The organism is Gilliamella sp. B3023 (assembly GCF_026536845.1).
GTDB classification, from domain to species: Bacteria; Pseudomonadota; Gammaproteobacteria; order Enterobacterales; family Orbaceae; genus Gilliamella; species Gilliamella apicola_E.
Window position 1 is genome coordinate 115,344 of the sequence record NZ_JAFNNH010000001.1, and the last position, 57,671, is coordinate 173,014.

Sequence of the window (57,671 nt, forward strand, 5' to 3'; positions counted from 1 at the left end):
AGCAAGCTATTTCCATGCAACTTTACTTAATCATGAAAATTTAGGTAGTGCATTAAGTTATATTTTAGCTAACAAGCTTGCAACCCAAGTTGTACCGGCAATTGAGATTCGAGAAATTGCTAGACAAGCTTATCAAGCAGATAACAACATAATCAATGCCGCGATTACCGATATACTTGCTGTTTACATTCGAGATCCAGCAACCAATTACTATTCCACACCGCTACTTTATTATAAAGGTTTTCTTTCACTACAAGCTTATCGAATTGCACACTGGCTTTGGAAACAAAACCGTAAATCACTAGCAACTTTTTTACAGAGTCAAATTGCTATTGTATTTGGCGTTGATATCCATCCAGCAGCTAAAATTGGCTGTGGTGTTATGTTTGACCATGCAACAGGGATAGTCATTGGTGAAACCGTAGTTATTGAAAATGATGTTTCTATTTTACAATCAGTGACATTAGGTGGAACCGGAAAAGAAAATGGCGATCGTCATCCTAAAATTCGTGAAGGAGTAATGATTGGTGCGCACTCAACGATTTTAGGAAATATAGAAATAGGTAAAGGAGCAAAAATTGGAGCTGGTTCAGTCGTTTTAGAGCCTGTTCCTGAACATACAACAGTAGCTGGTGTTCCTGCTAAAATTGTTGGTTGTCCTGATTGTGATAAACCAGCTTTAAACATGGATCAAGATATCTAATTTTTGAAAAATGATTCCGTTGTTCAATGACAACGGAATACATAATGTAGTTGAAAATTACGACGGAGAACTAAGATTTACATCCATAGTTGGGTAAGGAATATTAATGCCATTTTCAGTTAGTCCATTTTTAATATTCTCAAGTAATACAGCTTTTACTGGTCCATAATTAGCATTTAACGTCCAGACTAAAACATTAAAATTCATGGATGAAGCATCCAGCAAATCCAAACGTATAATCGGTTCTTTACTCGTTAAAATATTATCAGTTTTATTTACAGCTTCTCTTAATACTTTATAAACTTTCTGAATATCAGAATCATATCCCACATTAACAACTATATCTAAACGTCTTTCTGGCAAACGAGTATAGTTAATAATATTTGCACTAACCACTTGTCCATTTGGAATGACGACCATTTCATTCGTTGGCGTGACAATAGTTGTTGAAAAAATTTGAATCGAATCAATAACACCTTGCTGATTATTAATAATGACTGTTTCACCAACTCTAAATGGGCGAAAGATAATTAAAATGACACCAGCTGCAAAATTAGACAACGAACCTTGCAGAGCTAAACCTACGGCTAAGCCGGCGGCACCAATTACCGCAACAATTGATGCGGTTTGCACACCAAGTTGACCTAACACGGCAACTAGCGTCATAACAATAATGGCATAATAAGATAAAGAACTAACAAATTTAACTACAGTCGGATCGACATGGCGATTAGTTAAAATTCTTCTTAATTGACGAGCAACAAATTTAGCAATTGTTCGACCAATTAAAAAAATAAGAATGGCAAAACAAAAATGAGCAATATAACTGATTACTACGCCATCATATTTCTCAATAAACAACCAAATCTGGTTTACTATATTTTCAAAACTCATGAAATTATCCTCTGTAAAAATAACAGAAATAGTTAATTGAATAATTGCGATTAAATTGGTTTAAACTAACTGTTTTGCTAATAAAGCCCAACGGGTTTCAAAGTTTGTTGTTGGTAGATATTTAAAACCAGAACGGGAATAACGAGCCATCATTCCTTCGCAAAAAGCAAGTAACTGACTAGATAAAATACGTTCATCAGTGGTAAAGGCCACACCTTCACGGATTTTTCTTTCTCGTATAACTTGCTTTATCTGCGTTTCGATACGTTCAAATAATTGACTGATTCGTTCTTGCAATTGGTCTTGCTCAAACATTAACGCATGGCCAGTCATAATCCGAGTCAACCCAGGATTCTTTTCAGAAAAACCAAGGATTAAAGCCAAAATAAGTTGAAGCCGCGTAAATGTTTTTGGTTCATCTTGCAAAATCACATTGATGCGAGAAAGCAAAATGTCTTCAATATAAACGATCAAACTTTCAAACATTTTAGTTTTACTTGGAAAATGCCTATACAATGCCGCTTCAGAAACACCAACAGTTGCAGCTAATTTAGCAGTAGTTATTCGTTGTGTTCCCTCATTGGATTCAAGCATTGTTGCTAATGCTTGAAGTATATCTTCTTTACGATTTTTATTTTTGCTACTCACGATTATTTCTTACCTGAATGCCCAAATCCACCTTCGCCACGCGCTGATTCGATAAAATCATCAACAATATTAAATTCTGCTTGCACGACTGGCACAATAATTAATTGAGCAATACGATCACCTGGCTCAATAACAAATGGGTTTTGACTTCGGTTCCAAAGGGGAACAAACAACTGTCCTTGATAATCGGAATCAATTAAACCGACTAAATTACCAAGGACAATACCATTTTTTGAACCAAGGCCTGAACGAGGTAATACTAATGCAGCTAAACTAGGGTCAGCAATATGCATTGATAATCCGGTTGGGGTTAAGATTGTTTCGCCTGCTTTGATTTCGGTTGTTTTATCAAACATCGCTCTTAAATCAATACCTGCGGAACCTTCAGTTGCGTAAGTTGGCAGTGGAAACTCGTTACCTAAACGTTTATCTAATACTTTTATATCAATTTTTCTTTTCATCATGACTCGCTTTATATCGTGTTATAACTGCTTGAAGTAATTCTTTTGCTAATTCTTGCTTATTGCTTAATGGTAACGTTTGTTCACCATTTTGCCAATAAAGGGTTAATGCGTTTTGATCAGAATTAAAGCCTATTTTCTTGTCAGACACATCATTAGCACAAATCAAATCTAAGTTCTTAGTGGTTAATTTTTTAAGGGCATAAGCCTTTATGTTATTGGTTTCAGCGGCAAAGCCTACAACAAACGGACGTCCTTTCTTTAATGAAGCAATGTTGGCAACAATATCAGGATTTTTAACTAATTTAATAACAAGTTCATTACTATCATCGGTTTTTTTAATTTTTTTCGTGGCAATAGTTTCAGCTCTATAATCAGCAACAGCAGCACAAGAAATAAAAATTGATGATTTTTTAGCAAACTTTAATGCCACATCATACATCTCATTAGCACTTTTTACATTAATGCGATTCACATTATTTGGAGTTGCTAAATTAACTGGGCCACTGATTAAGTTTACTGTTGCTCCAATTTCAGCCGCTGCCTGAGCAATAGCATAACCCATTTTACCTGAACTGTAATTACTGATATAGCGTACCGGATCAAGCTCTTCAATGGTTGGGCCTGCAGTAATGGTAATCTCGGTTCCAGCAAGTGTTGACGTTGCTGAAAAATACTTCTCAACATGCTTAGCAATAGTTGCAGGTTCAACCATTCGCCCTGGGCCAAAATCACCACAAGCTTGAAAGCCATCATCAGGACCCCAAATTAAGGTATTTCGCGAAGCTAATGTCGCTAAGTTCTGTTGAGTTGCAGCAGCTTTATACATCTGTTGGTTCATAGCTGGCGCTATGGCAATTTTAGCTGGTGTTGCAAGACACACTGTTGATAAAAGATCATCAGCAATACCATTTGCCATTTTCGCAATGATATTTGCCGTAGCGGGAGCAATTAATACCAAATCAGCCCATTTAGCTAATTCAATATGACTCATCGATAGTTCAGCAGAAGGGTCAAATAAATCACTTGATACCGTATTACCAGACAATGCTTGCAATGTCATTGGCGTGACAAAATGGCTCGCTGACTCAGTTAATACCACATGTACCTGCGCACCTGCTTTTTTTAGATGGCGGACAAGATCAGGGCATTTGTAAGCAGCAATGCCACCAGTTATCCCTAATAAAATATGTTTACCAGATAGACTCATGATCTCGTTATTCTCCGATCCCAATTAAAGGCGATATATTACCATAATTAAATTAGATAATAAGTAACTCTTTCGCATTGGCAAGCGTTGCATCTGTAATTTTATCCCCACCTAACAACCGAGCAAGTTCATTTAAACGTCCGTTTTCATCTAATCTTTGCATATCTGTCGATGTTTGTTTACCATTCGTTTGCTTACTGACAAAATAGTGCTGATTAGCTTGACCCGCTACCTGTGGTAAATGCGTTACCGTAATGACTTGTGTTGACTCACCAAGTTGCCTTAACAGTTGCCCAACCTTAGCCGCTGTTGGTCCACTAATACCGACATCAATTTCATCAAAAATCAACGCTGGGGTATCCATTTTTTGCGCGGTCAAAACCTGTATGGCTAGTGCGATACGAGACAATTCACCACCAGATGCAACTTTGGCTAATGGCTGCACGACTTGCCCAGCATTAGTACTCACTAAAAAAGAAACTTGGTCTGCGCCATCTTCACCTAATCGATTTTCATCAAATATAACATCTATACTGAATTGACCGTTTGGCATAGATAAATCGTGCATAATAGCCATTACTTTTTTAGCCAACGTTTTACTCACTGTTAATCGTTTTTGATGCAATTTTGCAGCCAGTTCTATCGCAATTTGTTGATACTTTTTGATCTCTTCTTTTAACTGTTCACCTTGTTCATCTTGTTGATTAATCTGCTTAAATTCATTAAGTAAATTTTGATGTAACTCAGGTAATGCTTCAGGAGAAACATGATGTTTTCGCGCTAAAGCAATTTGTTTAGACAAGCGTTGTTCAAGTTGCATCACTCTTGCCGGATCGAGCTCTAAGCTCTCACTATAATGGCGTAATTCATAGCTAGCTTCTTTAATTTGAATAGCGGCATCTTCTAACATAGCTAAAACATCATTCAGTGAAGGATCTAATGCGACCAACTCATGAATACTTTGTTTAACACTATTAAGCATGTTGCTGACATTATATTCGTCTGCTTCATCTAATAGCATGATAGATTGTTGGCTAAGATTAATTAGCTGTTCGCTATTGGATAATTTTTTATATTCTTCATCTATTTGTTGATATTCACCTTCAATTGGTGAAAATTCATTTAACTCTTTTAATTGATATTGTAATAACTGAACATGAGCATCACGCTCTTGTTTGGAAGAAAGATATTGTTGATAAGCTTGGCTTGCTGATTTCCATTGTTTATAAGCTTGTTGCATATTCGACAATAGTGTCGGCTCATTCATATAATGATTAAGTAAAATTTGTTGATAATCACTTCGTAATAAACGCTGATGTTCATGTTGGCCATGAATTTGTATTAACATTTGTCCTAAATCTTTTAATTGTGAGATAGGAACAGCACGCCCATTAATAAATGCTTTCGAACGCCCATCTTGATTGATAACTCTTCTTAAAATACATTCATTACCTTCATCAAGTTGATTTTCGGTTAACCAGGAGTATGCTGCTGGAGTATCATCAAGAACAAAACTGGCTGAAATATCAACCCGATCAGCTCCATTACGAATAGCTGAAGCATCAGAACGATTTCCTAAACAAAGCCCTAATGCATCGATCGCAATCGATTTACCTGCGCCTGTTTCACCCGTAATTGCGGTCATCCCTGTTGTAAAATCAACTAACAACTGATCGACGATAGCAAAATTATTAATAGTCAATTGCGTTATCATAATAAATTAATACATAAGGTTGGTTACCATATTGGCAGTATAACAGCAAAAACACTGTAAATAAATACAGTTAATTATTTTTATAAGCGTTAATTTTTAAAAAGATAATAATTAATTTACGCTAAAGGCAAATAAACATCAGTGATCATCTCTTGTGGTTGAATGTTTAAACCGACATTTACATAATGGAAAATTGGAGGAAAGTTCCCTATTCGCTCGCCACTTTGTGGAAGCCATGTTTCAAGTAAGTAAATAATGGCTTGATTATTTTCTCTAGAGCCAATATCCCTTGCCTTGGCACAACGAAGTTGTGGTATTTTTTTATTGATGATTCCGTAATCATTTGGGGGAATTGTGCAATTTATCGATATTGCAAAATCGACATGATGCTCATTGAGAGGCGTCGTGTTGGGATTGGTATAATGAATACCATAACTTTGATACTTTTGACTATCTAAAAAATTGTTTTCTTGTCGCCATTTAATGAATTTATTTAGAGTGTTATTCTCTAATAAAGGTGAACCATAATGTTCAATGACGGCTAATTGTGTAGCAGGAAATTGTACAATTTCGACATTCATAACCTAAATCCATGGATAATTTATTTGCTACCTTTTAGGATGCTATTAAAAGACGCTTAATAAATAATTTTTACCAATTATAACAATAACTTTTACACTCGGTCAATTCAGCTTATTCCCCTTTCTTCCACGGTTGCTTACGGATATAATTTACAAGCTTTTAAACTATAAAGGTATTATTAAATGTTTGGAAATAAAATAAATCGACAAATTATTGTTTGGACTACTCTGATTGGTGGATTCATTAGCGCACTGGTTAAATGGGGTTCTGAAGTTAATATGCCTCCTCGTGTTCCTGGGGAAATTTCACCACCTGCGGCACACATTGATGCATGGCTTGGTTGGTTAGGCATTAATTCTCATTCACTTGATTATGTTTACCAAACGGCAATCGTTTCGGGCGCAGTAACACTTTATCACTGGTTATTTAGTTTTGCCTTTGCCTTCGTTTATGTATTTATTGCCTACTTTTGGAATAATATTCGATTATGGTATGGTGCATTTTATGGCATTATCATTACCGTTATGATGCACGGTTTTTTAATTCCGCTATTAGGTTTTCGTCATCCCGCTTATGATCCGGAAGGCACCGTTGGTTGGTTATGGAACCTAAATGGTTATGAACTTTGGAGTGAAATTTTAGGGCATATCTATTGGGGTGTATCGATTGAAATCTGTATGATCGCTGTGCTTGCTCATTTTTCAAGACCAATTCGTGGCGAATGGCGCCAGTAGTTAATTTATTAATTTTCATCTATTTCAATCCTTCTGTTGAAAAACAGAGGGATTTTTTTATACCTTTTGATATAGTTAAAAACTATATCTTTTGATAAAAAACTAGAATTATTCAATAACATTTTTTTTTGCTATCTTTTTAACCACTAAAGAAAAGTGCTAAATGCTAAATAAGGAAAAGAAAATGAATACTGCAGTTATTGGATATCCTCGTGTTGGTAAACTTCGTGAGCTTAAATTTGCAACCGAAGCTTATTTTAAAGGTAACAAAACCCAAGCTGAATTATTAAATGAAGCAAAAGCCCTACGTGCTGAACATCTACAACAACAAGCATCACATAAAATTGCTTTAATCTCATCTAATGACTTTTCATTTTATGATGCAGTATTAGATACGGCCTGTTTACTGAATGTTATCCCGAAACGTTATCAAGATTTAGGCTTACCTGAACTCGATCGTTATTTTGCCATGGCGCGTGGTTATCAAGGTGAAAAAGGTGATGTGCGAGCGCTGGCAATGAAAAAATGGTTTAACACTAATTACCACTATTTAGTGCCAGAAATTGAAGATTCACTACAAATAAAACTAGCCAGCACCAAACCTTTTGACGAATATCAAGAAGCCAAAGCATTAGGTATTCAAACCAAACCGGTTGTGATTGGCGCATTAACCTTTTTCAAATTAGCACAGTATTTAGGTAATAAACAGCTAGTTGATTTTAAAGCCGATATTATTAAAGCCTATCAAGAAATTATTCAGAAATTTACTGCACTTGGTGCGCAGTGGATACAAATTGATGAGCCAATTTTAGTGACTGATTTAACTCATGAAGATATCGCTTTATTCAATGAGCTTTATCAGTCAATTTTATCCGTTAAAGGTACAACCAAAGTGGTTTTACAAACTTATTTTGGCGATGTGCGTGATTGTTACCAACAATTAGTGGCGTTACCATTTGACGGTATCGGACTTGATTTTGTTGAAGGTAAACAATCCTTAGCATTACTTGAAAGTCATGGTTTCCCGGCTGATAAAGTGTTATTTGCTGGTGTGGTAAATGGTAAAAATATTTGGAAAAATAATTATAAAAAAACATTGGAATTAGTCGCAAAAATTAAGCAAAAAGCGGCAAATATTGTGATTAATACTTCGTGTTCTTTACTCCACGTACCTTATACATTACAAAACGAAACTAAATTAACGATTCAACAACGAGCTTATTTTGCTTTTGCTCAAGAAAAGCTACAAGAGTTAGCTGAACTGGGTGAATTAGTCAAAGATTCAAATTTTGAAAATAGTCCGGCTTACAAAGCAAATCAAACCCTATTTACGCGTGAGCGTGAAGGAGCAAATCAAGCGGTACGTCAAAAAGTTTCGGCTTTAAAAGCGTCTGATTTTACTCGTCTACCGGAATTTTCAGTACGTGAAGCAGCACAGAAAAAAGCCTTTAATTTGCCATTATTACCTACAACAACGATTGGTTCATTTCCGCAAACACCTGATGTACGTTTAAACCGTGCAAAATTCAAGAAAGGTGAAATTTGTTTAAATGAATATACCGAGTTTAACAAACAAAAAATTGCAGAATGCATCAAGCTTCAAGAACAGATTGGTATTGATGTGTTAGTTCACGGCGAATTTGAACGTAATGACATGGTTGAGTATTTTGGTGAAAGCTTAAATGGTTTTGTCTTTACTGAAAAAGCATGGGTGCAATCATATGGTACTCGTTGTGTTAAGCCACCCATTGTATGGGGTGATATTTCACGATCTAAACCAATTACCGTTGAATATTCACAATATGCACAAAGCCTAACTGACAAACCCGTTAAAGGCATGTTAACTGGCCCAGTGACGATCCTTAACTGGTCGTTCCCTCGTGAAGATATTTCACAAAAAGAGTCAGTATTCCAAATTGGTTTAGCTATCAGTGATGAAGTGTTAGATCTTGAAGCGGCCGGCATTAAAGTCATCCAAATTGATGAAGCAGCGTTAAAAGAGAAATTACCATTACGTAAAGCTGATTGGAATAGTGAATATCTGGATTGGGCTATTCCGGCATTTAGATTAGTACACAGCAAAGTACAAGCTGATACACAAATTCATACACATATGTGTTATAGCGAATTTGCTGACATTATCAAAGATATCGATGCCATGGATGCTGATGTGATTTCATTTGAAGCATCACGTTCTAATCTACAATTGATTGATGTGCTTAAAGCCAATAACTTTAAAACTGAAGTTGGACCGGGTGTTTATGATATCCATTCACCACGTGTACCACCGGTTGCTGAAATCAAAGCAACAATTGAGAAGTTACTGGCAAAAATTGACAAGCAAAAACTTTGGATTAATCCGGATTGTGGTTTAAAAACTCGTGGTGAGAAAGAAGTTGTTGCAAGTTTAGAACATTTAGTTCAAGCAACATTAGAAGTTCGAAAAACACTTAATTAACAGCGTTAATTAATTTGCTTTACCTTAATTTCCGCCGCCGATTTTGGCGGCGGAAATGTCAGTAAGGATAATAGTAATCACACCAATGGATGATACAGATGAAAACAAATTTACTCTTTAATAAAAAAACCGTGTTCTCTTTTGAAGTTTTTCCCCCTAAAAAAACGTCACCTTTAGAGACAATCTATAGCACATTGCGTGAACTTGGTTACTTCAAACCTGATTTTATCAGTGTTACTTATGGCGCTGGTGGTAGTTTGAATGGTCAAACGACAATTGATATCGCCCACGCTGTCAAACATACTTATGGCATTGAAAGTGTTGCTCATTTGCCGGGAATTAATTTCGATAAAGCAGAAATGCAAAAAATTCTTCATGATCTTAAATGTGCCGGTATCGATAATGTGCTTGCTTTGCGAGGCGATATTAGCCCAACAGTTACACCTAAAGATGATTTTCGCTATGCCAGCGAGCTGGTTTCATTTATTAAAGAAAATGGTGATTTTAATGTGATTGGGGCCTGTTATCCTGAAGGACATCTTGAAGCATCAACGCTAAAACAAGATTTAATACATTTAAAAGAAAAGGTGAGTGCCGGAACAGATCAACTCATATCACAGCTATTTTTTGATAATGACTATTTTTATACTTTCTTAGACAAAGCCCGTGATATGGGGATTAATGTACCAATTGAAGCAGGGATTATGCCGGTAACGAACAAAAACCAAATTGAACGTATGGTATCGATGTGTGGCGTAAATCTACCGAAGAAATTCAAACAGATGATGGAGAAATACGAACATCACCCTGATGCGTTCCGTGACGCAGGTATTGCTTATGCTATCGATCAGATTGTTGATTTAGTTTCACAAAATGTTGACGGTATCCATTTGTACACCATGAATAATAGCTATATCGCTAGAAGAATTAGTGAAGCGGTATCAACGTTACTTGCAGTACCAAAATCAGTATAAACAATAAAATTTTAAGTAAGAAAAGCTATAATAAATATAAAAAAATTAATGCAGGAGCAGAATTTGAACCAGTGATCTTATGATCCCAACGTACTACCAAGCTGCTCCCCTGCGTCAAAGACAAAAGTATATAATAATTATATATTAATCTCATAATCTAATTAAAGTGTTTTAAAAGAGTATATTCATCTATTTCCGGTGCACTATTATCATAACGGATATAATTTACATCTTTCCATAGACATCGTTTTTGATTTAAACTTTCAATAAATGTATCCCAATTATCTAATTTCCAGGTATCACGAGCATTATTACGTTCTAATATTCTTTGCTTCAAAACATCAGCTGGTACAAAGACTTCTAAAACATAGCATTCCATTTGGCTACAATTAAATCGTTGCTTAACTTGATTGATATAGTTTTCATCAGAAAAATAACTTAAAAAAGGAGCATCAAGTATTACTGAATTACCCAGTTTCAAATTTTCACTTGCAATATGCAGTAATGTATCATATTCAATATTCATAACTTCTTTTTTATAAAATTCGCATCCATCTCTTGCTGTAGGTTCATATCCTTTTGACATAAGTAATTCGCCAGTAAAGCGGTTAGCTACAATGTCTTTATCCAAATAACAATAGTGGAGCTTTGAAGATAAAAATTTTCCTACGGTTGACTTCCCTGAACCAGCAGCTCCAATAAGAAAAATAGCCTTTGTACTTGTATTAACTTTCATAATCATTCCCTTTTCGCATTTGCGAACCGTCATTCATAAACGCGAACCATTAATGTGAACTAAATAATAAATTGAATAATATAATATAAAATGGAAATGCAATAATAATATGACATGCTATATTAAATACAGAAATATAGTTTAATTATTGAACCTACTTCACAGTTCACATTTGCGAAATTATGAAACAAGATAATAGACCACTAAAATTAAATAAATCGGCAGCAAGAACAATAGATTTACTTTTACTATTTGTAAGTAGTGATAAATATTTAACACTCAATAATATTTGCGAAATGTTGCAATTGCCTAAGAGTAGTGCTTTTGAACTAATACAAACTTTAGTGTATAAGGAAATTATCGAGATAAAAGATATTAAACAAAAAACTTATGGTTTGAGTTTATTAGCATTTGAAATCGGTAGTTCAGTTATTACTAATATGGGTGTAGCCGATGCAGCAAGGCCATTTATTCAGGAACTCAATCGACAAACAGGTAGTACCGTATTTCTTGGTGTAAAAGATAAAGGCAAAATAGTTTATATTGATAAGGCTGAAAATCATTCAACCATAAAACCAACAGCTAAATTGGGTTCTAGGCGTTATTTACATACAACAGGGTTAGGAAAAGGGTTGCTTCACGCATTTTCAAATCAGCAAATTATTGATATTTTAGGAAAAGAACCTTATCCAAGCAAAACACCACTATCGCATACAAATCATCAAGAAGTTCTAAAAGATGCCGATAAAACAAGAGAGCGTGGTTACGCTATCGATGATCGCGAAGATAATTTAGAAATGTATTGCATCAGTTCTGCTATCTATAACCACGAAAATGAGCCGATTGCGTCATTTAGCGTTGCCAGTTTATATAGTGGAATGACTAAAGATAAAGAACAACTTATTGCCAAATCAGTTAAAGAAACAGCTTTGCAAATTTCAAGAAAATTAGGATTTACTGGAAATAAGTTATATCAATTAAAAGATTAAGACAGACTATTGGAGATAATGAATGTATCGTAAATTAGATAATCTGAATAAAATTATTAATTCAGGAATTGTATTGATTGTGAGATTAGCAACAGAAGAAGAATCAATAAAAGTTGCTGAAGCAGCAATTAAAGGTGGTATTACCGTTATTGAAATTCCAATGGCAGTACCTAATGCTCTTGGCGTAGTGAAATATTTATCAGATAAATATAAAAAGAAAGGTATTTTAATTGGCGCTGGAACAGTTCTAGATGGTGAAACAGCCCGAGCTGCAATATTAGCAGGAGCGGAATTATTAGTTAGCCCTAACTTAAATCCAGAAATGATTAAAGTTGCGAATCGTTATCAAGCTATAACGATGAGCGGTGCCTTTACTCCCACTGAGATTCAAAATACTTTAGAAGCTGGAGCTGATATTGTGAAACTCTTTCCTGCTGAGTTTGTTAATCCAAATTATGTCAAATCTGTTTTAGCACCCTTAGAGCATGCTCCAATCTCTCCAACAGGTGGTGTAACACCTGAAAACGTTCATGAATGGTTTGCTGCTGGAGCTGTTTGTGTGGGGGTCGCTAGTTATATTACCAAAGCAGCTATGAAGGATAATGATTATAGTAAAGTAACTCAAGCAGCTAAAAAATTTGTAGCAGCAGTAAATAAAGCTAAAAAATAAACAATAATTAATATTAATAAAGTAAAGGCATATCTTTGATATGTCTATAGGATCGTTTTGTCTAAAATAAAGGTGTGGATATGACAATACAACAAAAACCAAAACTAAGATGGGGATTCATCATTCTTCTTGTAATCGGGGCTATCGTCAATTACTTAGATAGATCAAATTTAAGTATTGCAAATACAACAATAGCTCAGGAGTTTGGGTTATCTCAAACCCAAATGGGATTTTTATTATCGGCATTCCTCTGGCCATACGCGCTAGCTAACTTACCTGCAGGTTGGTTGGTGGATAAATTTGGTCCTAAAAAAATGTTTGCTTGGGCGTCTGGCCTATGGTCTTTAGTTACCATCCTTTGCGGCTTTTTAAATAGCTATTCAATGTTTTATGCCATGAGAGTAGTGTTAGGTGTTGTTGAATCACCTTTCTTTACCTCAGGATTAAAAACAACTGAAACATGGTTCTCAAAAGAAGAACGAGGTGTCCCTGTATCCATAATTAATACTGGTTCACAAATAGCTAATGCTATTGCTCCGCCACTATTAACCATTCTTATGTTAACGATGAGTTGGCGTGGTATGTTTATAATCATTGGTGTATTTGGATTACTTGTCATGCTTGTTTGGTTAAAAGTATATCGGAACCCAACACCGGAAGAAATTACGCTAATAAAAGGTAAATCTACTGCAGAAGAACCAAAAAGAAAAGAATCTCAAGCATCATGGGGAGATTTATTAAAACAAAAAATGACTTGGTTTATGATTCTCGGTAATTTTGGAATTATGTTTACTATTTGGGTTTACTTAACATGGTTACCTAGTTACTTAGAAAAAGAACAAGGCTTTACTTTAAAACAAATGGGATGGATTGCATCAATTCCTTTTTTCTGCGGTATTATAGGTGTTCTACTCGGTGGAATTATTTCTGATTTCGCTATACGACGAGGTTTTCAACCAATAAATGCAAGAAAAATTCCTATTGTTGGTGGAGCTATACTTGCAGCCGCTTCAGTCGCACCAATTGCTTTTATTGATAATACTGTACTTAGTATTGTTCTTTTATCTATTGGTTATTTTGCTTCTCAACTCCCATCAGGCGTTATATGGACATTAGCTGCTGATGTAGCACCTAGTCACCAAGTCGGTTCATTAGGTGCAATTCAGAACTTTGGAGGCTTTTTAGGTGCAGCAATGGCACCAATTGTAACAGGTATCATACTTGATATAACCGGTAGTTTCGGTTATGTATTTATATTAGGTGCATGTTTACTTATTTTAGGTGCAATTTCATATGGCATCTTTTTAAGAAAACCAATAAATAATAAATAATACAGACCGCTAATCATATATGAAGATCATTAATTTTAATGATCTTCCTTAATATTAATAAACTAATTACTTTTGATAAAAAACTAATATTTCATATTTAATAATTTAAGGATCAATATGATTACTCAATATCATGATCCATCCTTACATAGCTTCGTTTAAATAGTTATGCAAAATATTGATTTAATTGCTTGCTATACCTATCGTAAATCGAATATGGCCAATCAAATTGTGATAATTCTGCCAATCACATCAATAATCTAAAGAAGCCAATATTCTAGTAGTGGTTGCAGAAAATTCATTTAATGGCTAAATATAGAATTATGCCTCTCGTTTATTCTCTTATTTAATAAGTATCAGTTACACACGATTCTTAATGTTCTGCTAACCATTATATTGATATTTTGAATTAACTTTGCTCAAAGATAGAGGGTAATTTATGTAACTTGCATAACAGTATTTTTAATTATAATTAAGTTATGTATCAATGATTAAAAGATGCCAGTTCAATTTTAATGCTAAACCCTTGCAGTATACCGAATTCAGGATAGTAAATTATTAAGAATAAGTTAGGATAGGTTTAAAAGAATTGGTTGCGGGGGCTGGATTTGAACCAACGACCTTCGGGTTATGAGCCCGACGAGCTACCAAGCTGCTCCACCCCGCGTCAAAGAGGTGGCTATATTATAGTAATAAAATAATAAAGCAATACCCTTCTAGCCTAAACGTCCTATTTTTACACATTCCTTAACAAATAAGGACGATTTTTATACGAAATGGTATACACTCCTCAATATTTTTTACATTAATTGTCATTGATTATCCTCAAACTCTCCTAATTAGATAAAATAGTTCAAAGGAAAAAGAAATATTTTTTCAGGTGAATAAGAGATCTTATTTGTACGACACCGTAAACCAGATTAGTGAAAAGAGACGAGCCTTACTCGTCTCTATTGATAAAGTGCCTGTAATGGTTTCACGCTATGAGCTGGATCATAATCAAGCGCCGACGTTGTGGCATAAGCCGCATTCATCGTGGTATCGTAATGAACTTTATATTGAATAGCACTACGGCGTAGGATTTTCGATGCCTCAATAGCTGCCCGTCCAGATGTGGTATTGAGAATATAGCTATATTCGCCATTTTTAATATGGTCATGAATATTGGGGCGCCCTTCGTTCTCTTTTTTAACCATTTGACAGGTTATGCCAGCTTGTTGTAATGCCTTAGCAGTGCCAAAAGTAGCATCAATACTAAAGCCATGTGCAATTAATCGTTTAGCGATCTCTAATAAGCGAGTTTTGTCTTGATCACGAACAGATAGCAGAGCTTTTCCTGATTTTTTCATACTTGATAAGCTACCAAGTTGTGCTTTGGCAAAGGCTTCGGCAAAGGTTTTACCAATTCCCATCACTTCACCGGTTGAACGCATTTCAGGCCCCAAAATTGGGTCAACGCCACTAAATTTATTAAACGGTAATACCACCTCTTTCACTGAGTAATAAGGCGGTATGACTTCTTTGGTGATATTTTGTTTAGCCAGTGATTGCCCGGTCATAACTCGTGCAGCGATTTTCGCTAATGGCAAACCGGTAGCTTTCGACACAAATGGCACGGTGCGAGCGGCTCGAGGGTTGATTTCAATCAAATAAATTTGGTTATCTTTGACGGCAAATTGCCCATTCATAAGCCCTTTTACATTAAGTTCTAACGCTAATTGTTTAGCTTGCTTGCGCAATTGGTCTAAAATTTCCGAGCTTAAAGTATATGTTGGTAATGAACAAGCAGAATCACCGGAGTGAATTCCCGCTTGTTCAATATGCTCCATAATGCCGCCAATTACGATTTGCTCGCCGTCGGCAATGACATCAATATCAACTTCAATAGCATCATCTAAAAAGTGATCAAGTAGTACTGGAGCATTATTCGATTCACTGACTGCGGTTTTAAAATAACGTCTTAAATCTTGCTCATTATACACAATTTCCATTGCTCGACCACCAAGCACATAAGACGGTCTGACCACTAATGGATAGCCAATTTGTTCGGCTTTAATCACCGCATCTTCAATATCGGTAACCGTTGCATTAACTGGCTGTTTTAACTTTAACTTATCGACAATCGACTGAAAACGTTTGCGATCTTCAGCTTGATCTATCGCATCTGGCGAGGTACCAATAATCGGTAGCCCAGCGACTTCAAGCGCTCTGGCTAATTTTAATGGTGTTTGCCCGCCGTATTGTACGATTACGCCATTTGGTTTTTCCACATGAGCAATTTCAAGCACATCTTCCAGTGTGACTGGCTCAAAGTAGAGTCGATCTGAGGTATCATAATCGGTAGATACCGTTTCCGGATTACAGTTAACCATAATTGTTTCATAACCGTCTTCACGGAGCGCCAGCGCGGCATGTACACAACAGTAATCAAACTCAATACCTTGCCCAATCCGATTAGGTCCACCGCCTAATATCATAATCTTAGGGCGAATGAATTGTGGTTTAGCTTCGCATTCTTGTTCATAGGTTGAGTAAAGATAAGCTGTATCGGTCGAGAACTCCGCCGCGCAGGTATCAACTCGTTTATATACAGGATGAATATCGTATTGGTTTCGTCGATCACGAACGTCTTGTTCTTCAACATTCAACAGTTTAGCTATACGTAAATCTGAAAAACCTTTACGCTTAAGTTGCCATAATGATTCTGAATTTAGGCGAGCGAATGATTGCGATTTTAGTTGGTTTTCAAGGCTGATAAGTTCTTCAATCTGCACTAAAAACCAGCGATCGATATTCGTTAATGTAAAAATTTCATCTAAACTAAAGCCGGCTCGAAAAGCGTCAGCAATATACCAAATTCGTTCAGCGCCCGCTTCTTGCAGTTCATAACGTATTTTGCTGAGATTTTTTTCATCATCATAATTGTCAATTTTCGGATCAAAACCACAGGCACCGACTTCAAGCCCTCGTAGCGCTTTTTGTAATGATTCTTGAAAAGTCCGCCCAATAGCCATCACTTCACCCACTGATTTCATTTGGGTTGTTAGACGATCATTACACCCGGCAAACTTTTCGAAATTAAAGCGGGGTATTTTTGTCACCACATAGTCGATCGAAGGCTCAAATGACGCTGGCGTTTTACCTCCGGTAATATCATTAGATAGCTCATCAAGGGTATAGCCAACCGCAAGTTTGGCCGCAATTTTTGCGATTGGAAAACCGGTTGCTTTAGATGCTAATGCTGATGAACGTGATACCCTTGGATTCATTTCAATCACAATCAAGCGTCCGGTTTTAGGATCAACCGAAAATTGTACATTCGAACCACCTGTTTCAACGCCAATTTCACGAAGTACCTCTATCGATGCGTTACGCATGATTTGATACTCTTTATCAGTTAGTGTTTGAGCTGGCGCAACGGTAATAGAATCCCCGGTATGAATGCCCATAGGGTCAACATTTTCAATCGAACAGACGATGATGCAGTTATCATTTTTATCTCGTACCACTTCCATTTCGTACTCTTTCCAACCAATTAATGACTCATCAATGAGAAGTTCATTGGTGGGCGACAGATCAAGTCCTCGGGTACAAATTTCATCAAATTCTTGAGTGTTATAAGCAATCCCGCCACCGGTTCCCCCCATAGTAAAAGAAGGGCGGATAATGCAAGGAAAGCCAACTTGTTCAAGTACGGCATAAGCCTCTTTTAATGAGTGAGCAATGCCGGAACGGGCAGTATCAAGACCAATTTTTTTCATGGCTTGATCAAAACGTTTGCGATCTTCAGCTTTATCAATTGCATCAGCGGTAGCGCCGATCATCTCGACATTAAATTGTTTTAAAATGCCTCTTTTATCCAGTTCTAACGCACAATTGAGCGCTGTTTGTCCGCCCATGGTGGGCAAAATGGCATCGGGTCTTTCTTGTTCAATAATTTTACTCACCGTTGTCCAATCAATCGGCTCAATATAGGTGGCATCCGCCATTTCCGGATCGGTCATAATGGTGGCAGGGTTAGAATTGACTAAAATAACCCGATAACCTTCTTCACGCAGAGCCTTACAAGCTTGAGCGCCGGAATAATCAAATTCACAAGCTTGACCAATAACAATTGGGCCAGCGCCAATAATGAGAATGCTATTAATATCTGTTCGCTTAGGCATGTTATTGCTCCTGCTTATAAATTTTAATTAATTCTATAAAGTGATCAAAAAGTGGGGCGGCATCGTGAGGCCCGGGACTCGCTTCGGGGTGACCTTGAAAGCTAAAAGCGGGTTTTTGATTATGATGAATACCTTGTAGCGAACCGTCGAACAGTGATTTATGCGTCACACGTAAGTGAGTCGGTAAACTCATTTCATCAACGGCAAAACCATGATTTTGGGCGGTAATCATAACTCGATTATTTTCAAGATCTTTAACCGGATGATTGCCGCCATGATGTCCAAATTTCATTTTTATGGTTTTTGCACCACAAGCCAACGCTAACAGTTGATGCCCTAAACAGATACCAAATATCGGTATGTCAGTAGTTAAAAACTGTTTAATGGCATCAATGGCATAAGTACAAGGTGCCGGATCACCGGGACCATTTGATAGGAATATACCGTCAGGATTTAATGCTAATACCTCCTGCGCAGAGGTTTTGGCCGGAACTATGGTCAATTTACAACCCCGTGCAACTAACATCCGTAAGATATTACGTTTTACGCCAAAATCATAAGCCACAACATGATAAGGCAAGGCGTTTTTTGCTACTGGGTTTTCTTGCTCTCTTGTCCATACACCTTGTGTCCACAAATAGCTTTTTGTGCAGGTGACTTTTTGGGCTAAGTCCAGTCCGGATAATCCTTTAAAATCGATCGCCATTTGTTTAGCGGTATCGGCTTTTTCAAGTAAAGTTTCTTTATCGTTTGCCGTGATAATCACGCCATGCTGAGCCCCTTTTTCACGCAAGATTCGAGTTAAACGGCGAGTATCGATATCGGCAATGGCAATAACATTATGCTGTTTTAAATAGCTCGATAAATCGAGCTCATTGCGATAATTGCTGGCTAATAGTGGTAAATCACGAATAATCAGCCCTTTTGCATAAACTTGATTAGATTCAGCATCGGCATTGTTAGTGCCGACATTACCTATATGGGGGTAAGTTAACGTGACCAATTGCTCGCAATAGGAAGGGTCGGTGAGTATTTCTTGATAACCAGTCATTGAGGTATTAAAAACAACCTCACCAACAGTTTCTCCATCAGCACCGATTGATTTACCGATAAATTGTGAACCGTCTTGTAATATAAGGAGGGCATAAGTTTGCATGGCTAAGAGACCTTTTGATTAAATAAACACTATTTATGAATAATAATTCACATAAATGCTTTTTCAGTAACTCATTAATTGGTCATTTTATTACAATTTTTTAAACAAAAAAAGCGTTATTATAAAAAATAATTAAATAATAAAATCTAATTTTTTAGACAATTCAATAACTAAAAAGGACATTTTATAAATTTAAAACGTTTAACTTGAAATTGCATAATTATTCAAATAGAATCGTATCAATATTTACCGCTATCAGGAGCTCAATATGTATGGTTTTTATCAACGTCATTTTTTACGTTTACTCGACTTTACCCCAGCAGAAATTAACCAGCTGATTCAGCTTGCTATTGAATTAAAAAAAGCAAAAAAACAAGGTAACGAAAAACAACATTTGGTTGGCAAAAATATTGCCTTAATTTTTGAAAAAGATTCAACTCGTACTCGTTGTGCTTTTGAAGTCGGTGCATATGATCAAGGCGCTCAAGTCACCTATCTAGGGCCAAGTGGTAGCCAAATTGGGCATAAAGAGTCGATTGCTGATACAGCTCGAGTGCTCGGACGCATGTATGACGGTATTGAGTATCGAGGTTATGGGCAAGATATTGTTGAAACTTTGGCAAAATATGCCGGTGTGCCGGTTTGGAATGGTTTAACGACTGAAGCGCATCCAACGCAAATTTTAGCAGATTTTATGACCATGAAAGAACATATCGGTGAGCGCCCACTTAATAGCGTTAAATTCGCTTATTTAGGCGATGCTCGTAATAACATGGGCAATTCGTTAATGGAAGGCGCCGCCTTAATGGGTATGGAGATCCGACTAGTGGCACCTAAAGCGTGCCAACCTGAATCAGAGCTTGTTCAAAAGTGCCAAGAGATAGCTAAAACAACAGGCGCTAAAATCGTTTTAACTGAAGATGTCGCTGAAGGTGTGAAAGGCGTTGATTTTCTTTATACCGATGTATGGGTTTCCATGGGCGAACCGAAAGAAGTGTGGGATGAGCGAGTGAAATTATTAACCCCATACCAAGTCAATCAAAATGTAGTCAAATTAACCGAGAATCCAAATGTTAAATTTATGCATTGCTTACCGGCTTTCCATGATATGAATACCACAGTAGGTCAACAAATGGCTGCCCAGTATGGTTTGAAAAATGGTTTAGAAGTGACAAATGAAGTCTTTGAATCTAAACATAGCATCGTTTTTGATGAAGCCGAAAATCGCCTGCACACGATCAAAGCAGTAATGGTTGCAACCTTAGCTAAAGACTAATAATATAGCTAAATATTATAAGTGCTGGCTAAAGCTAGCTAAGCAAATTTTTTGCCGACCTCAAGTCGGCATAATTTTATCAACCGATTATCATCAGAATGACGAAACAAGCGCGCAATAAAGATTTTAAAAAATACCTAAAACTCACTAATCCAATTCATTTTTTAGCGGTCGGATTGGGCAGTGGGCTATCACCCATTATGCCTGGTACTATGGGATCATTAATGGCGATACCACTGTGGCTTTTATTTTGGGGTTTACAACCTGCTTTATATTGGGTTTTTATTTTAGTGACGTTTGTGTTTGGTTGTTATATTTGCCAAAAAACGTCGGATGATACCCATACTCATGATTCGGGTCATATTGTTTGGGATGAATTTGTCGGTATGTGGATAACGCTGTATTTCATTCCTCAATTTTCAATACTATGGGTGACGATTGCTTTTGTCGCATTTAGATTGTTTGATATGGCAAAACCTTGGCCTATTCGTTGGTTTGATAAGCGTGTGCCGGGCGGTTTTGGTATTATGGTCGACGATGTTATCGCCGCCATATTCTCTTCTTTATCTGTTTATGTATTAACATTTATTATTTAAAGATAGTTTCCCTTTAAATGATAATTTTCTTAACATAACGATTAAATTCAAAACATCTTTTGTGACCAACCTAGTTTGCTTGAAAGATTATTAAAATAATCATAATCCTTAGAGTGAATTAAATTAAACTCATAATCTGAGCGACGAATAATTACCTCTTGTGTTGGTTTAACTGGCAAGATAATTTGGCTATCGCAAGCAACATTAAGATCCAAAGCTGTTGTTGGAAATTTAAGATGGATAGGATTATCACTCTTAATTACTAATGGTCTGACCGCTAAAGAGTGTGGAAACATTGGTGTGATAATTAACGCATCTAAGTGCGGCGCAAGGATTGGTCCACCAGCTGATAACGAGTAAGCAGTCGATCCTGTGGGCGTTGCAATAATTAAACCATCAGCTCGTTGTGAAAATGCATTGCGCTCATTGATATACACATCATAATCAATCATATGCGCAACAGTATTAGGTGTAACTACAATTTCATTTACAGCAAAACCAGAATTAATTAACCGACCATCACTGTAGATAGACACTTCCAATAAAAACCGAGGATCATCATCATAGTCCCCTTTGATAACAGGAGTTAATTGCTCAATAACATGATCATGGGAAATATCGGTTAAAAAGCCTAAATTACCTCGATTTACTCCAATCACTTTAATTTTATAGTGCGACAATTGACGTGCCGAACGTAGCATATTACCATCACCACCGACAACAATGGCTAAGTCGGCTTGCTCACCAATCGTATCTAAAGTTGCGTATACACTACTAGGAAATTTTATATACTGCGCTAACCGATCTTCAACTAAAACTTGAATACCTAAGTTAACTAGCCAGTCATATAGAACCTGATGAGTTTCAATCGCCTCTAATTTACGTGGAATCCCAACCAAACCAACACATTTAAATGGTATACCCATAAAATATCCTTGTTTTTTTAACTTAAATATAAAGATTTTTTAGTTACCGATTAAAAAACACGATATCATCTTATCGTTAAACTTGTAATAATAAAAATTGCCCCCATAATAACTGTTATTCATTAAGTTTTCGACTAAATTTGGAGTACCGTATGACTGAACAAGAGAATAATATGTCAGAAAATGAAACAAACATTGAAGTCCCGGCTGAGCAAACTACTGAAGAACAAACGCCATCTCAACCAAGTGTTGAAGAGCAGTTAAAAGCCAAAGATACACGTATTGCAGAACTTGAACAAGCATTAGAAATTGCTAAAAAAAATGAAAGTGAAGCAATGATTCGTGCTCGAGCTGAAATTGATAACGTGCGCAAACGTGTTGAACAAGATGTGGACAAAGCACGTAAATATGCTCTTGAGAAATTCTCAAATGAGCTTTTACCTGTAATTGATAATCTTGAACGCGCATTAGAATCTACAGATAAAAATAATCCAGAACACAAAGCAACTGTAGAAGGATTAGAGTTAACATTAAAATCGTTTTTAGATACGGTCAAAAAATTTGGTATTGAAGTGATAAATACGGCTGATTCACAATTAAACCCAGATCTACATCAAGCGATTAGTATGGTTGAATCACCAGAACACCAATCAGGACAGATCGTCAATACTATCCAAAAAGGCTATACACTCAATGGTCGACTTATCCGACCTGCTATGGTGATTGTAGCTAAATAATGAAAGCTTAAATAAAAAACCGCCAAATTAATGGCGGTTTAATTTATCGATTCTTTTGCTCTTCACGAGCTAGCTTTTTCATCTTTTGCTCAATACGTTGACGCTTTAATGGCGAGAGATAATCGACAAAGAGTTTACCTTTTAAGTGATCCATTTCATGCTGGATACAAATTGCCAATAGTTCATCAGCATCAATTTCATAAGGTTTACCATTACGATCTAATGCCTTGATTTTGATTTTTTCTGATCTTGGAACAAATCCACGGCAGTCAGGTATCGACAAACATCCCTCTTCAATGCCAGTTTCACCTTCTTGGCTTATCACCTCAGGATTGATAATCACATAAAGTTGGCTTCTATCTTCCGACACATCAATCACAATAATCTGCTCATGTACATCTACTTGTGTAGCTGCAAGTCCAATACCATTTTCGGCATACATGGTTTCAGTCATGTTATCGATAATGTTTTGTAGCTCTGGTGTAAAATTAGAGACAGGCTTTGCAATTTTGCGAAGTCGTTCGTCTGGGAAACGTAATACCGGTAAAATAGCCATAAATTCTTCGATCTACTCCTCAATTTTGTATTTTTTCAAATTCGCCTACATTGTAAACATTTATTATGCCTATGAATAGATTTAGTTGACTATTACTAAAATATATCTAATCAATCCTTCTAGATATGGCACAAAGCAACAATGTAGAGGAAAAAGGACTGTAATGAGTAAATATGAGTTTTTGTTACGAATTTCAATGCTTGGTCAGAAAAGAAAGGGATATTTCGAGCAAATTGCTCACTATTTTAGTACTGGTCTACCTAATAAAATAAGAGATGTATCGCTATTATTAGAAAAAATAGGTTTATCCAAAACTCTCCAAGATCGTTTTTTTGAAACATCTTATCTTCATTTTGAGCCAATACTCGATTGGTTGGCAACACCTTACCCAGCCAAACATTTGATCGCGTATTGTGATTCCGATTATCCAATGTTACTTAAGCAAATTAGTTCACCACCATTATTGTTATTTGTTATGGGTAATAGGCAATTATTACATTCACCACAAATTGCCATGGTTGGTAGCCGTGAATTTAGTGAATATGGTGCACAATGGGGAAGATATTTCGCTGGCGAATTAGCAATTAATGGTTTAACAGTCACTAGCGGATTAGCGTTGGGTTTAGACGCTATTTGCCATAGAGGGGCTCTTGAGGTATCAGGAAATACTATAGCTGTTTTAGGTAGTGGATTAGCTCAAATCTCACCACGCTCAAACCTCCGATTGGCAAATGATATTTTGGCACAAAATGGCGCCATCATTTCAGAATTTTATCCATTTGAAAAAGCAAGATCCGAATACTTTCCACGTCGCAATCGTATTATTAGTGGATTAAGTTTAGGAACCTTTGTGGTTGAAGCATCTGAAAAAAGTGGATCACTAATCACTGCTCGTTATGCGCTTGAACAAAATCGCGATGTATTTGCCTTACCGGGTGATATCGATAATCAAAATAGTCATGGAACCCATTATTTAATCAAGCAAGGGGCTTATCTAGTCACTCACCCAACTGATATTTTAGAACACTATAGTGGCTTTTTATCAACAATAAATAGACAAAATAGTGTTGAGAATAAAGAGAGTAATACTGTTTTATATCCTGAAATATTTGCCGTTATTCGTCATCACCCAATTCCAGTTGATACAATTGCGGCCCTGGTTAATTTACCCATTCCTGAACTCACTATTAAATTATTAGATATGGAGATAGCAGGATTGATTATCACCGTTACTGGTGGTTACATTCGTAATCGGACAAAATAGAAAATTGTATCGCAAAAAAAGTTGAGGAGCGGGGTTTTTGAGCATAAAAAACCGCTGTAAAACCACAGCGGTTTATGAAAATAATAAGTGATTTATTTGTCGTCTACTTCAAGAGCGATTTCAGATAAGATAATGCCGGTATTATCAGCATAAATAAAGTCACCAGAGAAGAAAGTCACGCCACCAAAATTAACACGAATATCAATTTCACCAACGCCTTGATCATCCGAGCCAACAGGAATTGCTGCGAGTGCTTGAACACCAATTTCAGCATCAGCAATATAATCAACTTGGCGCACAGCACCATAGACGATGATACCTTCCCATTGGTTTTGCAGTGCAATATCGATTAATTCCGCATCTATCAATGCTCGGCGCACAGAACCACCACCATCAATAACCAATACTTTACCTGCCCCATTGGATTGTAATACTTCGTACAATATACCGTTATCCTCAAAACATTTCACTGTGACGACCTGGCCTGAAAACGAAGCTACACCACCAAAATTACTAAATATCGGTTCTACGACATTAACATCTTCTGGGTAGTAATCACAAAGAATTGATGTTTCAAACTCCATGGTAGAGTCTCCTTTAACTGTAATATTCATTCGATTCTAGTATAACGCTAACATTAAGTAAAACGATATAAATTTAGAATAAACGTGAGCTAGCTCAAAATAATACCCAAACAATAAAGTAAATTAGTTAATAAAGCAAGTTTGACCATTTGTATTAGTAACGGTGCAGCGTCATTAACCGTCTTAAATTTAAACACCGAATTGATATGTTTTATATATAGTGGCAATGTTAATAAAAATAGTCCACTCCAAAAAGTATGTAGATTTTTGTAAGCAAATAAACTAAATAGACAAAATGATACAATTAATAAAAGTAAGTGATAACAGCAACCGTAAGTTTTACCAATCAGCACAATCAATGTTCGTTTATGATGTTGTTTATCGCTTTCATAATCGCGTAGATTATTAATATTAAGTACTCCAACCGCTAATAATCCACTAGCAATTGCAGGTAAGATGAGTCGTGTCGATAACACTTTAGTCTGTAAGTAATCACTGCCAATTACCCCAACCAGCCCAAAAAAGATAAGGACAGAGAAATCACCTAATCCAATATAACCATAAGGTTTTTTCCCCATCGTATAGGTAATTGCTGCAATGATTGAGCATAATCCTAACAAGACAAAAATCAGAAGTTGTCGATAGTTGTTGCAGGCTAAAATAAGTAATGCAAGCCCTGAAGTAATACATAATAAAACGGTAATCCAAAGCGCTATTTTTAGTTGATTAAGCGTGATTAAACCTAATTGTAATCCCCGTTTATGCCCTGTTAAATTTTGTTGGTCACTGCCTTTAATTGCATCACCGTAATCATTAGCCAAATTGGATAAAATTTGTAATAACGATGCGGTAATGATTGATAGTAGCATAATCAATGGGTCAAAAGACCGTTGCCAATATGCTAGCGAATTTCCCATCAAAATAGCCGAAAGCGATAATACTAACGTTTTAGGGCGTAAACTAATAATCCATGGATAATATTTATTGGACATACGTTATTTATTTGAAAAATTTAAGCATTCATCATAACAGCTATTGATTGTATATTCACGTTTTAGCATTAACTAATTGAAGGTTTATTATTAACTTTTTTAGTATTTGAACGCACAAAGTTTTTTATTTTTTTGAAATATCTTCTCATTTTTCCTTCGCGTAGTGCTGCAATAAAAAAGCCTAGCGAACCATATATGACTCCGAGAAATAGAATCATAAATATATTAAATACATTATCTGACAAACCTAACCCCATCTGATTTACACCAGCAATCATATTTGTTGCCCATGTAGATGGTAACATTCGCGATACCGTTTGTACCCATAACGGCATAGCATCAAGAGGCCATATAGTACCGGATAGGTAAAATACGGGGGTAGTCAAAAAGGCTAAGGTTAGGTAAATCATCTCGGTTCGATGTAAACATTCAGTGAGTAATTTACTCAACCCCAACACAGCTAATAATAGCGGAAATGTCATAATAATAATTTCGGGTATGCTTGCTAATTGCCTATAGCCAAGAACCCAAGGCCATAATCCAAAAAGGACTAAAGACAAAAAGAGCCATATTGGTATAAGACCGCATAAACTTCCGAATATAACAATCTTTGGTGGTTTACCTTGGGGCAAGGAGTGCAAGGTGATATTGGTGCGCGTTGAGGCAATCAAAAAGGAGTGTTGCAACAACATGACAAGTAATCCAGGAAAAGTTATCGCCGCAAAACTAATCCCGGCATTATAAAGTGGCATTGTTTGTCCTTTTATTGGCGATAAGATGATATTAATCTGCGGATCAGAAAAACCAGCATTGCGCATTACCCGCGTATTATATTCGGTTAATATTTGTTGATATATTCCTCTAATATCAACTTGTATTAGACCATTAGCTAGACGGCTAGAAGCATCACCATAAGCAGGAATTGTCACCTCTTCACCGTTTAAAAGACGTTTTTCGAAATTTCTTGGAATGGTAAATACCGCAAATAATTTACGACTGTTAATATCATCATAAGCTTCTAATGAATTTTCATAAGTAAGCACATCGATTTTAGAGCTAGTATTTAAAGATCGAATCAAACTTCGACTTGTAGCGCTATGATCCTGATCAACAATTGCTACCGGCAAATTGGTGATGGTGCCATTAATATAAACTAAGCTCATTAATGAAACAGAAACTAATAGCAATAACCACATTGGTCGCATTAGCATATAAAAAAACATTTTTATAGCTGAAGATAAAAATAGCTTAAGCATCCAAATATTGCCTCTTACTGTGAATGTAAACGTTTGACTAAACGTTTTCTAACTAACACTGTAATAATTATTGGATAGATCATTAAAATCCCACATGTTTTTAATACAGATAGATAACTGGAATGTCGTAAAAAGAGATCGAATAATTTATTCAGTGCATAGGTTAAAGGCTCAAGTGACGAAATAAATCTTGCTATCCAAGGCATCGACAATTCAGGCACCACTACTCCTGAATAGGTCAACGCAAGCCCCACCAATACCCCAATATAGGTATATGCATCTAATACTGTTTTAGTAAATGTATAAAGCAAAATACCAATACTTTGCGCAGCAATAACATAAAAGAATACCACCAGCATCATAGCAAATGGCGAACCAGATACGCGCGCATCAGAAAATAAAACCAGCATTGCTATTTCAAACATCAATAACATGGTATACCAGATGGTATAAGGAGCGAGTTTACCTAATACAAATGGATAATTAGGCCGAGTCCGTTTAGGTAATCGCGATAGAATATGAATTGTTGTGGTCACTACAAATAATTGTAACAAATGAACTACCGCGGAAAATTGCTGGAAGTACATTGAGTTACCACTGGCATTAAATAACCCATCATAATTGAAATTAACTTGAGAAAGCTTAGGTACGGGCAAACCAATACTGGTTGCCATGGTCGTCCGATATTGCGTATTTAATGAAGCAATTAGGCCGGAATAGTCCATAATAGAGTATAAGCCAGCACTATAATATAAAGCATTATAATAAAGCATCGGCGTTGGTTGACGACCAGCTAACACATCGGCTTCAAAATTAGGCGGTATATAGAGAATGGCGTAAATTTTAGCTTTTTCTAAATCACGTTCAGCCATTTTTAACTGATTATCATAATTAATTAGATTTGCGTGCGCGCCAGCGTTAAGATCTCGAATAATTTCACGAGATAAGGTACTTTTATCTTGATCAACATAACCTACAGGAAGATCAAATAATACACCTCGATAAAATATACTGCTGATGATCACAAAAATAATCAGCGGTAAAATCCACATTAACCAATGGAAAGTAAAACGCTTAAATATAACTGGAATTTCATCGTTAAATGCTTCTTTAAAGCGATGCCAGAAATCTGAAATTAGTTGTCTATTTTCCATAATGTACTCATACCTGCGCGTAAGCCTTCAACAGGTTTAGTTGGATAAAGTCTAATTTCAAAGGTTTTCAAATCGAAATCACCCGTTGCTCGAGTAGCACGTTTAGTTGCATAATCGCCCATTGGTGAAATAAAACGAACTTCCGCTTCAACTTCTTTATTGCCAAGCGCTGGAACTTCCAACTTAACATGGTCACCCTTGTGAATATTCGGCATAATATTCTCACGAATATTAAACACAAAATAAGCTTGTGGTAATCGAATAACTGTTAATAGTGGGCTATTTGCATTAAACAGCTCACCTACTTCGGCAGGGATTGAACCAACCTCACCATCTACAGGCGCCTTGACTTGCAGATCATCATATTGAATCTGTAATTGTTTAAGTTGCTCTTCAGCCTCTTGCAATTTAGCATTATAGATCTCACGCTGTTCAATACGATCACCGTTTTTCGCTTGATCTAAATTGGCTTGGGCTGACAAAACCTGCTGATGAGCTGCATCACGCGTTTTAAGGGCATTATCTAATATTGATTGAGAAACAAAACCTTTTGCCGAAATGGCTTTATTACGATTGTACTCTTTCGAAGCATTATCATAAGAAACTTTTGCTTGTTCCAATAACGCTTCATAATAGCGAATACTTTCTTCACGAGTACCGTTTTGAGAAAGTTCAACTTGCGCTTTTGCTTGATCTCGCCCAGCTTCGGCAGCTTTAACTTGAGCTAAAAGCTCAGGACTGTCAAGCGTAATTAAGACATCATTTTGTTTAACATCATCGCCACGATTGACATGAATTACTTGCACTCGCCCCTTGGCTTTAGAGGATATGCTGACATTAGGTGCATCAACTTCGCCTTGCAAAATAAGCTGGCTGCTATGAGCACGTATTAAGATCGTCATTGAAATTAAAATAACAATCAATGCAATAACAATAAAAATTTTTTTATTCATAAATTTGTTTTGAGTGACAATTGTAAGATAAGGCCTAAAGAACTAGGATAATTGTATGCAATCAAGAATTAACATACTTCAAAAATGATTACTATATCATACGATATAACGCTTTATTTAAACAATCTAAGCTATATTTCTATGCCCAAATAAGGCTAAACGGGATTATTTACAACTATATTGAATGATATTCTATTTCACCCTTAAATAAATTTCAATAATTGTAAACCTCCATTTTAATAGATTTCATTTATAAATGTTATCAGTCAAAAGAAATAGATAAAAACCTACTTATTTAGTATGATATTTTACAATTGAAATAATAAGGCTTGAAATATGCAAAAAATAATTATTATTGGTGGTGGTGCCGGCGGTTTAGAGCTCGCTACTGACCTAGGTGATAAGTTAGGCAAAACGGACAAAGCTCAAATTACCCTAATTGATAAAAACAGTTATCATTTATGGAAACCATTATTACATGAAGTAGCAACGGGTGTACTTGATGAGCAAGTTGATAATATTTATTATGCATCTCAAGGACAACAACATAATTTCGAATTTACCCAAGGTACCTTTACTGACCTTAATCGGGACCAAAAACAAATCACTATTATCAATCATCAAGATGAATCAGTCGCTATTGATTACGATATTTTAGTTATTGCCATTGGTAGTACTTCTAACGATTTTGGTACACCTGGTGTTAAAGAACATTGTATCTTTTTAGACGATCAAAATGCAGCGATTCGCTTGCGAGAAACCTTAATAAATAAATTCACCAGTTTCTGTTCAATTATCGATAATGATCAAAGCACCGACGAAGATAAAATTCGAATTGCTATCGTAGGCGGCGGTGCAACTGGCGTTGAGTTAGCTTCTGAACTACCACACATGGTGGAAGCATTTGGTGCCTGTGGCCGTAATAAGATGTGTTCCGATCTTTTAGATGTGTCGGTTATTGAAGCAACAGATCGTATTTTACCAGCCCTACCAGAAAAGACTGCGGCAAGTATTACTAAAACACTTGAAAAACAAGGTATCCATGTATTAACCAAGACCATGATTACTAAGGCTGAAAGCGATGGATTTTATCCAAAAGAAGGCGATACTATTAAAGCCGACATTATGATCTGGACTGCGGGTGTTAAAGCTCCTGATTATTTAAAGGAAATTGCTGGATTAGAGTCAAGTCGTTCAAATCAATTGGTGGTAAAACCAACATTGCAAACTTCTCGTGATGACAATATTTTTGTTATCGGCGATTGCGCTTACGCAATGCAAGACAATGGTCATGCCTCACCACCTACTGCTCAAGCTGCACATCAAATGGCAAAAATTTGTTACGAAAACATTATCAACATATTAGATAATAAGCCATTAAAATCGTTTAAGTATACCGATAATGGCACAATCATTTCTTTACATGATACCGCGCAAGGTGTGGTTAAAATAGCAGGAAAAAGTGAAATGGGTGTAAAGGGATGGTTTGCGCTAATTATTCATCGATTGTTGTATCGAATGCATCAAGCTAGCTTGTTAGGTATTTTCAAAACGATTCGTTTTGCTCGTGCCAGTAAAGTTATGTACAAAACAAAATCGACATCTATTTTCAGTAATCGGGATTAATGACTAAAACACGACTAAAAGCTACTTAAAATTTATTTAAGTAGCTATTTTAGCTAATAATTTTATAATATTACCTTGATTTATTTTTTAAGTAGAAAATCATGCGTTCTATTTTGATTATTATATTACTTTTCACTACCTACACGACGGCCACAACAGATTACCTAGATGGCGATATTATTTTCCAATCTTCTCAATCAAACCAAAGCAAAGCGATTGAGCAAGCAACCAAGTCACCTTATAGTCACATGGGAATAATTTTTATTAAAAATGGAAAACCTTATGTCTTTGAAGCAGCATCTAAAGTGGTCTATACACCGTTTGATAAATGGGTAAATCGAGGAAAAAATAGAGAATATATAATTAAACGCCTAAAAGATCACACTTTATCACAAAAAGAAATTGCTAAGTTAAAACGAGTTGCTCATTCATTTGAAAATAAGCCTTACGATATTTGGTTTGGCTGGGATGATAAGTATATTTATTGCTCAGAACTAGTTTGGAAAATTTATAATAAAGCACTTAACTTAAAAATTGGACAATTACAAAGGATTAAAGATTTTAATCTGTCAGCACCAGCAGTTAAACAAAAACTAACTGAACGCTATGGAGATAAGATCCCTTATCAAGAAACCGTTATTTCACCAGTCGCTATATTCAATTCACCATTATTAATAACGGTAGATCAACATTGGTCGAATTAGATAAGTAACAATCTCTTAATTGGAGCAAAACTCTTACGATACAAATGGTTGATACCGTGTGATTCTATAGCCATTAGGTGATCTTTGGTGGGATATCCTTTATGCTTTGCCAATCCATAGTGTGGATACAATTTATCTAATTCAACCATTTCACGATCACGAGTCACTTTCGCAAGAATCGACGCTGCGCTAATTTCAGCAACAAGTAAATCGCCTTTAACGACGGCTTGTGTTTGAATACCAAATTCAGGACAACGATTGCCATCCACTAAAACATAATTGGGTTTGATTTTTAAACCAGACACCGCCCGTTGCATAGCCAACATAGTGGCATGAAGAATATTAAGCTTATCAATCTCATCGACTGATGCTCTTGCAACACTCCACGCTAATGCATTTTGCTTGATAATATCAAATAAAGCTTCACGTTTTTTTTCTGTCAGCTTTTTAGAATCGGTTAATCCCTCTATCGGTTTATTTGGATCTAAAATCACAGCAGCAGTAACAACATCACCACACAGAGGACCTCGTCCAACTTCGTCAACTCCGGCAATTAATGTGGCATCAGGGTAGGTAAATTCTAACAACAATGTGAATCCTCTAATACATCAAGTACAGCTTGTGCTGCTTGTTCATCTGCATTACAACGAATTTGTTTATGCAAAGCTAAAAATGTCGCTTTTAATTCGGTATTATCACTTTCTAAAAAAGGAAGAACATGATTAGCGATATTTTCTGGTGTACAATCATGTTGTAGCAACTCAGGCACTATTTCTTTACCTGCTAAGATATTTGGTAACGACACATAAGGCGTTTTGATTAACTTTTTAGCCAACCAAAACGTAAAAGCTTTCATTTTGTAACCGACAACCATTGGGCATTTAGCTAACATACATTCAAGAGCAACCGTTCCAGACGCTAAAATTGCCGCATTACTGGCAATCATTGCTTCACGAGCATGACCATCTAATAACTGCACATTAAGTTGTGGTGCGATTTCAGCTTTAATTCGCTCAAACTCTTGTCTCCTTTTCTCATTTGCTAAAGGAACCACAATATGTAAATCAGGAAATTTGTCACGTAGCAATTGAGCCGCCTTTAAAAAAGGCTCAGATAATAACGTCACTTCAGCATGACGGCTGCCAGGTAAAAGTGCTAAGCATTGGCAATTAAGCGGGATACCTAATTGTTGACGCATTGCGGTTTGATCTGGTTCTAAAGGAATGTCATCAGCCATTTTATGACCAATAAAACGACAAGGAACATCAAATTTATCGTAAAAGGCTTTTTCAAAAGGAAGAAAAGCTAAGATAAGATTAGTATTTCGTTTAATCTTAAACACGCGCTTTTGTTTCCAAGCCCAGACTGATGGGCTCACATAATGAATAGTTTTAATACCAGCTTGTTTGAGTTTACCTTCTAATGAAAGATTAAAATCAGGCGCATCAATACCAATAAATATATCAGGTTTTAGTTCAATAAGGCGTTTAGTGATATCTCGACGAATAGCTAAAATACGACGTAATCGACCTAATACCTCGACAATGCCCATCACAGACAGCTCTTCCATTTCATACCAAGCTTTACAGCCTTCAGCTTGCATTTGTGGTCCAGCAATTCCAACAAATTGAATATTTGGATGGTGTTTTTTGAGAGAACGAATTAAACCTGCACCTAAAATGTCACCAGATGTTTCACCAGCGATAAGTGCTACAGTTAAAGCTTTATCAGTCATTAACGAATAATGCCACGAGTCGAACGAGCAAAAAAGTCAGTAAACAGTTGAACTTCAGGGTACTGTTTAGCTAACGATTCAATTTCAACTTTAGCATCGTCAAGGGTTAACCCATTTCGATAAAGAATTTTGTAAGTATTACGAATAGCTTGTAGTGCTTCTTTACTAAAACCTCTACGTTTCAATCCTTCATAGTTAACGCCATGTGGTGTTGCATGATTGCCTTGTGCAATAACATAAGGAGGAACATCTTGGGCAACACCAGAACAACCACCAACCATTACGTGAGATCCGATAACACAAAATTGATGTACAGCTGTCATACCACCAATAATAACATGATTGTCTAACTGCACATGACCTCCAAGCGTTGCATTATTCGCTAAAATACAATTATTACCAATAATACAATCATGAGCAACGTGTGCATTAATCATGAATAAATTATCACTACCAATACGCGTTAACTCCCCCCCTTGAACAGTGCCACGATGAATCGTCACACTTTCACGAATCATATTACGATCACCAATTTCAGTGCGAGTTGGTTCTCCACGATATTTTAGATCTTGGTTAACTTCACCGATTGAAGCAAATTGATAGATTTGATTATTTTGACCAATTTTGGTGTGGCCATTAACGACAACATGTGATTTTAAAAAAGTGCCATCACCAATTTCAACATGTTCACCAATATAACAAAAAGGCCCGATTTTGACGTTATCACCAATCTTTGCCCCCTTTTCTATTACTGAACTTGGGTGTATTTCCGTTGCCATAGCAATTCCTTAATACATTTGGGATATTTCAAAATCAATATTATTTACGAGCACACATCATTTCGGCTTCACAAACCAGTTTACCATCAACTGTTGCAACACCATGGAACAATGCAATACCACGACGCTCTTTAATATATTCAACATCAAGTACGATTTGGTCACCTGGTACTACAGGACGTTTAAAACGCGCTTTATCGATTGAAGCAAAATAATAAAGCTGTCCTGGCGATAACTCTTCAATACTTTTAAAAGCTAAAATTCCAGTCGCTTGCGCCATCGCTTCTAAAATTAATACACCAGGGAAAATCGGTTTATTTGGAAAGTGACCTTGGAAGAATGGTTCATTAAAAGTAACATTTTTAATGGCCTTTAATGTTTTGCCTTTTTCATAACTAAGTACGCGATCAACCATTAAAAATGGGTAACGATGAGGCAGTAAACTTATGATTTCTTCAATATCAAGGGTATTAAGTTCGGTAGTCAAAATAGCTATCCTTATACAATATTTACTATAAATTGGATCTATTATAACTGAGGATACCACTTTCACTCAAGGAGTGATTTTTCAGTGTATTTTTACAGTTTTCAATAACAAATAAACCTAATTTTATATAAAAGATGCTTAAAAAATATTTTGTCTTATAGTAGATCATATAATACGATTGATATTTAACTAAAAGGTCGTTTAGCTTAGAGAGTGAATTGAACTCATTTATTAAATTGACATTAATAAGCAGTACTATCTTATTAACACTTACAGGCTGTAGTGATTTTCCTGTGTGTTTTTACAGTTTTCAATAACAAATAAAGCTAATTTTATATAAATTAATTAGATAAAAGATACGTAAAAACTATATTATCATATAATAGATCATATATAATACCGTGAATATTTAGCTAAAAGATCTTTTAACTTGGAGAGTGAAATGAAATCATTTATTAAAATGACATTGATAAGTAGTGCTATCGTATTAGCACTTGCAGGTTGTGATGATAAAAAAACTACCGAAGAAAACAAAACACCTGCTACTACAACGACAAATGCTACCGAAACAGCACCTGCACCAGCAGAAAATAAAGCAGAACCTGCGCAAGCAGAAAATAAAGCAGAGCCTGCACCAGCAGAAAATAAAGCCGAGCCTGCTAAAACCGATGATAAAGCTGAAAACACAGTTTCAACTTCAACTGAAAAAGCTGATTCTTTGAACAATAAAATAAAAATTACCACTGAAGCCCAAAAAGAGTCTTATGCACTAGGTTCTTCATTTGCTAACTACCTAAAATCAAACTTAGAACAAAATGAAGTAAAAGCAGACCAAGAATATCTAATCAGCGGATTTAATGAAACCATGAAAGGTGATTCACAACTTAATCAAGAAGAAGTGAACACAATTCTAGAAGCTTTCGGTAAACGTATCCAAGAAGAAAGCCAAGCGCGATTTGAAAAGCAAAAAACTGAAAATACCGCAGCGGGTGAAAAATTCCGTGAAGCATTTGCCAAAGAGCCTGGAGTAATAAAAACTAAATCAGGTTTATTATATAAAGTTATTCAAGAAGGTACTGGAGCTCACCCAACTGCCAAAGATACTGTTATCGTTCACTATGTTGGTACCTTAACTGATGGTCGTAAATTCGATAGTTCTTATGACCGAAACGAGCCAGCAACCTTCCCACTTGACGGTGTAATCAAAGGTTGGACTGAAGGAATTCAACTCATTGGTGTTGGCGGTAGAATTAAATTAGTTGTCCCACCAGAATTAGCTTATGAAGATAAAAGCTTGCCAAGCCAAGGTGACAATGCCAATATTACTCCTGCGTCAACTTTAGTTTTTGAAGTTGAATTGCTTGGTATTGATAAAGATAACAACGAAGAAGCTGTTCCAACTGTTCGACCAGTACAAGCACCAAACTAATTTGATGAAACCATTAAGTTATACGCTGGTTATTATGGGTCCCGCTTATGGGACCCAATCTGCTTATTGTGCTTATCAATTTGCTCAAACATTATCTTCAAATACAAATCATTCAATCAATAGCATCTTTTTTTATGCTGACGGTGTCTATAACGCTAATCATTTTACTGATCCCGCCAATGATGAATTTGAACTCGTCAAAGCATGGCAAGACTTAGCAAAACAAAATGCTTTAAAGCTTAAGGTTTGCGTGGCAGCAGCACAAAGAAGAGGAATTAGTATAGAAAACCTTGCTGAACATTTTGAACTAACCGGTCTTGGTGAGTTGAGTGAGGCAGTAGCAAGTTCTGATCGAGTTCTACAATTTTAAAAAGGTAGATTAGATGAAAAATGTAGCAATTATTATTAGTACTCCACCACACGGCAATGCAAAAGGCCGAGAAGCATTGGATACTGCTTTAGCTTTATCAACATTTAATCACATCTCTGTCTTTTTTATGGGTGACGGTGTTTTTCATCTCTTACCTAATCAACATCCAGAAAAGATATTAATGCGAGATTACATAGCAACCTTTAATATGTTAGAACTTTATGACATTGAAGATGTTTATGTTTGTAAAACAGCTTTAGATGAGCGGAATTTAAGCCAGATTGCCCTCAACATTCCTAACCAACAAATCGAAATTACCCAGTTTCATCAGTTACTTGCGGATCAAGACACTATTTTACGCTTTTAATTAGCTTCAAAAACCCCGCTCCTCAACTTTTTTTATAATTCTATAAACAAAATCTATGCTTGCCAAAGACAATAAAAATCCTCGTGGCGTTTATCATTACTACCACGAGGAGAATATTGATAAAACTTATTTAATAAAATTGATATTAAACTAATTTTTTCATTTTATCGGCAATCTTCTCAGCTTGTTGACCAACAACAATTTGAACGCCAGTTTTACCTAGTTTTATCACTGCCATTGCACCAAGTGCTTTAGCTGCTTGTTCATCAACCAAATCTGAATCATGAACATTCAAACGTAAACGTGTGATACAAGCATCAATATTAGTTAGATTTTCTTTACCACCAACGATAACTAAATATTGTTCAGCAAGCTTAGAAGTATCGCCCACAGTTGGTACATTCTCTTCAGCTGAAGTATCGGTTACATCGTCTTCACGTCCCGGCGTTTTAAGATTGAATTTAACAATAACAAAACGGAACACAATATAATATACAAAGAAAAATACGACACCTTGAAGAATAAGCATATACCAATGTACAGCTAAAGGATTGCGGCTTGAAAGTAACATATCGAGTAAACCAGCACTAAAGGCAAATCCAGATATCCATTGCAATGTTGCTGCAATAAACAAAGAGATACCCGTTAAAATTGCATGGATAACATAAAGCACTGGAGCCACAAACATGAAGGCAAATTCTAATGGTTCAGTAATACCTGTAAAGAAGGCAGCAAAAGAAGCGGCTAACATAATGGAAGCTGTTTTGTCTTTATTACCTTCTTTCGCTGTATGATACATCGCTAAAGCAGCACCTGGTAAACCAAACATCATAATTGGGAAGAAGCCGGCTTGATAACGACCAGTAATACCAACAATCGCTTTACCACTATCAATTGCATTTTGTCCTGCTAAGAAATTAGGGATATCGTTAATTTCAGCAACATTAAACCAAAATACAGAATTAAGTGCATGATGCAAACCAACCGGAATCAACAAACGGTTAAAGAACCCATAAATACCCGCTCCAATTGCACCTTGTCCTTTAATTTCTTTACCAAATGTGACTAAAAATTCATAAATATGTGGCCAAACATAAAGCATTCCAAAAGAAACAAATAACATTACAAATGAAACAATAATTGGTACCAGACGCCTTCCACTAAAGAAAGCAAATGCCTTATGTAACTCAATATTACTAAAGCGGTTATATATTTCAGCAGAAATTATACCAACTAAAATACCGATGAATTGGTTTTGATGGATTTTATCAAAAGCCTTTGAAACTTCAGCTTTTGGTGTAGAAGTTAATAATGCTACTGTATCTGTAGATAATAAAGTTGTTATAACCAAAAAACCAACCAATCCACTCAACGCCGCAGCACCATCTTTATCTTTAGACATACCGTAGGCAATACCAATAGCAAACAGTATAGCCATATTATCGATAATGGCCCCACCAGATTTAATTAAAAAAGCGGCGACTCTGCTATTTGCTCCCCAACCAACAGGATCAATCCAATAACCAACACCAAGAAGAATTGCAGCAGCAGGTAATACTGCCACAGGCACCATCAACGAGCGCCCAATGCGTTGTAAATAAGCTAAAATTCCCATAAGTTTTACCTCATATTATTATTTTGGGTTACTTAAAAAATAATGAAATTTCACATCTTTAAGTAAATGTAAGTAAGTCAACTATATTTCACATTATATTATTTTACTTCGCAAATTAAATGTTTGCTTTTTGTGATTTATATCACGATTTATTTTTGATTAATTAGTTTAATATAGTAGAATATGCTCAACATATTTTACGTTAAAAAAAAAGATTTTATTTAATTATATCAGAAGAGGCTGTATCTTATGAGACTTATTCCTTTAGTAAATGCGCAAGAAGTCGGCGCTTGGGTAGCACAGCGCATTGTTAACAAAATTAATCAATTTAAACCGACAGCGGAACGTCCGTTTTTATTAGGTTTACCTACAGGTAGTTCTCCGCTAGTTATGTATCAACAACTCATCAAACAATATCAAGCAGGTAAAGTCAGTTTTAAACACGTTGTTACCTTTAATATGGATGAGTATGTCGGTCTTCCAGAAGATCACCCTCAAAGTTATCACACTTTCATGTATGAAAATTTCTTCAACCATATTGATATTGATAAAAACAATATCCATATATTAAATGGTAATGCACCAGATATCGATCAAGAATGCCGCGAATATGAAGAAAAGATTAAATCTTACGGTAAAATCAATATTTTCGTTGGTGGTGTTGGTCAAGATGGGCATATTGCATTTAACGAACCAGGTTCTTCACTTTGCTCAAGAACTCGAATTAAAACTTTGACTGAAGACACAATTATCGCTAACTCACGCTTCTTTGATAATGATATCAAACAAGTTCCGAAACATGCGTTAACGATCGGTGTTGCAACATTAATGGATGCACAGGAAGTGATCTTATTAGTTTGTGGACACAACAAAAGTTTAGCGTTACAAGCCGGTGTTGAAGGATGCGTTAATCATTTATGGACAGTTACCGCATTACAAATGCATCCAGCATCAATTATTGTTTGTGATGAGCCAAGTACTGATGATCTTAAAGTGAAAACACTAAAATATTTTAAACAAATGGAAGCTGATAACCTTAAAGTGACCGTTTTATAAAGGATAACTCAATGTACGCATTAACAAATTGTCGTATTTACACTGGTTATGAAATTCTTGAAAATCACGCCGTTATTATTGACGGCGATAAGATTGCCAAAGTTTGTAAACAAGAAGAACTACCAGCTAATATCACTACTGAAGATTTACAAGGTGCCATTGTTGCACCTGGTCTTATTGATATTCAAGTCAATGGTTGTGGTGGTGTACAATTTAATGAGACACTCGATGCGTTAAGTGTCGAGACATTAGAAAAAATGCAAAAAACTAATCTAGTTTATGGTTGTACTAGCTATTTACCTACTTTAATCACATCAACTGATGAATTTATGATTAAAGCAGTAAACGTTATGCGTGAGTATTTGGCTAAACACCCAAACCAGGCATTAGGTTTGCATCTTGAAGGCCCTTACATTAATCCAGAAAAGAAGGGTATTCATAATGTAAATTACATCCGCCAACCTTCACAAAAAATGATCGACTTCCTTTGTGAAAATGCTGATGTCATAAAAATCATTACGTTAGCCCCAGAAAAAGTTGAATCTCACTATATTAAGCAATTAGCTGATGCTGGTATTCATGTTTCTGTCGGTCATTCTAACGGTCATTATGAAGATTGTCGTCGTGGTTTTAATGCTGGTATCCGTTTAGGAACGCATCTATTTAATGCAATGCCTTATATCACTGGACGAGAGCCCGGTATTGTTGGCGCAATTTATGATGAACCCGAAGTTTATGTCGGTATTATTGCTGATGGTCAACACGTAAGTTGGGCTAATATTCGTAATAGTCATAAAATTAAACAAGATCATTTAATTTTGATTACCGATGCTATGTTATTAGCAGGGTCTAATCTAACCTCTGGCGTATTTGCTGATAAAACTATCTATTATAAAGATGGCCGTTGTGTTGATGAAAATGGCACTTTAGGTGGTTCAGCATTAACTATGATTGAAGCAGTTAAAAATGCAGTTGAATATGTTGGTATTGCTTTAGATGAAGCGCTAAGAATGGCAACGCTTTATCCTGCAAAAGCAATTGGTGTTGATAAACAACTTGGTACAATTAGTGAAAGTAAAATTGCGAACTTAGTTATTTTTAATCGTGATTTTTCAAACGTGAAAACGGTTGTTAATGGAGTAATGACCCGCTAGAATGTTAGATAGTTAATGAAAATATTGAGATAAAATATGACCTTTAATTATCTACACCTAGTTGGCAATGCTGAGCTAATCAAACAATTAAATTACGCTATGATTTACCGTTTGATTGTTCAGCAAGCCCCAGTTTCACGGATACAACTCGCCGAAATTAGTCAATTAGCACCAGCCAGTATAACCAAAATTACTCGCCAACTTATTAAAAAAAATTTAATCAAAGAAGTTGATGCACAGCAATCAACTGGTGGGCGTCCGGCTGTGTCAATACAAGCAAAATTTGGTTACTATCAGACCATTGCCATTCAATTAAGTCGTTCCCATGTTACCATTGAACTATATGATCTTGGTGCTAACTGTTTAGTATCTGAAGTTTATCCATTAACCTCGTTTACCCAAGAATCAGCTGAAGAATATTTAATTGCATTAATTGAACAGTTCATAGAGCAAAATAGCAAAAAAATAAAACATCTTGTTGCTATATCAGTGGTATTACCAGGTTTGATTGACTCTGTTCGAGGGATTATTCGTTATACACCTCATATTCAAGTTAAAGCTTGGCCTCTAGCTGATGCTCTTCGTAATAAATTTAACATTTCGATTTTTATTGGCAATGATATTCAAAGTTTAGCTCTAGCCGAAAGTTATTTTGGCTCAACTCAAGATGTTGATGACTCAATTTTGATTCGTGTACATCGCGGTGTGGGATCGGGTGTAATTGTCAATCAGCAACTATTAACAAACCATAATCAAAGTGCTTGTGAAGTTGGACACATCCAAATCGATGCGTTAGGAGAGCGTTGCCATTGTGGAAATTTTGGCTGTTTGGAAAATCGTGTAGTTAATAAAGCAATCGAGTTTCGAGCTAAACAGATGATTGAGCAAGGTTATCCAACTAAATTAAGTTTAGATAACTGTAATATTTCCACTATTTGTAAATATGCTAATCAAGGCGATGAGCTGGCAATTAAGTTAGTCAAAGATGCTGGTGAAAATCTTGGTCGTGCTGTTGCTATGATGGTGAATATTTTTAATCCACAACGAATTGTGTTAGCGGGTGAATTAACTAAATCATCAGAAGTGTTGTTAAATGCGGTAAACAGCGCGTTAAACGCACAAAGTTTAGAAGAGTTGAGAAAAAATCTTACTATCAATTGTTCATCGCTTAATGACCGTTCAGCAATTGGTGCATTTGCATTGATACAACAAGCGTTATTTAATGGTTCATTATTAATGACATTGTTAGAAAACAACATTACATTATAATGTGCGTATATCAGAAAAAAAGCCCGGCTACCGGGCTTTTTTTGATTAAGCTAAGATACGAAGCATTCTTCTTAATGGTTCGGCAGCTCCCCATAATAACTGGTCGCCAACAGTAAAGGCTGATAAATAGTCTTTACCCATATTAAGTTTACGTAAACGTCCTACTGGCGTAGTTAATGTACCAGTAACAGCTGCTGGAGTCAGCTCACGCATTGATAAATCACGATCGTTAGGTATAACTTTAACCCAATCATTATGTGCAGCAAGTAATTTTTCAACTTCTGGCACACTGATGTCTTTTTTGAGTTTGATGGTAAATGATTGACTATGGCAACGTAATGCACCAATACGCACGCAAAGTCCATCAACAGGAATAATTTGGCTAGTACCTAAAATCTTATTCGTTTCAGCCTGGCCTTTCCATTCTTCTTTACTTTGACCATTATCAAGAGCTTTATCAATCCAAGGGATTAAACTACCCGCTAATGGCACACCAAAATTATCTGTTGGTAAACTACCATCACGCATTTTTTGCGTCACTTTCCGTTCAATATCTAAGATCGAAGAATTAGGGTCTTGTAGCTCTTTAGCTACTTCGGCGTTTAACATGCCCATTTGGGTAAGCAATTCACGCATATGACGCGCACCGCCACCTGAAGCAGCTTGATAAGTTGATACCGATACCCAATCAACTAAGTTTTCAGCAAACAATCCACCAAGCGACATTAACATTAAACTTACGGTACAGTTACCACCAACAAAGGTTTTGATACCTCTATCTAAAGCTGCATGAATATTAGCTTTATTGACTGGATCAAGAACAATGATTGCTTCATCTTCCATTCTCAATGTTGATGCCGCATCAATCCAGTAACCTTGCCAGCCAGTTGCACGCAATTTTTTATAAATTTCAGAAGTATAATCACCACCTTGGCAAGTCACTATAATATCTAATGCTTTCAAAGCATCAATATTATCGGCACTTTGTAATGTTCCTGTTTTACCACCAAAGGTAGGGGCAGCTTGACCAGCTTGAGAAGTAGAAAAGAACACAGGATTGATATAATCAAAATCATGTTCTTCAACCATACGTTGCATAAGGACGGAACCAACCATTCCACGCCAACCAACAAAACCAACATTTTTCATATTTTATTTCCAACGGTAGATGTTATATAAAGAAATCTTTATTGACTATTAAAACAAAATATCATCATAAAACAAGTGAGATAAGAATTATTTTTTAAGAGTATTAAAAGATAATAGCGAATTATATAAAACTATCGTTATTTAAATTGCTGGCTAGTTTTTATTGATATTCCTTTACCAGATAATTTTCACGATGATAAGTACACCCAATGACTTATTTGATGATGAGGATTGTCATAAATAATATTAACTCTAATATTAACTATTTTTTAATTATGGTGTTGGCATGGTTTTCCAAATAAAAAACTCGACTGTATTTAGAAAATTATCAAAAAAATGCCCTTCATATTGATCTGCTATAACTAATACCTGCTGTTTTTGGGTATGGTTTATCTCATTAAGACGAGCGATAAATTTAGCACTTTGCCATGGTGCTACACGTTCATCTTTCAAACCTACCGAAATCATAACCGGTGGATACGTAACATAATCTTTTAAATTTAAATAAGCATCTATTTTAGATAAATCCTTTAACTGTTTTGAGTTTAATGGCGAGCCAAACTCAGCAAAGTTTGCTTTACCAATGGCGATTTTATCTAATCGACTCATATTTAACATACCCACATTAATAGATGCCGCAGCAAAAAGTTCAGGATGTTTAGCTAATGCCATTCCAATTATAATACCACCAGCACTCTCACCGCTGATAACTAGCTTAGATGGTTGAGTAATATTATGATTAATTAAATATTGTGCGCATGTTATAAAGTCATCAACTGAGTTTTGTTTATTAGCTAAGCTACCGCCAATATGCCAATCTTCGCCTAATTCTCCACCTCCTCGAACGTGAGCAATTGCAATTATTCCACCTCTTTCAAGCCAAATTAAACGTGTAGCATCAAAAAAAGCACGCTGACTTACACCATATGCACCATAGGTAGTTAACCATGTAGGAGCAGTACCATCATATTTGATCCCTTTAGGATGAATAATCGTCATAGGAACAAGTGTTCCATCGTTTGATTTTACCCATTGTTGTTCAGACTCATAGTTTGCAAACGAAAAAGCACTGGGACTAATCATTTTTGAATCTTGAATTGATCCATTATCGGGGTTATAGGTAAATATTTTCGGGGGAACAGTCCAATTTTGAGCAGTAAATAATATTTCTTTGCGATCAGTATCACTAAAAATGGCTGTTATTTCTTCACTATTTGTAAGTGAAATCAATTTAACATGATGAGGGTCAGTAAAAGGAATAGCAACAAACTTGGGTGTTTCTGACTCATGATAAGCTAAGTAAATAGCATCTTTACTTGCTGCAAATTGGGTCAAATCTCCATTTTGCCATTCCATAATTTTTTCTTCTAATTGGCTATTCTTATTCAAATTCACACGCGAAATAGTATAACCAGACAACGCATTGTATTTAGCTAAATATAACCAATCACCTTTTAGAATAAAATTGGTAACTTTTTGTTTTCTATCGATGATTTTTTGCCAGTGAACTTTAGTATTATTAAGATTATCATAATGTGTAAGGTATAAATCGATACTATAACCAGATATAGAAGATGAGATAGACGCAATAGCCCAATTACTAGAAAAAGATAAGGCTATATTTTGATCGGTAACGGGGTCATAACCCGTTATTTGATTTTTACTAAAGATTAAGACATCATCTTTTGTCTTAGTATTTAGATGGTGCAAATATAACTCTTCTGTGCCCGATTTTGGGCTATTTTGTTGATATTTATCATTTCTTTTATAAAAAAAAGATAAATTATCATTTGACCAAATAATGCTTGGATCCGATATGCCAGTTATATGATCATTAAGATGTGATTTAGTTTTTACATTGATAATTTTTATTGATGATATCTCAGCACCATTTTCATAAATGCTATAAGCAATATATTGCCCATCACGTGACGGATAAAAATCATATATACCATAACCAACAGGAGGGTCTATCAACAATTTTTCATTATTGTAGCGATCTCTAACAAAAAGGCGATTATACGGATAATCTGCTGTTTGTTTGAAATAAAAACAATTATCGCCTACATATTGAATATCAGAAATTCTAGGTTCAGAACCAAAATCAGTTAATTGATTAAATCGTTTACTGACAGTTTTTGACCATGGTAATGCATCTAGTATGTTGACGGTACGTTCAGACTCAGATAATAACCAATTACTGATTAACTGTGGCTGATTTTCCATCCAACGGTATTTATCGTTCGCTTCGATTTTTTTTAACGTTAATTCATTATTAGTTGTACAACAGCAACAAATACTACTTAACAAGAGAATCAATATTATGATAAATATTTTCTCTTTAGATATAGTCAAATTTACCTACCTATTAATTCTATATAATTCAAGGCTTAGATAAAAAGGTATAACTAGTAATGAATAAAAGCAAATATAATTTTATTTGAGTTAAAAATATATTTGCCTTATTAAAGTTAAATTAATTGATTATTTATCTGACCAGCTTAAAACTCTTCATCTTCTATTATTGATGACGTCATTGACACCATATTATAGTGCTCAATACTTTGTTGAGCTGTTTGCATTAGTTCTGATAGTAAATCATCTAGCGCCATTTGTGTTCTTAGCATAAATGTTGCCAATAACATGGGTATATTCACCCCAGTAACAATTTCTAGATTTGGATAATTGGCCATTAATCTGGTTAGTGTGTTAAAAGGCGTTCCGCCTTTTAAATCCACCAAACACAATATTGCCTCACCTTGTTGAGCAAAGCTTGCTAAATGATTTTCAATCTGCTGTTGAAACTCATCTAACGATTGCCCCATTAAAAAGGGCACTGCTTCACATAAGGTTTGTTTACCACAAATCATCTCGGCACTTACGATCAGACTTTGAGCAGTAGGTCCATGAGTACTGATTAATACCGCAACCATTGTTGCTCTCCTTAATAATCCAAGCAACGATAGTAGCGACGAATAGTCATTGGGTGCCGATTTAAGTGTTCAACGTAAGCATCAATTCGGTTATTTATCGTTCTAAACACAAACGGTGATAAATGACCACGATATTTTTCTGATATACCCGGTAATGGATAGTCTTTGGTATCAATAATGGTGTAGTTACCACAAATTTGTGGTAAGAATTTTGCCACTCTTTCACTTAATGGACGTTGACTATCTTCACCAACATAAACAGTTACAGCTGTATCACGGTCAATCACTTCTAATGTGCCATGGAAAAATTCAGCAGACTCGATCGATTTTGAACGTAGCCAGTGTTGCTCTTCCCAGTAGCACATCGCATGAGAATAAGTTGCACCCCATTGGTTGCCAGCGCCGACAAAATAGTGCATAGCATCGTTATGATGTTTCAATGCGACTTCTTGCCCGAATGCATCAGCTTTTTTCGCCACTTCGACGATGTTTTTAGCAAAATGTTGATCCATTTGTTGATAAAATTCATCATAGTCAGGATATTCGCCTGCTAAATACATTAAGCGATCAGCAGCCATAAAGAATTTTAATTGCTCATTCATTGGGTAAGAAATGACATGGTGCGCCATTTTACCTAATGGTGAATCGGCTTTATCTAAAAAGGCTAAAACTGTTGCACCCACATCTTGTTGAATTTTATTAATAGCCTCAACGACCTCTTGGGTTGAGCCTGTAACAGATGAGATGATAATTAAGGTGTCTTTGGTTATACGCTTATTGCCGGTCACCAGATATTCCGCTGCATGTTGAATAAAGGTTTCAATGGCTGATTTTTCTTTCATATGAACAACTGCTTGCATCGATGAAGCGTAAGTTCCGCCAATACCTAACCAGCACACATTACTGTAACCACGGGAGTGAATTTTATCTATAAATTCATTGATTTGTGGACGAAGTGCTAATGCGCCATTCATGCTGTCGAGTTCTTTTTTTTCATCGTATTTTCTCATGCTCTAATCCTCTTAATTTTAGATTTAGTAATTTCATCAAATTCCGGATATGTTGATTTTTCCAGATTGTGACCTTTTAACTGTGATACTTGATAGCTAAGTAAGTGAATAGGAATTGTCATAAACAGCGAAGTTAATCGCTCATCACAACTGATACCTAGACATAAGTCATTTTGTGTTAGGTTGCCTTGTTGATGTGCATAAATTGTTACAACATTTTTCACATACTGATTTAAGAATTGTTTTAAGGAATCGGCTCTTTGCGCCAGTCTTCCTTGCGGTTCAATAAAAATGATTTGATCATCGCTATGCAAACCCAGATAAGGGCCATGCATATACTCTTCGAGCTCTTTACCCAACGCAGTGTTGCGTACGGTTTCGGTAAATTTAGTTTCTCCTTCCCTTGCAACCCCGTAGGTAGCACCGTAACCGATCAATATTACCCGTTGAGCTAGAGTATATTGATCTTCAAGGCGATTAACCCAAGCTTGTGAACGCTCAATGACTTGTGGTAATAATTGGGTAATCGTTTTAATCTGATTCATATAGTCATCAAATTTGGCTTGATTAATGGTTTCGGTTTTTTGCCCAATAATGAGGCTAATTAAGATCAAATCTAAAATAGTGATACTATAACCGGCACTGACATAAGGCATTTCTTCAATCGGCATCCCCATAGATAAAACGTGATTGCTAACTTGATACAAAGGACTTTGTGGATTGCTGGTCAGGCTATATATCGTCTTGTTATGGTGAATAAATTCCTCAACTAAATGAATGGTTGAATAACTCTCTCCACCTTGTGAAATGGCAAAATAGAGTGTATTTGGATCGTTATAGTGCAGGTAATTGGCCGCCATTGAAGGATCTTCAATATAGACAGGAATCTTCAACAGTTCGCTCATTATTGGTCTTGCACCATAAGCAGCATTAGCACTGGAGCCGGTGGCAAAAATGACAATGGCATTAAGCTGTTTTATTTGACTTAAATCGATATGATCGGCAAATAACGTCTGATAATTATCTAAAACAGCTTGATAATATTTCGGCTCTAATGCGACATAATCAGCAATACTTTTCATTGTTAATTCCTCAACTTCCTAATAACCCAGTCCAGGCACCGAAAATACCAATGGCGGCAATGAGTAGAAGAATCCAATGTGCTTTAACGCCTTTTCTCACCAATACAAACATAAATAGCGTAAAGAGTAACGGTAGGATCTGTGGCACAATGCCGTCAAAAATATCTTGTAAGGATGCCGAATCATCACCGGTACCTATTTTCAATGGCATATTGAGTGTCACCATGGTGGCAACCATTGCCCCGACCACACAGAGCCCGAGTACTGAAGCACCATAGGACAATTTATCCATTAAGCCCGTTTTTTGCACTTTTTCAATAAAGGACGCGCCAATGTTATAGCCAATTAATAAGCCAAAATATCGTGCTAAAATCGCCGGCACATTAAAGATAAGCAGGAATAACAATGGACCTAAAATATTGCCTTCCAGCGCTAAAGAGGTGCCAATACCGGTGGCAATAACACGTAATGTCCCCCAGAAGAAAGAGTCACCTAAACCACTCAACGGCCCCATTAACGCAATTTTGACATCATTAATCGAACTTTTATCAAATTCACTATCGGTGGCATTTTGTTCTTCCATAGCAATACAGATGCCTAAAGGGAAAGTAATTAGCCAAGGGGTAACATTATAAAATTCTAAGTGGCGTTGATAGGCATCGGTAAGGTCAACTTGATTATCACTATAAATTTTATCTAAAGCCGGGCGCATGGCATAGGCATAGCCTAAGTTCATTTGCCGTTCATAATTCCATGACCATTCAGCGGTGAAAGAGCGCCAAAAAGTTCGGGTTAATTCTTTATTGGTTATTAATTTAGAATTCTTCGTTTTCATAATCGATCTCCTGTGCACCTAAAACGTTGCCAGTTGTTAGCTTCTGACTGTCTTGCTCTGTTACGCCTTTTTTTCCATTAAATGAGGAGTAACCGGTCAAAATAAGTGCTAGGCAGGCACCAAAAATGGCCACGCCAGTAACAGGCACTTTCATATAAACGGCTAAAGCAAAGCCAAGAACAAAAAAGGTGACATTGGTTTTTTTAATCATAATTTTCATTAACATAGCAAACCCGAACGCCGGTAATAAGCCGGTGGCAATACCTAAACCATCGATAATAAAGCGAGGAATCATTTCTAATAAGCCATTGACCGCTGAACTACCGAATAAGTAGGAGAATCCAACCACTAAACCAATTGGCAGATTGATTGAAAAGAAACCACCGAGTATGTTCATTCGATCCATACCTTTGCCGTTACCTTCGCTGGCGTATTTATCGGCTTTGTGAACAAAGTAAGGAAGAATAAAAAGAAAACATAAATTTTTGACTAATAAAACCAGTGATGCAATTGGAATGCCCAGTGCTAAGGCGATTTCGGTGCTTTTCCCTGCGCCAATGGCAAAAGCGGTACCTAAAACACTGCCGGAAATTATTTCCGGTGGAATGGATGCACCGATTGAAAACGATCCGACAAACGCTAATTCTAACGTTGCCCCAATTATAATGCCTTGTGTGATATCACCCATGACTAAACCCGCTAAGGTACAAGTCACTAACGGTCTGGATAACATTGATGAACCTAAAAAGTATTCACCATTTGCTAACATCGCAATCAAAGCTAACAGTAATGCGGTTAATTCGATACTCATTTTGTACCTCTCAACTATTTCTCAAATTTCTGCTTTGATTCACTTGGAATTTGCTGAATGTAGATATCAATACCGTCTTGTTGCAATTTGGTCAGTAAATCTGCTTCAAGATCGGTTAAATTGATGGTTTTAGAGTAGTTTTTTGTGCCTTCACGTGGTTTAGTACCACCTAAATTAAGGCTGGTTATTTTGCCTTGCGTGCCACGGATTAATTTTTCAGCATCTGCTACTGATTCAACGACTATCAGCATTTGATATTTATCAGTTGCGCCTGAGTTTATCGCCTCAATACTGTCATCAATTGATTTCATCACTAATTTTGCATGCTCTGGCTTAGCCAAACGAATCGCAGATTTACGTAGTTCGTCGTTGGCTACAACATCATTAGCAACTAAAATCGTGTTTGCATCCATACTTTCGAACCATGAAACAACAACTTGACCATGCAATAAGCGATGATCAACGCGTAACAATTTAATCATTGGTGTACCTCCTAAGTGAAATCGACCACATATTTGGTATTACTAGCAAACTTATACTCGAGAGCAATCGGTTCGCTATTAGTATCAAAATAGTGATTAGAAATTTTAAATAATGGGTCGTTAATCTGGATTCGAAGTTGTTTAGCGAGCTCGGAGTTGGCCACAATCAGTTGCAAATCTTGTTCTAATTTATCGACTTTTTTCTTGCCTGAATTGATGATTTCGAGCGCAGATAACACTTTGATAATTGAAATTTGAAAATCGGGAAAGTTATTTAATGGCAGGACAAAAATCTCTTTCGTAATACTGTTTTTTGCCACTTCAAGGAAGCTAATGTAATAGATCAGTTCAGCCGGTTTTATTTTTAGTAATTGACTGTAATATGCACCTGCTTGTCTTAAGTAAGCTTCTTTGATTACTTTTTTGTGATTGGGGTAGATGTATGGTTTTATGATACCTGTCATCTCTAAAATATTTTGGGTCGAGAGCGTTGGCGCAACAAACAAACCAACTCCTTTTTTCCTAACCACCATATTTTGATCAACTAATCGATCTATTGCTTTACGGACAGTTGTTCGACTTACATTATAATCTTTTTGCAATTGCCCTTCGGGTGGTAACTCAGCACCAACGCCATATCGTCCGGTATTTATCTGCTCGAGTAATTGAGCGGCAATTTTTTCAAATAGCTTCATTTATGTTTTTCCTCATAATTGAAGATATTTTTGGCCGATAAGTGATATCGAAATCGGTTACCAATCAAATATTGTTCAGTATATTCAAATGGTTGGAAATTATTATCGTAACTATAACTTGATACTTTATAGATAGGTGTTCCTTCGGCAATAGCTAAATACTCTGCTTTATCTTCGGTCGCCGCTTCGTAGGTTATCTCTTCCCGTCCATGGCTTGGTGTAAAATGATAATGCTCTTTAAGGTATTCATAGAGCGAAATGTTATTTAAGTCCTGTTTTTCTAAATCGGTAAATTTTTCTGAAGGGAGATAATTGATTTCATAAGAAAGCGGTATTTTCCCCAAGAGACGTTGTCTGATAATTCTAATTAGTTGCTGGTTAGATCCGAAAAAGGTACGCAATTGTGCAGGCATCTTTATAATTTGATTGGACAATACTTTTATTTCAATTTGAACATTTTCTTCTTTTTGGATCTCTTCACTAAACGAAGACATTTTTAGCATATTGATTTCAAAAACATTGTGTTCCGAGCTGTAGTTATCTGTTTGAAACATATAACTTTCCATAGCTAAATCATGCAAGGCTTTCCTGACAGTTGTTCGGCTTACCTTAAAAAATTCCGCAAGTCCTCGCTCAGTCGATTTTTCCGTAATAATTTTAGGATTTGCTCTTATTTGTTCTTCTACATCGGTTTTAGACGCAATATCTCGGTATTCCAAAGATCACTCTCCATTACTGGGCTTTTTTAATTCACAGATATATCTTAAATCACATAATATAGTTCAAAAAATAGATAAAAAAATACATGTTGTCAATTTTAAGTACCAAAAGTGTAAGGGAGATCACAAATTTTATGAGAAATACAATAAAATCAATTAAATGAATATTAATTAGGGTTGACAGTGGGGTAAAATAGCAGCAGATAATGCGTTAAATAAACACTATAAAGCAACTGTTTATATGCTATTGCTGAGAATACAAGCGATAAAGCGGATAATAAAAAAGCCTACTCATTGAGCAGGCTTTTTTATATTAAATTGGTCGGCGAGAGAGGATTCGAACCTCCGACCCACTGGTCCCAAACCAGTTGCGCTACCAAGCTGCGCTACTCGCCGTTAGATGTTTCATACTTTGCATAAATGGGGTGGCTAATGGGATTCGAACCCACGACAACTGGAATCACAATCCAGGGCTCTACCAACTGAGCTATAGCCACCATATGAAGTAGGACGAAATATTACGCATAAAAAATAATATTGTCCAGTATATTTTTTAAAAATAATGCTAATTGGTTATATTAAAAGCGCTTAAAGTCTATTCTTTTACCATCAGGGATAACATTAGACTTTATGTGACATAATATCAATTATCTGAGTATCCAATGCTTTCATACTATTACTTGCAATCGCCCCTAGATTATTAATGGTCGTTTCAACACTATCACAAACAATACCTTCATTACCGGTTACTCGAATCCGATTTAAAGCCATCAATACAGCTTTAAATCCAGATGAAACCGATGTTGACACTTTCATTGCACAACTATTTGATGCACCATCACATATTATTCCAGACAAATCACCAACCATATTGCATATTGCCATATCTACTGGCTCATATTGCTCTTTTCCAAGCAACCATGCCATACCAGCAGCAGCTCCCATTGCCGCCGTGGATGCAGCGCAAAGTGCTGATAAAGGTGGGAATTTGCTATGTATATAGATCGCAATAGTATGAGATAAAATTAATGCTCTAGCTAATTGCTCTGGCGTCGCATTTAAATAATCGGCGACAACAACTACCGGCATCGTTGCTGTTATCCCCTGATTACCCGATCCGGAGTTACTCATTGCAGGTAAAGTCGCACCACCCATTCGTGCATCGGATGCTGCTGCGGTGCGAATCATCACTTTGGACAGCAAGTCATCTGCTAACAATCCTGTTTTTGTTTGTTCATACAATGTTGCAGCAATACTTAAACCATATTCTCGTCTTAATCCTTCTTGTGATAAAGCATTGTTTAATTCTGCCGAATGTAAAATAAATTCGATATCATCAAAATTAGCTTGCGTTGCAAACTCATATATCTGTTTGACTGACATATGGTTTATTATCGACTCTTGTTTAGATTCACCTTGCGTTCTTTTATCTGCTTTGAAAATAGTTTCACCATTTTTTTCGATCAAAATTACGTTAGTATGTGAGTTTTCGATGCATACCCTAACATGATCGGTATTCGTATAAATATTGGCTTCAGAATAAATAGCAGTATTATTATCAGCAATTTGTACATTAACTTTATGTTCACTAATTAACGTTTTAGCCTGATTAATTTGTTTTGGTTTAATATTTTTTAATACTTCAAGGCCAGCTTGAGCATCGCCACCTATTGCCCCAATTGCTGCGGCAATAGGTAATCCAACCATACCGGTACCTGGAACAGTAACGCCCATGCCGTTTTTCATTAAATTTGGCGAAACAAAAGCCTCAATACGATTAATATTATTTTTATCAATATATTTAGCTGCAACTGCAGCAGCCAAAGCAAGCGAGATAGGCTCTGTACAACCAAGAGCCGGTAAAACTTCGTGTTTCACCAATTTAATTAATTGTTGCCAAGTTAGTTTCATTTATTATCTCCATATAGCTAACAATAAATAGTGAAACGTTCAATTTATAAATAATGTGACTATTTTATTCTATTTAACTTGAAAACTGAATGTACTGCTCACATATTACATAACAAGTTAGTTAAAAAATATTAATGAAACATAGCTTTTATTAATAAATTACATCACTACTAACAGTTCCTTATTCAATCGTTTTTTGATTGAAATATATACTATGAAAATAGAGTAAATCTAAATTTCTATACTTAGTTGCATAGTAAATAAATTAATCAGGAATAGTTCAAAATATGTAATATTTTAGTAAATCCACCTGACTTTTTTTTTATTATTGCAATAATGTAACTATCTAAAATTAAATAATAATGGCGACGTATGATAAATATTTTATTAATTGATGATGATGTAGAATTATCACAAATGCTTAGCGAATATTTAACCAATGAAGGTTTTAATATTAAAAGTGTTTATTTGGGTAAAGATGGTATTGATGAAGCGCTTTCAGGTAAATACCGTGTAGCAATTTTAGATGTAATGTTACCTGATATTAATGGAATTGATGTCCTTAAAAGCATTCGTCAACAATGTAATATGCCAGTAATTATGCTAACCGCTAAAGGTGATAATATTGATCGCGTGTTAGGGTTAGAATTAGGTGCTGATGATTACATTCCAAAACCATGTTATCCACGTGAATTATTAGCTAGATTACGAGCGGTTTTACGTCGTTTTGATGAACGTTCGGTTGAATTAGTCGATGATAAAAAATATCACTTTAATGGTTTAACCTTAGATATTCCTCAGCGATTATGCACTTGGAATGGTCAACCTATTGATTTAACGTCTACCGAATTTAACTTATTAGTTTTACTTGTGAAACATAGTGAGCGAGTGGTAACTAAAGAAGAATTATCTGAAATTGGGCTTGGTCGTGCACGAGAGCTTTATGACCGTAGTGTAGATGTCCATATCAGTAATATTCGCCAAAAATTACATCAAGTCGCACAAAATGATGTAACCATTGAAACGATAAGAGCCGTTGGTTACCGTATTCGTTAATGTAGGTTTGACATGAATCGTCGATTATTTTGGAAAATTCTGATTATCTTTTGGATAATCTTTTATCTTACTTTCCAATTAACTTGGATTGCTTTCTCTTATTATATAGAGAATAAAAATCAACGATTCTTAAATCATATGCCAACTAAAGTGGATATGATTGCACAATTACTACATGTTGCTGGTGAAGATGAGACTCTCAATTTTATCGCACATCTCCCCGAACGTGAGCGAGTTTTATTGTCGATAAAATTGGTCTCTCCTCAAAATGATCAAGTCAATATCATCACAGATGAATTAGAATCAACCAGTTATTTATATCAAAGGATGGCGGTTGCGCCAGACGGAACACTTTACTCGGTATCATTTAAAGACGATAAAACAGATCATAGCAATAATAGGAAAACTTTATTCAATATGCCAACTCCCATTGTACTAATGGGGATATGTGTTGGGTTAGTATTCAGCCTTTTTTTAGCATGGAACTTAACCAGACCAATGAAGTTATTAAGGCAAGGGTTTTTTAGAGTTTCTCAAGGCGATCTTTCTGTCCGCCTATTCAAAAAATTAAAACCTCGTCGTGATGAGCTTAGCGAATTAGGTAAAGATTTTGACATGATGGTTGAACAGCTCAATATTTTAATTTCTGATCGCCAAGCACTACTCCATGATGTTTCACACGAACTTAGAACGCCACTGGCCCGTTTGCAGCTTGCCATCGGCCTTGCACAGCAAAATAAACAAAACATAGATACTTCATTAGCTAGGATTGAGTTAGAGTCGGAACGCCTAGATCAATTAATAGGTGAAATTTTGAATTATTCACGCGCAGAAATGAATAATCGAACCGATGAATATTTTGACTTAAAAGAGTTAATTGGTGTTGTTGTTAATGATGCTAACTATGAAGCAAATCATCAATCTATTGAAGTAGTATTTAGCATATCATCGATTTCACATTCTATTGTTAAAGGTAATTCAGAACAAATACGACGAGCGATTGAAAATATTATTCGTAATGCTATCCGCTTCTCTAAAGCCGGTCAGACTGTTGAAGTATCGTTAAAAGAAGCAGGAAAATATTTACAAATAGAGGTTAAAGATCGCGGTCCTGGTGTAGATTCAAGTAAATTATCAAGCATTTTTGAACCTTTTGTCCGTATTCAATCAGCACAATTAGGTAAAGGCTATGGGCTAGGCTTGGCGATTGCAAGAAAGACCGTTATTATGCATAACGGTACTATTCAAGCTAATAATCGAGATGGCGGTGGTTTAGTGGTAACAATAAAACTACCTTATTGGCGAAAGCATTAATAACATTCTGAATTAACAGTTAAAACATACTCTTTCACAAGACTTTCAAGTGTAATTTTATCATAACCAGTAAAATTCAAATTTTTCATAATTGTTTGTGGATTAGTTTCAAGTATCGCCTTATATTCAGCTATATATTGCTTTGCAATTGGTTTATAAGACCAGTGCCACTCTTCTGGTAAATATCCACCCTTTCTTCCTTCATTAAATGGCTGGCAAAAACCATATTTTGGTAAGTTTTCACGAAGCCATTGATACAAAATAATACCCTTTTTATCATTTTTAAAATATTCAGATGACACGCTGGTAATATCAATATCTGTTCCCCAATGATGTCTTGATGTGCCAGGCATTGAAGATAATTTTAAAATTTCTTCAGCAATTTTTTGTGGCACTTTTAACTTAGGCAATAAGGCGTCCCATTTACGTTGCCAAATGCCATTTTGATACGTGTAATTACGTGTTGCACTCACAACTATAAACGGAATATCTGGATAAGATTTTTTAAAATCGTTATAAGCTTTAATTAGCTGCTGAGTGGGCTCTTTTTGAAGATACATGCCTTTTTTATTTACTGGTAATATTGTTGAATCCAGAGCAATAAAATCGCTGTCTTTTTTCTCATCAAATTGGCCAGTAAGTTTATTTAATGGAATTGATTGTGCCATAGCAAATGTTGAACATAAAAGTAGAGTTAAAGTTTGAGTAAAATTGGCAATTGTTTTTATTATTTTTTTCATCATTCAAATTGTAATTAATATTATATTAGCCAGACAAGGTGAAAAACAGTATAATCCTTTCCCTAAAAATTGAAATAGCCATAATGTGTAAAAACGAGGCAATATGTTAACACCAGCTACACAAAAATCGTCTGGCGATTGTTCAGATATGACAACCAATCAAAACACCACAAACCCAACCAACGAAAAAATTAACTTGCTTAACTTCACTAGACAACAGTTAAGAGAGTTTTTTATTTCCTTAGGGGAAAAACCATTTAGAGCTGATCAAGTGATGAAATGGATCTATCATTTTGGGATAGATGATTTTGATCTGATGACCGACATCAACAAAAAGCTCCGTGAACAACTAAAAAAATTAGCTGAAATTAAAGCACCTAAAATTGCTCTTGAACAACGATCATCGGATGGTACCATTAAATGGGCGTTAGATGTGGGTAATAATCAGATGATTGAATCGGTTTATATCCCTGAACGTGATCGAGCAACTTTGTGCGTATCATCACAAGTGGGATGTGCGCTTGAATGTAAATTCTGTTCAACTGCTCAGCAAGGTTTTAATCGCAATTTAACCGTTTCTGAAATTATTGGCCAGGTTTGGCGAGCATCAAATGCGATTGGTG

55 protein-coding genes and 3 tRNA genes (2 of these 58 cut by a window edge) are annotated in these 57,671 nt (G+C 35.9%); 22 read left to right on the forward strand and 36 right to left on the reverse strand.

Translation table 11 applies throughout. The annotated features are described in order from the left end of the window. Positions 1 to 703: the 3' portion of a serine O-acetyltransferase gene (gene cysE / locus J3U16_RS00595; protein WP_065562771.1), read on the forward strand. The gene continues 59 nt to the left of window position 1, outside the view; the window shows 703 of its 762 coding nt (coding positions 60-762); its start codon lies off the left edge, out of view; it ends in the stop codon at positions 701 to 703. 57 nt (positions 704 to 760) lie between these two features. Here cysE and J3U16_RS00600 read toward each other — a convergent pair whose 3' ends face one another. From J3U16_RS00600 to J3U16_RS00625, 6 genes are all read right to left on the reverse strand, one after another. Then, positions 761 to 1,597: a mechanosensitive ion channel domain-containing protein gene (locus J3U16_RS00600; RefSeq protein ID WP_065562705.1), complete on the reverse strand. Its 837-nt coding sequence runs from the start codon at positions 1,595 to 1,597 to the stop codon at positions 761 to 763. A gap of 60 nt (positions 1,598 to 1,657) precedes the next feature. Next, positions 1,658 to 2,245: a nucleoid occlusion factor SlmA gene (gene slmA / locus J3U16_RS00605; RefSeq protein ID WP_255305725.1), complete on the reverse strand. Its 588-nt coding sequence runs from the start codon at positions 2,243 to 2,245 to the stop codon at positions 1,658 to 1,660. Positions 2,246 to 2,247: 2 nt separating this feature from the next. Further along, complete coding sequence (gene dut, locus J3U16_RS00610) at positions 2,248 to 2,706, reverse strand: dUTP diphosphatase (RefSeq protein ID WP_065733692.1); 459 nt, start codon at positions 2,704 to 2,706, stop codon at positions 2,248 to 2,250. Further along, entirely contained in the window at positions 2,690 to 3,919 is a 1,230-nt protein-coding gene (gene coaBC / locus J3U16_RS00615) for a bifunctional phosphopantothenoylcysteine decarboxylase/phosphopantothenate--cysteine ligase CoaBC (RefSeq protein WP_416379951.1), read from the reverse strand. The genes dut and coaBC overlap by 17 nt, the downstream gene beginning before the upstream one ends. A 49-nt stretch (positions 3,920 to 3,968) precedes the next feature. Continuing rightward, positions 3,969 to 5,630 (reverse strand): DNA repair protein RecN, encoded by a 1,662-nt coding sequence (recN, locus tag J3U16_RS00620; protein ID WP_267330785.1) that lies wholly within the window; start codon positions 5,628 to 5,630, stop codon positions 3,969 to 3,971. Between the two features lie 116 nt (positions 5,631 to 5,746). Next, a complete protein-coding gene (locus tag J3U16_RS00625; protein ID WP_065733690.1) occupies positions 5,747 to 6,211 on the reverse strand; it encodes an AraC family transcriptional regulator in 465 nt (154 codons plus the stop codon). A 183-nt stretch (positions 6,212 to 6,394) separates the two neighbouring features. Here J3U16_RS00625 and J3U16_RS00630 point away from each other — a divergent pair, with 183 nt between their 5' ends. The 3 genes from J3U16_RS00630 (at position 6,395) to metF (ending at position 10,378) form a co-directional block, all read left to right on the forward strand. Further along, positions 6,395 to 6,946, forward strand: a complete 552-nt coding sequence (locus J3U16_RS00630; RefSeq protein ID WP_065733689.1) for a YagU family protein — start codon at positions 6,395 to 6,397, stop codon at positions 6,944 to 6,946. 184 nt (positions 6,947 to 7,130) lie between these two features. Continuing rightward, complete coding sequence (gene metE / locus J3U16_RS00635) at positions 7,131 to 9,404, forward strand: 5-methyltetrahydropteroyltriglutamate--homocysteine S-methyltransferase (protein WP_267330787.1); 2,274 nt, start codon at positions 7,131 to 7,133, stop codon at positions 9,402 to 9,404. A gap of 98 nt (positions 9,405 to 9,502) precedes the next feature. Next, positions 9,503 to 10,378: a methylenetetrahydrofolate reductase [NAD(P)H] gene (metF, locus tag J3U16_RS00640; protein WP_267330788.1), complete on the forward strand. Its 876-nt coding sequence runs from the start codon at positions 9,503 to 9,505 to the stop codon at positions 10,376 to 10,378. 157 nt (positions 10,379 to 10,535) lie between these two features. Here metF and J3U16_RS00645 read toward each other — a convergent pair whose 3' ends face one another. Beyond that, complete coding sequence (locus tag J3U16_RS00645) at positions 10,536 to 11,114, reverse strand: AAA family ATPase (protein WP_065733686.1); 579 nt, start codon at positions 11,112 to 11,114, stop codon at positions 10,536 to 10,538. A 182-nt stretch (positions 11,115 to 11,296) separates the two neighbouring features. Between J3U16_RS00645 and J3U16_RS00650 the strand changes: the two genes are divergently transcribed. From J3U16_RS00650 to J3U16_RS00660, 3 genes are all read left to right on the forward strand, one after another. Then, positions 11,297 to 12,103: an IclR family transcriptional regulator gene (locus J3U16_RS00650; protein WP_065733685.1), complete on the forward strand. Its 807-nt coding sequence runs from the start codon at positions 11,297 to 11,299 to the stop codon at positions 12,101 to 12,103. Positions 12,104 to 12,125: 22 nt separating this feature from the next. Beyond that, positions 12,126 to 12,773: a bifunctional 4-hydroxy-2-oxoglutarate aldolase/2-dehydro-3-deoxy-phosphogluconate aldolase gene (gene eda / locus J3U16_RS00655; protein WP_065733684.1), complete on the forward strand. Its 648-nt coding sequence runs from the start codon at positions 12,126 to 12,128 to the stop codon at positions 12,771 to 12,773. 80 nt (positions 12,774 to 12,853) lie between these two features. Beyond that, the gene (locus J3U16_RS00660; protein ID WP_267342342.1) at positions 12,854 to 14,104 is read left to right on the forward strand and encodes an MFS transporter; all 1,251 of its coding nucleotides are present in this window, start codon (positions 12,854 to 12,856) and stop codon (positions 14,102 to 14,104) included. A gap of 590 nt (positions 14,105 to 14,694) precedes the next feature. On the opposite strand, the gene J3U16_RS00665 is transcribed toward J3U16_RS00660, so the two are convergent. The 3 genes from J3U16_RS00665 to carA all read right to left on the reverse strand — a co-directional run bounded on the left by J3U16_RS00665 (position 14,695) and on the right by carA (position 19,426). Further along, positions 14,695 to 14,771 (reverse strand) — tRNA-Met (locus J3U16_RS00665). Positions 14,772 to 15,054: 283 nt separating this feature from the next. Next, positions 15,055 to 18,270 carry a carbamoyl-phosphate synthase large subunit gene (carB, locus tag J3U16_RS00670; RefSeq protein ID WP_267342344.1) on the reverse strand — a complete coding sequence of 1,072 codons (3,216 nt, stop codon included), beginning with the start codon at positions 18,268 to 18,270 and terminating at the stop codon, positions 15,055 to 15,057. Position 18,271: 1 nt separating this feature from the next. After that, entirely contained in the window at positions 18,272 to 19,426 is a 1,155-nt protein-coding gene (gene carA, locus J3U16_RS00675) for a glutamine-hydrolyzing carbamoyl-phosphate synthase small subunit (RefSeq protein WP_267342345.1), read from the reverse strand. 268 nt (positions 19,427 to 19,694) lie between these two features. Here carA and argF point away from each other — a divergent pair, with 268 nt between their 5' ends. Both argF and J3U16_RS00685 read left to right on the forward strand, forming a co-directional pair. Then, positions 19,695 to 20,702: an ornithine carbamoyltransferase gene (gene argF, locus J3U16_RS00680; RefSeq protein ID WP_267342347.1), complete on the forward strand. Its 1,008-nt coding sequence runs from the start codon at positions 19,695 to 19,697 to the stop codon at positions 20,700 to 20,702. A 98-nt stretch (positions 20,703 to 20,800) separates the two neighbouring features. Continuing rightward, positions 20,801 to 21,298 (forward strand): phosphatidylglycerophosphatase A, encoded by a 498-nt coding sequence (locus J3U16_RS00685; RefSeq protein WP_267342349.1) that lies wholly within the window; start codon positions 20,801 to 20,803, stop codon positions 21,296 to 21,298. A gap of 47 nt (positions 21,299 to 21,345) precedes the next feature. Here the strand turns inward: J3U16_RS00685 and nadK are convergent, their stop codons facing one another. After that, positions 21,346 to 22,224, reverse strand: a complete 879-nt coding sequence (nadK, locus tag J3U16_RS00690) for an NAD(+) kinase (protein ID WP_065733678.1) — start codon at positions 22,222 to 22,224, stop codon at positions 21,346 to 21,348. A gap of 152 nt (positions 22,225 to 22,376) precedes the next feature. Between nadK and grpE the strand changes: the two genes are divergently transcribed. Further along, a complete protein-coding gene (gene grpE / locus J3U16_RS00695) occupies positions 22,377 to 22,961 on the forward strand; it encodes a nucleotide exchange factor GrpE (RefSeq protein WP_065562718.1) in 585 nt (194 codons plus the stop codon). Positions 22,962 to 23,004: 43 nt separating this feature from the next. Here grpE and def read toward each other — a convergent pair whose 3' ends face one another. Beyond that, complete coding sequence (gene def, locus J3U16_RS00700) at positions 23,005 to 23,517, reverse strand: peptide deformylase (RefSeq protein WP_065562719.1); 513 nt, start codon at positions 23,515 to 23,517, stop codon at positions 23,005 to 23,007. 163 nt (positions 23,518 to 23,680) lie between these two features. On the opposite strand from def, the gene dprA reads away from it, so the two are divergent. Next, a complete protein-coding gene (gene dprA, locus J3U16_RS00705; protein WP_267330793.1) occupies positions 23,681 to 24,781 on the forward strand; it encodes a DNA-processing protein DprA in 1,101 nt (366 codons plus the stop codon). Between the two features lie 92 nt (positions 24,782 to 24,873). Here dprA and rraA read toward each other — a convergent pair whose 3' ends face one another. The 5 genes from rraA to J3U16_RS00730 form a co-directional block, all read right to left on the reverse strand. Then, the gene (gene rraA, locus J3U16_RS00710) at positions 24,874 to 25,365 is read right to left on the reverse strand and encodes a ribonuclease E activity regulator RraA (protein WP_220225416.1); all 492 of its coding nucleotides are present in this window, start codon (positions 25,363 to 25,365) and stop codon (positions 24,874 to 24,876) included. Between the two features lie 89 nt (positions 25,366 to 25,454). Further along, positions 25,455 to 26,357: a 1,4-dihydroxy-2-naphthoate polyprenyltransferase gene (locus J3U16_RS00715; RefSeq protein ID WP_267330794.1), complete on the reverse strand. Its 903-nt coding sequence runs from the start codon at positions 26,355 to 26,357 to the stop codon at positions 25,455 to 25,457. 68 nt (positions 26,358 to 26,425) lie between these two features. After that, complete coding sequence (locus J3U16_RS00720; protein ID WP_220225418.1) at positions 26,426 to 27,613, reverse strand: ABC transporter permease; 1,188 nt, start codon at positions 27,611 to 27,613, stop codon at positions 26,426 to 26,428. Positions 27,614 to 27,627: 14 nt separating this feature from the next. Further along, positions 27,628 to 28,767, reverse strand: coding sequence for an ABC transporter permease (locus tag J3U16_RS00725; protein WP_065562723.1), 1,140 nt, complete (start codon positions 28,765 to 28,767; stop codon positions 27,628 to 27,630). After that, positions 28,749 to 29,720 (reverse strand): HlyD family secretion protein, encoded by a 972-nt coding sequence (locus J3U16_RS00730; RefSeq protein ID WP_065562724.1) that lies wholly within the window; start codon positions 29,718 to 29,720, stop codon positions 28,749 to 28,751. Before J3U16_RS00730 ends, J3U16_RS00725 begins: the two co-directional genes overlap by 19 nt. A 336-nt stretch (positions 29,721 to 30,056) precedes the next feature. On the opposite strand from J3U16_RS00730, the gene J3U16_RS00735 reads away from it, so the two are divergent. Continuing rightward, on the forward strand, positions 30,057 to 31,346 hold the full coding sequence (locus J3U16_RS00735; RefSeq protein ID WP_065562725.1) for an NAD(P)/FAD-dependent oxidoreductase: 1,290 nt from the start codon (positions 30,057 to 30,059) through the stop codon (positions 31,344 to 31,346). Between the two features lie 101 nt (positions 31,347 to 31,447). Continuing rightward, positions 31,448 to 32,050, forward strand: coding sequence for a YiiX family permuted papain-like enzyme (locus J3U16_RS00740; protein WP_267342350.1), 603 nt, complete (start codon positions 31,448 to 31,450; stop codon positions 32,048 to 32,050). Here the strand turns inward: J3U16_RS00740 and rnhB are convergent. The 4 genes from rnhB to fabZ are packed head-to-tail and all read right to left on the reverse strand — an operon-like array spanning position 32,047 to position 35,051. Next, on the reverse strand, positions 32,047 to 32,640 hold the full coding sequence (gene rnhB, locus J3U16_RS00745) for a ribonuclease HII (RefSeq protein ID WP_176701522.1): 594 nt from the start codon (positions 32,638 to 32,640) through the stop codon (positions 32,047 to 32,049). The genes J3U16_RS00740 and rnhB overlap by 4 nt on opposite strands. Further along, a complete protein-coding gene (gene lpxB / locus J3U16_RS00750; RefSeq protein ID WP_267342352.1) occupies positions 32,631 to 33,785 on the reverse strand; it encodes a lipid-A-disaccharide synthase in 1,155 nt (384 codons plus the stop codon). Before lpxB ends, rnhB begins: the two co-directional genes overlap by 10 nt. Next, positions 33,785 to 34,564, reverse strand: coding sequence for an acyl-ACP--UDP-N-acetylglucosamine O-acyltransferase (gene lpxA, locus J3U16_RS00755; RefSeq protein ID WP_065562729.1), 780 nt, complete (start codon positions 34,562 to 34,564; stop codon positions 33,785 to 33,787). The genes lpxB and lpxA overlap by 1 nt, the downstream gene beginning before the upstream one ends. 40 nt (positions 34,565 to 34,604) lie before the next feature. Beyond that, on the reverse strand, positions 34,605 to 35,051 hold the full coding sequence (gene fabZ / locus J3U16_RS00760) for a 3-hydroxyacyl-ACP dehydratase FabZ (RefSeq protein WP_034882348.1): 447 nt from the start codon (positions 35,049 to 35,051) through the stop codon (positions 34,605 to 34,607). A 442-nt stretch (positions 35,052 to 35,493) separates the two neighbouring features. On the opposite strand from fabZ, the gene fkpA reads away from it, so the two are divergent. Genes fkpA through tusC form a run of 3 tightly spaced genes read left to right on the forward strand, consistent with a single transcriptional unit; the run spans position 35,494 to position 37,217 of the window. Next, positions 35,494 to 36,480, forward strand: a complete 987-nt coding sequence (fkpA, locus tag J3U16_RS00765) for an FKBP-type peptidyl-prolyl cis-trans isomerase (protein ID WP_267330798.1) — start codon at positions 35,494 to 35,496, stop codon at positions 36,478 to 36,480. A gap of 4 nt (positions 36,481 to 36,484) precedes the next feature. Then, positions 36,485 to 36,850 (forward strand): sulfurtransferase complex subunit TusD, encoded by a 366-nt coding sequence (gene tusD / locus J3U16_RS00770; RefSeq protein ID WP_267330799.1) that lies wholly within the window; start codon positions 36,485 to 36,487, stop codon positions 36,848 to 36,850. 13 nt (positions 36,851 to 36,863) lie between these two features. Beyond that, positions 36,864 to 37,217 carry a sulfurtransferase complex subunit TusC gene (gene tusC, locus J3U16_RS00775; RefSeq protein ID WP_267330800.1) on the forward strand — a complete coding sequence of 118 codons (354 nt, stop codon included), beginning with the start codon at positions 36,864 to 36,866 and terminating at the stop codon, positions 37,215 to 37,217. A gap of 145 nt (positions 37,218 to 37,362) precedes the next feature. On the opposite strand, the gene nagE is transcribed toward tusC, so the two are convergent. After that, the gene (gene nagE, locus J3U16_RS00780) at positions 37,363 to 38,832 is read right to left on the reverse strand and encodes an N-acetylglucosamine-specific PTS transporter subunit IIBC (protein WP_267330801.1); all 1,470 of its coding nucleotides are present in this window, start codon (positions 38,830 to 38,832) and stop codon (positions 37,363 to 37,365) included. A 249-nt stretch (positions 38,833 to 39,081) separates the two neighbouring features. On the opposite strand from nagE, the gene nagB reads away from it, so the two are divergent. From nagB to J3U16_RS00795, 3 genes are read left to right on the forward strand one after another with little or no spacing between them, the layout of a single operon-like run. Continuing rightward, entirely contained in the window at positions 39,082 to 39,888 is an 807-nt protein-coding gene (gene nagB, locus J3U16_RS00785; RefSeq protein WP_065562734.1) for a glucosamine-6-phosphate deaminase, read from the forward strand. Positions 39,889 to 39,899: 11 nt separating this feature from the next. Next, entirely contained in the window at positions 39,900 to 41,042 is a 1,143-nt protein-coding gene (gene nagA, locus J3U16_RS00790; RefSeq protein WP_267330802.1) for an N-acetylglucosamine-6-phosphate deacetylase, read from the forward strand. Between the two features lie 36 nt (positions 41,043 to 41,078). After that, a complete protein-coding gene (locus J3U16_RS00795) occupies positions 41,079 to 42,311 on the forward strand; it encodes an ROK family protein (protein WP_267330803.1) in 1,233 nt (410 codons plus the stop codon). Between the two features lie 45 nt (positions 42,312 to 42,356). Here J3U16_RS00795 and asd read toward each other — a convergent pair whose 3' ends face one another. The 13 genes from asd to J3U16_RS00860 form a co-directional block, all read right to left on the reverse strand. Continuing rightward, positions 42,357 to 43,460 carry an aspartate-semialdehyde dehydrogenase gene (gene asd, locus J3U16_RS00800; protein WP_065562737.1) on the reverse strand — a complete coding sequence of 368 codons (1,104 nt, stop codon included), beginning with the start codon at positions 43,458 to 43,460 and terminating at the stop codon, positions 42,357 to 42,359. Positions 43,461 to 43,733: 273 nt separating this feature from the next. Then, on the reverse strand, positions 43,734 to 45,815 hold the full coding sequence (locus J3U16_RS00805) for a prolyl oligopeptidase family serine peptidase (RefSeq protein WP_267330804.1): 2,082 nt from the start codon (positions 45,813 to 45,815) through the stop codon (positions 43,734 to 43,736). Between the two features lie 146 nt (positions 45,816 to 45,961). Next, a complete protein-coding gene (locus J3U16_RS00810; protein WP_065733663.1) occupies positions 45,962 to 46,393 on the reverse strand; it encodes a PTS sugar transporter subunit IIA in 432 nt (143 codons plus the stop codon). Positions 46,394 to 46,404: 11 nt separating this feature from the next. Further along, positions 46,405 to 47,403, reverse strand: coding sequence for an SIS domain-containing protein (locus J3U16_RS00815; RefSeq protein WP_065562740.1), 999 nt, complete (start codon positions 47,401 to 47,403; stop codon positions 46,405 to 46,407). Beyond that, the gene (locus J3U16_RS00820) at positions 47,400 to 48,485 is read right to left on the reverse strand and encodes an SIS domain-containing protein (RefSeq protein ID WP_267330805.1); all 1,086 of its coding nucleotides are present in this window, start codon (positions 48,483 to 48,485) and stop codon (positions 47,400 to 47,402) included. Before J3U16_RS00820 ends, J3U16_RS00815 begins: the two co-directional genes overlap by 4 nt. A 10-nt stretch (positions 48,486 to 48,495) precedes the next feature. Then, entirely contained in the window at positions 48,496 to 49,320 is an 825-nt protein-coding gene (locus J3U16_RS00825; protein WP_065562742.1) for a PTS system mannose/fructose/sorbose family transporter subunit IID, read from the reverse strand. Further along, a complete protein-coding gene (locus J3U16_RS00830; protein ID WP_220225430.1) occupies positions 49,301 to 50,131 on the reverse strand; it encodes a PTS mannose/fructose/sorbose/N-acetylgalactosamine transporter subunit IIC in 831 nt (276 codons plus the stop codon). Before J3U16_RS00830 ends, J3U16_RS00825 begins: the two co-directional genes overlap by 20 nt. Before the next feature lie 14 nt (positions 50,132 to 50,145). Further along, on the reverse strand, positions 50,146 to 50,613 hold the full coding sequence (locus J3U16_RS00835; protein ID WP_065562744.1) for a PTS sugar transporter subunit IIB: 468 nt from the start codon (positions 50,611 to 50,613) through the stop codon (positions 50,146 to 50,148). Positions 50,614 to 50,624: 11 nt separating this feature from the next. Next, positions 50,625 to 51,308 carry a GntR family transcriptional regulator gene (locus J3U16_RS00840; RefSeq protein ID WP_065562745.1) on the reverse strand — a complete coding sequence of 228 codons (684 nt, stop codon included), beginning with the start codon at positions 51,306 to 51,308 and terminating at the stop codon, positions 50,625 to 50,627. After that, the gene (locus J3U16_RS00845) at positions 51,305 to 52,027 is read right to left on the reverse strand and encodes a GntR family transcriptional regulator (RefSeq protein ID WP_267342354.1); all 723 of its coding nucleotides are present in this window, start codon (positions 52,025 to 52,027) and stop codon (positions 51,305 to 51,307) included. Before J3U16_RS00845 ends, J3U16_RS00840 begins: the two co-directional genes overlap by 4 nt. A gap of 319 nt (positions 52,028 to 52,346) precedes the next feature. Further along, positions 52,347 to 52,423, reverse strand: a tRNA-Pro gene (locus J3U16_RS00850). 25 nt (positions 52,424 to 52,448) lie between these two features. Beyond that, positions 52,449 to 52,524 (reverse strand) — tRNA-His (locus J3U16_RS00855). Positions 52,525 to 52,648: 124 nt separating this feature from the next. After that, positions 52,649 to 53,938: a serine dehydratase subunit alpha family protein gene (locus tag J3U16_RS00860; protein ID WP_267342355.1), complete on the reverse strand. Its 1,290-nt coding sequence runs from the start codon at positions 53,936 to 53,938 to the stop codon at positions 52,649 to 52,651. 375 nt (positions 53,939 to 54,313) lie between these two features. On the opposite strand from J3U16_RS00860, the gene J3U16_RS00865 reads away from it, so the two are divergent. Together J3U16_RS00865 and J3U16_RS00870 are read left to right on the forward strand one after the other, a co-directional pair. Beyond that, complete coding sequence (locus tag J3U16_RS00865) at positions 54,314 to 54,994, forward strand: response regulator transcription factor (RefSeq protein ID WP_065562775.1); 681 nt, start codon at positions 54,314 to 54,316, stop codon at positions 54,992 to 54,994. A 12-nt stretch (positions 54,995 to 55,006) separates the two neighbouring features. Continuing rightward, entirely contained in the window at positions 55,007 to 56,308 is a 1,302-nt protein-coding gene (locus J3U16_RS00870) for an ATP-binding protein (RefSeq protein WP_065562747.1), read from the forward strand. Here J3U16_RS00870 and J3U16_RS00875 read toward each other — a convergent pair. After that, positions 56,305 to 57,051: a M15 family metallopeptidase gene (locus J3U16_RS00875; protein WP_081299501.1), complete on the reverse strand. Its 747-nt coding sequence runs from the start codon at positions 57,049 to 57,051 to the stop codon at positions 56,305 to 56,307. The genes J3U16_RS00870 and J3U16_RS00875 overlap by 4 nt on opposite strands. A gap of 145 nt (positions 57,052 to 57,196) precedes the next feature. On the opposite strand from J3U16_RS00875, the gene J3U16_RS00880 reads away from it, so the two are divergent. After that, a protein-coding gene (locus J3U16_RS00880; RefSeq protein WP_065733729.1) for a bifunctional tRNA (adenosine(37)-C2)-methyltransferase TrmG/ribosomal RNA large subunit methyltransferase RlmN crosses the window boundary here: on the forward strand, positions 57,197 to 57,671 show its start. It continues 659 nt past the right edge of the window; the window shows 475 of its 1,134 coding nt (coding positions 1-475); it begins with the start codon at positions 57,197 to 57,199; its stop codon lies off the right edge, out of view.

What these genes read in the sequence shown, in the direction of transcription:
- J3U16_RS00715 (WP_267330794.1), bottom strand. Translation starts at nt 26,357, where the DNA reads ATGTCCAATAAATATTATCCATGGATTATTAGTTTACGCCCTAAAACG.
- lpxA (WP_065562729.1), bottom strand. Translation starts at nt 34,564, where the DNA reads ATGGCAACGGAAATACACCCAAGTTCAGTAATAGAAAAGGGGGCAAAG.
- eda (WP_065733684.1), top strand. Translation starts at nt 12,126, where the DNA reads ATGTATCGTAAATTAGATAATCTGAATAAAATTATTAATTCAGGAATT.
- J3U16_RS00835 (WP_065562744.1), bottom strand. Translation starts at nt 50,613, where the DNA reads ATGATTAAATTGTTACGCGTTGATCATCGCTTATTGCATGGTCAAGTT.
- dprA (WP_267330793.1), top strand. Translation starts at nt 23,681, where the DNA reads ATGAGTAAATATGAGTTTTTGTTACGAATTTCAATGCTTGGTCAGAAA.
- J3U16_RS00630 (WP_065733689.1), top strand. Translation starts at nt 6,395, where the DNA reads ATGTTTGGAAATAAAATAAATCGACAAATTATTGTTTGGACTACTCTG.
- J3U16_RS00820 (WP_267330805.1), bottom strand. Translation starts at nt 48,485, where the DNA reads ATGAAAAGTATTGCTGATTATGTCGCATTAGAGCCGAAATATTATCAA.
- lpxB (WP_267342352.1), bottom strand. Translation starts at nt 33,785, where the DNA reads ATGACTGATAAAGCTTTAACTGTAGCACTTATCGCTGGTGAAACATCT.
- J3U16_RS00725 (WP_065562723.1), bottom strand. Translation starts at nt 28,767, where the DNA reads ATGGAAAATAGACAACTAATTTCAGATTTCTGGCATCGCTTTAAAGAA.
- metE (WP_267330787.1), top strand. Translation starts at nt 7,131, where the DNA reads ATGAATACTGCAGTTATTGGATATCCTCGTGTTGGTAAACTTCGTGAG.
- J3U16_RS00645 (WP_065733686.1), bottom strand. Translation starts at nt 11,114, where the DNA reads ATGAAAGTTAATACAAGTACAAAGGCTATTTTTCTTATTGGAGCTGCT.
- asd (WP_065562737.1), bottom strand. Translation starts at nt 43,460, where the DNA reads ATGAAAAATGTTGGTTTTGTTGGTTGGCGTGGAATGGTTGGTTCCGTC.
- J3U16_RS00660 (WP_267342342.1), top strand. Translation starts at nt 12,854, where the DNA reads ATGACAATACAACAAAAACCAAAACTAAGATGGGGATTCATCATTCTT.
- nagB (WP_065562734.1), top strand. Translation starts at nt 39,082, where the DNA reads ATGAGACTTATTCCTTTAGTAAATGCGCAAGAAGTCGGCGCTTGGGTA.
- def (WP_065562719.1), bottom strand. Translation starts at nt 23,517, where the DNA reads ATGGCTATTTTACCGGTATTACGTTTCCCAGACGAACGACTTCGCAAA.
- grpE (WP_065562718.1), top strand. Translation starts at nt 22,377, where the DNA reads ATGACTGAACAAGAGAATAATATGTCAGAAAATGAAACAAACATTGAA.
- J3U16_RS00685 (WP_267342349.1), top strand. Translation starts at nt 20,801, where the DNA reads ATGACGAAACAAGCGCGCAATAAAGATTTTAAAAAATACCTAAAACTC.
- carA (WP_267342345.1), bottom strand. Translation starts at nt 19,426, where the DNA reads ATGCAAACTTATGCCCTCCTTATATTACAAGACGGTTCACAATTTATC.
- J3U16_RS00825 (WP_065562742.1), bottom strand. Translation starts at nt 49,320, where the DNA reads ATGAAAACGAAGAATTCTAAATTAATAACCAATAAAGAATTAACCCGA.
- J3U16_RS00650 (WP_065733685.1), top strand. Translation starts at nt 11,297, where the DNA reads ATGAAACAAGATAATAGACCACTAAAATTAAATAAATCGGCAGCAAGA.
- dut (WP_065733692.1), bottom strand. Translation starts at nt 2,706, where the DNA reads ATGAAAAGAAAAATTGATATAAAAGTATTAGATAAACGTTTAGGTAAC.
- argF (WP_267342347.1), top strand. Translation starts at nt 19,695, where the DNA reads ATGTATGGTTTTTATCAACGTCATTTTTTACGTTTACTCGACTTTACC.
- J3U16_RS00815 (WP_065562740.1), bottom strand. Translation starts at nt 47,403, where the DNA reads ATGAGAAAATACGATGAAAAAAAAGAACTCGACAGCATGAATGGCGCA.
- J3U16_RS00735 (WP_065562725.1), top strand. Translation starts at nt 30,057, where the DNA reads ATGCAAAAAATAATTATTATTGGTGGTGGTGCCGGCGGTTTAGAGCTC.
- J3U16_RS00860 (WP_267342355.1), bottom strand. Translation starts at nt 53,938, where the DNA reads ATGAAACTAACTTGGCAACAATTAATTAAATTGGTGAAACACGAAGTT.
- J3U16_RS00730 (WP_065562724.1), bottom strand. Translation starts at nt 29,720, where the DNA reads ATGAATAAAAAAATTTTTATTGTTATTGCATTGATTGTTATTTTAATT.
- nagA (WP_267330802.1), top strand. Translation starts at nt 39,900, where the DNA reads ATGTACGCATTAACAAATTGTCGTATTTACACTGGTTATGAAATTCTT.
- J3U16_RS00600 (WP_065562705.1), bottom strand. Translation starts at nt 1,597, where the DNA reads ATGAGTTTTGAAAATATAGTAAACCAGATTTGGTTGTTTATTGAGAAA.
- J3U16_RS00740 (WP_267342350.1), top strand. Translation starts at nt 31,448, where the DNA reads ATGCGTTCTATTTTGATTATTATATTACTTTTCACTACCTACACGACG.
- fkpA (WP_267330798.1), top strand. Translation starts at nt 35,494, where the DNA reads ATGAAATCATTTATTAAAATGACATTGATAAGTAGTGCTATCGTATTA.
- J3U16_RS00810 (WP_065733663.1), bottom strand. Translation starts at nt 46,393, where the DNA reads ATGGTTGCGGTATTAATCAGTACTCATGGACCTACTGCTCAAAGTCTG.
- rraA (WP_220225416.1), bottom strand. Translation starts at nt 25,365, where the DNA reads ATGGAGTTTGAAACATCAATTCTTTGTGATTACTACCCAGAAGATGTT.
- J3U16_RS00830 (WP_220225430.1), bottom strand. Translation starts at nt 50,131, where the DNA reads ATGAGTATCGAATTAACCGCATTACTGTTAGCTTTGATTGCGATGTTA.
- nagE (WP_267330801.1), bottom strand. Translation starts at nt 38,832, where the DNA reads ATGGGAATTTTAGCTTATTTACAACGCATTGGGCGCTCGTTGATGGTG.
- J3U16_RS00720 (WP_220225418.1), bottom strand. Translation starts at nt 27,613, where the DNA reads ATGCTTAAGCTATTTTTATCTTCAGCTATAAAAATGTTTTTTTATATG.
- J3U16_RS00795 (WP_267330803.1), top strand. Translation starts at nt 41,079, where the DNA reads ATGACCTTTAATTATCTACACCTAGTTGGCAATGCTGAGCTAATCAAA.
- J3U16_RS00625 (WP_065733690.1), bottom strand. Translation starts at nt 6,211, where the DNA reads ATGAATGTCGAAATTGTACAATTTCCTGCTACACAATTAGCCGTCATT.
- recN (WP_267330785.1), bottom strand. Translation starts at nt 5,630, where the DNA reads ATGATAACGCAATTGACTATTAATAATTTTGCTATCGTCGATCAGTTG.
- carB (WP_267342344.1), bottom strand. Translation starts at nt 18,270, where the DNA reads ATGCCTAAGCGAACAGATATTAATAGCATTCTCATTATTGGCGCTGGC.
- J3U16_RS00840 (WP_065562745.1), bottom strand. Translation starts at nt 51,308, where the DNA reads ATGAAGCTATTTGAAAAAATTGCCGCTCAATTACTCGAGCAGATAAAT.
- J3U16_RS00875 (WP_081299501.1), bottom strand. Translation starts at nt 57,051, where the DNA reads ATGATGAAAAAAATAATAAAAACAATTGCCAATTTTACTCAAACTTTA.
- metF (WP_267330788.1), top strand. Translation starts at nt 9,503, where the DNA reads ATGAAAACAAATTTACTCTTTAATAAAAAAACCGTGTTCTCTTTTGAA.
- nadK (WP_065733678.1), bottom strand. Translation starts at nt 22,224, where the DNA reads ATGGGTATACCATTTAAATGTGTTGGTTTGGTTGGGATTCCACGTAAA.
- J3U16_RS00870 (WP_065562747.1), top strand. Translation starts at nt 55,007, where the DNA reads ATGAATCGTCGATTATTTTGGAAAATTCTGATTATCTTTTGGATAATC.
- tusD (WP_267330799.1), top strand. Translation starts at nt 36,485, where the DNA reads ATGAAACCATTAAGTTATACGCTGGTTATTATGGGTCCCGCTTATGGG.
- tusC (WP_267330800.1), top strand. Translation starts at nt 36,864, where the DNA reads ATGAAAAATGTAGCAATTATTATTAGTACTCCACCACACGGCAATGCA.